Origin of the sequence: Proteus alimentorum (assembly GCF_002607735.1) — a bacterium.
GTDB lineage: Bacteria > Pseudomonadota > Gammaproteobacteria > Enterobacterales > Enterobacteriaceae > Proteus > Proteus alimentorum.
Genome location: NZ_NBVR01000018.1, coordinates 1 through 57,671, shown reverse-complemented (window position 1 = coordinate 57,671; position 57,671 = coordinate 1). Strand labels below are relative to the sequence as shown.

50 protein-coding genes (1 of these 50 running past the window's edge) are annotated in these 57,671 nt (G+C 39.6%); 24 read left to right on the top strand and 26 right to left on the bottom strand.

Annotation, left to right across the window (positions count from 1 at the left end):
• On the bottom strand, positions 1–915 hold the 5' end (the start) of the coding sequence (gene ftsY, locus B6258_RS03205; RefSeq protein ID WP_099074062.1) for a signal recognition particle-docking protein FtsY. It extends 1,050 nt beyond the left edge of the window; the window shows 915 of its 1,965 coding nt (coding positions 1–915); the start codon lies at positions 913–915; its stop codon lies beyond the left edge, outside the window.
• Positions 916–1,143: 228 nt separating this feature from the next.
• Here ftsY and rsmD point away from each other — a divergent pair, with 228 nt between their 5' ends.
• Positions 1,144–1,728, top strand: a complete 585-nt coding sequence (gene rsmD, locus B6258_RS03200) for a 16S rRNA (guanine(966)-N(2))-methyltransferase (protein ID WP_099074061.1) — start codon at positions 1,144–1,146, stop codon at positions 1,726–1,728.
• Between the two features lie 17 nt (positions 1,729–1,745).
• A complete protein-coding gene (locus B6258_RS03195) occupies positions 1,746–2,048 on the top strand; it encodes a DUF1145 family protein (protein WP_099074060.1) in 303 nt (100 codons plus the stop codon).
• A gap of 84 nt (positions 2,049–2,132) precedes the next feature.
• Here B6258_RS03195 and B6258_RS03190 read toward each other — a convergent pair whose 3' ends face one another.
• Entirely contained in the window at positions 2,133–2,519 is a 387-nt protein-coding gene (locus B6258_RS03190; RefSeq protein ID WP_206073598.1) for a DUF2500 domain-containing protein, read from the bottom strand.
• A 147-nt stretch (positions 2,520–2,666) separates the two neighbouring features.
• Here B6258_RS03190 and B6258_RS03185 point away from each other — a divergent pair, with 147 nt between their 5' ends.
• Both B6258_RS03185 and B6258_RS03180 read left to right on the top strand, forming a co-directional pair.
• Positions 2,667–3,293 (top strand): lysoplasmalogenase, encoded by a 627-nt coding sequence (locus tag B6258_RS03185; protein WP_099074058.1) that lies wholly within the window; start codon positions 2,667–2,669, stop codon positions 3,291–3,293.
• Between the two features lie 179 nt (positions 3,294–3,472).
• Complete coding sequence (locus B6258_RS03180; protein WP_099074057.1) at positions 3,473–5,866, top strand: zinc/cadmium/mercury/lead-transporting ATPase; 2,394 nt, start codon at positions 3,473–3,475, stop codon at positions 5,864–5,866.
• 89 nt (positions 5,867–5,955) lie between these two features.
• Here B6258_RS03180 and tusA read toward each other — a convergent pair whose 3' ends face one another.
• The gene (gene tusA / locus B6258_RS03175; RefSeq protein WP_036933135.1) at positions 5,956–6,210 is read right to left on the bottom strand and encodes a sulfurtransferase TusA; all 255 of its coding nucleotides are present in this window, start codon (positions 6,208–6,210) and stop codon (positions 5,956–5,958) included.
• A 203-nt stretch (positions 6,211–6,413) separates the two neighbouring features.
• Here tusA and B6258_RS03170 point away from each other — a divergent pair, with 203 nt between their 5' ends.
• The 3 genes from B6258_RS03170 (at position 6,414) to B6258_RS03160 (ending at position 9,761) form a co-directional block, all read left to right on the top strand.
• A complete protein-coding gene (locus B6258_RS03170) occupies positions 6,414–7,088 on the top strand; it encodes a 7-cyano-7-deazaguanine/7-aminomethyl-7-deazaguanine transporter (RefSeq protein ID WP_099074056.1) in 675 nt (224 codons plus the stop codon).
• Positions 7,089–7,453: 365 nt separating this feature from the next.
• Complete coding sequence (locus B6258_RS03165; RefSeq protein ID WP_099074055.1) at positions 7,454–8,557, top strand: glycerol dehydrogenase; 1,104 nt, start codon at positions 7,454–7,456, stop codon at positions 8,555–8,557.
• A 58-nt stretch (positions 8,558–8,615) separates the two neighbouring features.
• Positions 8,616–9,761 (top strand): phosphoenolpyruvate-utilizing N-terminal domain-containing protein, encoded by a 1,146-nt coding sequence (locus B6258_RS03160; RefSeq protein ID WP_099074054.1) that lies wholly within the window; start codon positions 8,616–8,618, stop codon positions 9,759–9,761.
• Positions 9,762–9,940: 179 nt separating this feature from the next.
• Here the strand turns inward: B6258_RS03160 and glpC are convergent, their stop codons facing one another.
• From glpC to glpA, 3 genes are read right to left on the bottom strand one after another with little or no spacing between them, the layout of a single operon-like run.
• Complete coding sequence (glpC, locus tag B6258_RS03155) at positions 9,941–11,134, bottom strand: anaerobic glycerol-3-phosphate dehydrogenase subunit GlpC (protein WP_088493856.1); 1,194 nt, start codon at positions 11,132–11,134, stop codon at positions 9,941–9,943.
• Positions 11,131–12,438, bottom strand: a complete 1,308-nt coding sequence (glpB, locus tag B6258_RS03150; protein WP_099074053.1) for a glycerol-3-phosphate dehydrogenase subunit GlpB — start codon at positions 12,436–12,438, stop codon at positions 11,131–11,133. Before glpB ends, glpC begins: the two co-directional genes overlap by 4 nt.
• Entirely contained in the window at positions 12,428–14,086 is a 1,659-nt protein-coding gene (gene glpA / locus B6258_RS03145) for an anaerobic glycerol-3-phosphate dehydrogenase subunit A (protein WP_171455253.1), read from the bottom strand. Before glpA ends, glpB begins: the two co-directional genes overlap by 11 nt.
• A gap of 380 nt (positions 14,087–14,466) precedes the next feature.
• Here glpA and glpT point away from each other — a divergent pair, with 380 nt between their 5' ends.
• The 6 genes from glpT (at position 14,467) to B6258_RS03115 (ending at position 20,188) form a co-directional block, all read left to right on the top strand.
• On the top strand, positions 14,467–15,819 hold the full coding sequence (glpT, locus tag B6258_RS03140) for a glycerol-3-phosphate transporter (protein WP_099074052.1): 1,353 nt from the start codon (positions 14,467–14,469) through the stop codon (positions 15,817–15,819).
• A 135-nt stretch (positions 15,820–15,954) separates the two neighbouring features.
• Complete coding sequence (glpQ, locus tag B6258_RS03135) at positions 15,955–17,034, top strand: glycerophosphodiester phosphodiesterase (protein WP_099074051.1); 1,080 nt, start codon at positions 15,955–15,957, stop codon at positions 17,032–17,034.
• Between the two features lie 540 nt (positions 17,035–17,574).
• The gene (locus B6258_RS03130; protein ID WP_099074050.1) at positions 17,575–18,132 is read left to right on the top strand and encodes a LemA family protein; all 558 of its coding nucleotides are present in this window, start codon (positions 17,575–17,577) and stop codon (positions 18,130–18,132) included.
• A 21-nt stretch (positions 18,133–18,153) separates the two neighbouring features.
• A complete protein-coding gene (locus B6258_RS03125) occupies positions 18,154–19,227 on the top strand; it encodes a hypothetical protein (protein ID WP_099074049.1) in 1,074 nt (357 codons plus the stop codon).
• Positions 19,228–19,301: 74 nt separating this feature from the next.
• On the top strand, positions 19,302–19,778 hold the full coding sequence (locus tag B6258_RS03120; protein ID WP_240531512.1) for a LemA family protein: 477 nt from the start codon (positions 19,302–19,304) through the stop codon (positions 19,776–19,778).
• Entirely contained in the window at positions 19,775–20,188 is a 414-nt protein-coding gene (locus tag B6258_RS03115) for a hypothetical protein (protein ID WP_099074047.1), read from the top strand. Before B6258_RS03120 ends, B6258_RS03115 begins: the two co-directional genes overlap by 4 nt.
• 45 nt (positions 20,189–20,233) lie before the next feature.
• Here B6258_RS03115 and epmA read toward each other — a convergent pair whose 3' ends face one another.
• On the bottom strand, positions 20,234–21,211 hold the full coding sequence (epmA, locus tag B6258_RS03110; RefSeq protein ID WP_099074046.1) for an elongation factor P--(R)-beta-lysine ligase: 978 nt from the start codon (positions 21,209–21,211) through the stop codon (positions 20,234–20,236).
• Between the two features lie 944 nt (positions 21,212–22,155).
• Here epmA and frdA point away from each other — a divergent pair.
• The 4 genes from frdA to frdD are packed head-to-tail and all read left to right on the top strand — an operon-like array spanning position 22,156 to position 25,463.
• Entirely contained in the window at positions 22,156–23,952 is a 1,797-nt protein-coding gene (gene frdA / locus B6258_RS03105; RefSeq protein WP_099074045.1) for a fumarate reductase (quinol) flavoprotein subunit, read from the top strand.
• The gene (locus B6258_RS03100; protein ID WP_099074044.1) at positions 23,945–24,682 is read left to right on the top strand and encodes a succinate dehydrogenase/fumarate reductase iron-sulfur subunit; all 738 of its coding nucleotides are present in this window, start codon (positions 23,945–23,947) and stop codon (positions 24,680–24,682) included. Before frdA ends, B6258_RS03100 begins: the two co-directional genes overlap by 8 nt.
• Positions 24,683–24,696: 14 nt before the next feature.
• Complete coding sequence (frdC, locus tag B6258_RS03095; protein ID WP_088493866.1) at positions 24,697–25,089, top strand: fumarate reductase subunit FrdC; 393 nt, start codon at positions 24,697–24,699, stop codon at positions 25,087–25,089.
• 14 nt (positions 25,090–25,103) lie between these two features.
• A complete protein-coding gene (frdD, locus tag B6258_RS03090; protein ID WP_088493867.1) occupies positions 25,104–25,463 on the top strand; it encodes a fumarate reductase subunit FrdD in 360 nt (119 codons plus the stop codon).
• An 86-nt stretch (positions 25,464–25,549) separates the two neighbouring features.
• On the opposite strand, the gene sugE is transcribed toward frdD, so the two are convergent.
• The 4 genes from sugE to hydN form a co-directional block, all read right to left on the bottom strand.
• Entirely contained in the window at positions 25,550–25,864 is a 315-nt protein-coding gene (sugE, locus tag B6258_RS03085; protein WP_099074043.1) for a quaternary ammonium compound efflux SMR transporter SugE, read from the bottom strand.
• 189 nt (positions 25,865–26,053) lie between these two features.
• A complete protein-coding gene (gene hybG, locus B6258_RS03080) occupies positions 26,054–26,344 on the bottom strand; it encodes a hydrogenase maturation factor HybG (protein ID WP_036933156.1) in 291 nt (96 codons plus the stop codon).
• Between the two features lie 8 nt (positions 26,345–26,352).
• Complete coding sequence (gene hypA, locus B6258_RS03075; protein ID WP_069368214.1) at positions 26,353–26,694, bottom strand: hydrogenase maturation nickel metallochaperone HypA; 342 nt, start codon at positions 26,692–26,694, stop codon at positions 26,353–26,355.
• Positions 26,695–26,766: 72 nt separating this feature from the next.
• The gene (hydN, locus tag B6258_RS03070) at positions 26,767–27,324 is read right to left on the bottom strand and encodes an electron transport protein HydN (RefSeq protein ID WP_099074042.1); all 558 of its coding nucleotides are present in this window, start codon (positions 27,322–27,324) and stop codon (positions 26,767–26,769) included.
• 404 nt (positions 27,325–27,728) lie between these two features.
• Here hydN and B6258_RS03065 point away from each other — a divergent pair, with 404 nt between their 5' ends.
• Together B6258_RS03065 and B6258_RS03060 are read left to right on the top strand one after the other, a co-directional pair.
• On the top strand, positions 27,729–29,342 hold the full coding sequence (locus B6258_RS03065; protein WP_099074041.1) for a sigma 54-interacting transcriptional regulator: 1,614 nt from the start codon (positions 27,729–27,731) through the stop codon (positions 29,340–29,342).
• 170 nt (positions 29,343–29,512) lie between these two features.
• Positions 29,513–30,418 carry a 2OG-Fe dioxygenase family protein gene (locus B6258_RS03060; RefSeq protein WP_099074040.1) on the top strand — a complete coding sequence of 302 codons (906 nt, stop codon included), beginning with the start codon at positions 29,513–29,515 and terminating at the stop codon, positions 30,416–30,418.
• A gap of 83 nt (positions 30,419–30,501) precedes the next feature.
• On the opposite strand, the gene fdhF is transcribed toward B6258_RS03060, so the two are convergent.
• Complete coding sequence (gene fdhF, locus B6258_RS03055; RefSeq protein WP_099074039.1) at positions 30,502–32,646, bottom strand: formate dehydrogenase subunit alpha; 2,145 nt, start codon at positions 32,644–32,646, stop codon at positions 30,502–30,504.
• A gap of 540 nt (positions 32,647–33,186) precedes the next feature.
• Between fdhF and eptB the strand changes: the two genes are divergently transcribed.
• Entirely contained in the window at positions 33,187–34,878 is a 1,692-nt protein-coding gene (eptB, locus tag B6258_RS03050) for a kdo(2)-lipid A phosphoethanolamine 7''-transferase (RefSeq protein ID WP_099074038.1), read from the top strand.
• Between the two features lie 79 nt (positions 34,879–34,957).
• Here eptB and B6258_RS03045 read toward each other — a convergent pair whose 3' ends face one another.
• The 7 genes from B6258_RS03045 to B6258_RS03015 all read right to left on the bottom strand — a co-directional run bounded on the left by B6258_RS03045 (position 34,958) and on the right by B6258_RS03015 (position 45,421).
• The gene (locus tag B6258_RS03045; protein WP_099074037.1) at positions 34,958–36,154 is read right to left on the bottom strand and encodes a lactate oxidase; all 1,197 of its coding nucleotides are present in this window, start codon (positions 36,152–36,154) and stop codon (positions 34,958–34,960) included.
• Positions 36,155–36,266: 112 nt separating this feature from the next.
• On the bottom strand, positions 36,267–36,890 hold the full coding sequence (gene ycaC / locus B6258_RS03040) for an isochorismate family cysteine hydrolase YcaC (RefSeq protein WP_099074036.1): 624 nt from the start codon (positions 36,888–36,890) through the stop codon (positions 36,267–36,269).
• Between the two features lie 370 nt (positions 36,891–37,260).
• The gene (gene narI / locus B6258_RS03035) at positions 37,261–37,938 is read right to left on the bottom strand and encodes a respiratory nitrate reductase subunit gamma (RefSeq protein WP_099074035.1); all 678 of its coding nucleotides are present in this window, start codon (positions 37,936–37,938) and stop codon (positions 37,261–37,263) included.
• Positions 37,935–38,660 (bottom strand): nitrate reductase molybdenum cofactor assembly chaperone, encoded by a 726-nt coding sequence (gene narJ, locus B6258_RS03030; RefSeq protein WP_164996130.1) that lies wholly within the window; start codon positions 38,658–38,660, stop codon positions 37,935–37,937. Before narJ ends, narI begins: the two co-directional genes overlap by 4 nt.
• Positions 38,660–40,213: a nitrate reductase subunit beta gene (gene narH, locus B6258_RS03025; RefSeq protein WP_099074033.1), complete on the bottom strand. Its 1,554-nt coding sequence runs from the start codon at positions 40,211–40,213 to the stop codon at positions 38,660–38,662. The genes narJ and narH overlap by 1 nt, the downstream gene beginning before the upstream one ends.
• Positions 40,213–43,974, bottom strand: coding sequence for a nitrate reductase subunit alpha (locus B6258_RS03020; RefSeq protein ID WP_099074032.1), 3,762 nt, complete (start codon positions 43,972–43,974; stop codon positions 40,213–40,215). Before B6258_RS03020 ends, narH begins: the two co-directional genes overlap by 1 nt.
• Before the next feature lie 52 nt (positions 43,975–44,026).
• Positions 44,027–45,421, bottom strand: a complete 1,395-nt coding sequence (locus B6258_RS03015; RefSeq protein ID WP_099074031.1) for a NarK family nitrate/nitrite MFS transporter — start codon at positions 45,419–45,421, stop codon at positions 44,027–44,029.
• Positions 45,422–45,718: 297 nt separating this feature from the next.
• Between B6258_RS03015 and narX the strand changes: the two genes are divergently transcribed.
• The gene (narX, locus tag B6258_RS03010) at positions 45,719–47,524 is read left to right on the top strand and encodes a nitrate/nitrite two-component system sensor histidine kinase NarX (RefSeq protein ID WP_099074030.1); all 1,806 of its coding nucleotides are present in this window, start codon (positions 45,719–45,721) and stop codon (positions 47,522–47,524) included.
• Between the two features lie 25 nt (positions 47,525–47,549).
• Entirely contained in the window at positions 47,550–48,203 is a 654-nt protein-coding gene (gene narL / locus B6258_RS03005) for a two-component system response regulator NarL (RefSeq protein ID WP_099074336.1), read from the top strand.
• Here the strand turns inward: narL and B6258_RS03000 are convergent.
• Positions 48,200–49,102, bottom strand: a complete 903-nt coding sequence (locus B6258_RS03000) for a LysR family transcriptional regulator (protein WP_099074029.1) — start codon at positions 49,100–49,102, stop codon at positions 48,200–48,202. The genes narL and B6258_RS03000 overlap by 4 nt on opposite strands.
• A 110-nt stretch (positions 49,103–49,212) precedes the next feature.
• On the opposite strand from B6258_RS03000, the gene B6258_RS02995 reads away from it, so the two are divergent.
• On the top strand, positions 49,213–49,653 hold the full coding sequence (locus B6258_RS02995) for a PACE efflux transporter (RefSeq protein WP_099074028.1): 441 nt from the start codon (positions 49,213–49,215) through the stop codon (positions 49,651–49,653).
• A 38-nt stretch (positions 49,654–49,691) separates the two neighbouring features.
• Here B6258_RS02995 and B6258_RS02990 read toward each other — a convergent pair whose 3' ends face one another.
• The 6 genes from B6258_RS02990 to B6258_RS02965 all read right to left on the bottom strand — a co-directional run bounded on the left by B6258_RS02990 (position 49,692) and on the right by B6258_RS02965 (position 56,399).
• Complete coding sequence (locus B6258_RS02990; protein WP_099074027.1) at positions 49,692–49,922, bottom strand: hypothetical protein; 231 nt, start codon at positions 49,920–49,922, stop codon at positions 49,692–49,694.
• A 104-nt stretch (positions 49,923–50,026) separates the two neighbouring features.
• Entirely contained in the window at positions 50,027–50,824 is a 798-nt protein-coding gene (locus B6258_RS02985) for a sulfite exporter TauE/SafE family protein (RefSeq protein ID WP_099074026.1), read from the bottom strand.
• A 183-nt stretch (positions 50,825–51,007) separates the two neighbouring features.
• The gene (locus B6258_RS02980) at positions 51,008–52,753 is read right to left on the bottom strand and encodes an acetyl/propionyl/methylcrotonyl-CoA carboxylase subunit alpha (RefSeq protein WP_099074025.1); all 1,746 of its coding nucleotides are present in this window, start codon (positions 52,751–52,753) and stop codon (positions 51,008–51,010) included.
• 16 nt (positions 52,754–52,769) lie between these two features.
• Entirely contained in the window at positions 52,770–54,347 is a 1,578-nt protein-coding gene (locus tag B6258_RS02975) for a 5-oxoprolinase subunit B/C family protein (RefSeq protein ID WP_099074024.1), read from the bottom strand.
• 11 nt (positions 54,348–54,358) lie between these two features.
• Positions 54,359–55,135 (bottom strand): LamB/YcsF family protein, encoded by a 777-nt coding sequence (locus B6258_RS02970; protein WP_099074023.1) that lies wholly within the window; start codon positions 55,133–55,135, stop codon positions 54,359–54,361.
• A gap of 13 nt (positions 55,136–55,148) precedes the next feature.
• Positions 55,149–56,399, bottom strand: a complete 1,251-nt coding sequence (locus B6258_RS02965) for an NRAMP family divalent metal transporter (RefSeq protein ID WP_099074022.1) — start codon at positions 56,397–56,399, stop codon at positions 55,149–55,151.
• Positions 56,400–56,867: 468 nt separating this feature from the next.
• On the opposite strand from B6258_RS02965, the gene B6258_RS02960 reads away from it, so the two are divergent.
• Positions 56,868–57,527: a GntR family transcriptional regulator gene (locus B6258_RS02960; protein ID WP_099074021.1), complete on the top strand. Its 660-nt coding sequence runs from the start codon at positions 56,868–56,870 to the stop codon at positions 57,525–57,527.
• Positions 57,528–57,671 lie beyond the last annotated feature (144 nt).

The following is a 57,671-nucleotide window of genomic DNA, read 5'->3' as shown; positions in this document are numbered from 1 at the left end:
AGCTTCTTGCGCTAAACGTTCCTGCTCTAGACGCGCGGCTTCTTGGCGTTGAGCTTCGGCTTCTTGCGCTAAACGTTCCTGTTCTAGACGCGCGGCTTCTTGGCGTTGCGCTTCTAAACGTTCTTGTTCCGCTTTAAGTTCAGCTTGGCGCTGAGCTTCTTCTTGTGCAAGGCGTTGAGCTTCGGCTTCTTGCGCTAAACGTTCCTGCTCTAGACGCGCGGCTTCTTGGCGTTGCGCTTCTAAACGTTCTTGTTCCGCTTTAAGTTCAGCTTGGCGCTGAGCTTCTTCTTGTGCAAGGCGTTGAGCTTCGGCTTCTTGCGCTAAACGTTCCTGCTCTAGACGCGCGGCTTCTTGGCGTTGCGCTTCTAAACGTTCTTGTTCCGCTTTAAGTTCAGCTTGGCGCTGAGCTTCTTCTTGTGCAAGGCGTTGCGCTTCGGCTTCTTGCGCCAGACGTTCCTGCTCTAGACGCGCGGCTTCTTGGCGTTGCGCTTCTAAACGTTCTTGTTCCGCTTTAAGTTCAGCTTGGCGCTGAGCTTCTTCTTGCGCAAGGCGTTGGGCTTGCGCTTCTTGAGCCAAGCGTGCTTGTTCTGCATGCTCTGCCTCTAAACGCGCTTGCTCAGCCTCTATCTCTGCGTGGCGCAGGGCTTTTTCTTGTTCTAAACGTTGTTTTTCAGCTTCTTGTGCCAATCTATCTTGCACAACACGTTGCGCTTCTTGGCGCTCTGATTCTAAACGTTCTTGTTCTGCTTCTAATTGCGCTTGGCGAACCGCTTCTTCTTGAGCATCTTTTGCCAAACGCTCTTGTTCTAAACGCTCTTCTTCTAAGCGTTGCTGTTCTTTCTCTTGCTCAATATTTTCTTCTTTGTTACGCCCAAAACCGAGCCACGAGAAAAAACCTTTTTTTTCTTTTGCCATTAGCTACTAAACTCCTCGCACTAAATCATGGCGCGATTACATTGACGATATTGAAAATAATAATGAAGTCTATCATTTGATCATGGATAAACGCATCTTTTATACGAATTTTATGGTAAATTATTGCGGATTAAATCAAGGGAAGTCATCGAGATAACAACAGACACGAATTCCTTATTCCAAAAGACACTCCAAAACTCACGTTTAAACGATATAAATCAAAATAATATGGCCAAAAAACCACAAAAAGCCCCAATGGGACAAATCAGAATAATTGGGGGAAAATGGCGTGGTCGTAAACTTCCTGTTCTTGATAGCCAAGGATTACGACCAACAACGGATCGTGTGAAAGAAACACTCTTTAATTGGCTAATGCCTGTTATCCAAGATGCCCGTTGCCTCGACTGTTTTGCAGGAAGCGGTGGCTTAGGAATTGAAGCCCTTTCTCGCTATGCTCGTGAAACCACGTTTATCGAATATGAACGTACGGTTGCCCAACAAATTACCGCAAACTTAACCTTACTTAAGGCAGATAATGGGCACGTCATTCAAGACAGTGCATTGTCATATCTTGCCAAACAAGGTTCCCCTTATAATGTCGTTTTTTTAGATCCTCCTTTTCATAAAGGCATGTTGTCAGACACTATCCAATTATTAGAAAATAACGGTTGGTTAGCACAAGATTGCTATATTTATATTGAGGAAGAAGTTAAAGCACAGACTTATACAATTCCGACTCATTGGACATTGCATAGAGAGAAGATCGCAGGACAAGTTGCGTATCGTCTTTATATTCGCAATTTATCTGCTTAATTTTTTATGGAGCTGCTATGTTAATCTTTTTTGGCCGATTTTTAATGGTCGGTGTTTGGGGCTTTCTGTTTTTAAATATTATTTCCCCATTCCCTAAACCTTTAAAATACTTTATGGATATCGCTATGATTTTTATGGTGATTATGCATGGCTTACAAATCGTTATGTATAAAGCGGGACAACCTGAAGATCAAAAACCATCAACGGCATTACAGTTTCGCATTTTCTTCTTTGGGATCTTTGAGCTCTTAAAAATACAAAAAGAATTACGAAAAGAATACGAAGAAAAACAGAAAAACAAGACCAAACAACGACCGTAAATATGGTTATATCCTCGCAATTATCTGGGGTCGTTGACATCTAAACTGCACCCCAGAGGTTGCCAATCTTATAAACAAATTTTCTTATTTCTCGCTGGGTTCATCACTCGGTATATCTGTTTCAAACTTTATAAAACGACTGCCCTGCATAAACAGGCGCCCCTTCATTTCAGGTTCAATATTTTGATAAGCGGATTTATTAATCCTTAACACTAAATCGTTACGAGAGTCAGTGGTTAAACGAAAGGTCACTTGATAATAATGTGTTAATTCTGGACCATTCACGTCATTTTCTCTTGAGCGCCGTTCATTTGCTGAAATTTCTTTTTTATCAATGACTTCAACCATATAGAGTACAACGGGTGAATTATCATCACTTATTCGCTGTTTTCTTTGTTCGAAGAAACGATAAGTTGCTGACGCTATAATAATGATCAGTACTGCAATTCCTAAAATAGCCGCTTTATTCATTACATTAATTCCTATCGTTATATGGATTAAAAAACAGTGTGCTTTATATTATTTTAATAAGTCCATCAGTTTCGTCATTAACCGCTATTCTTAAATTAATCTTTCTGTTATGAATAATGAAACAGTTCTGAATATAAGGAAGATATTATGAGTTGGCCTTTTCTCGCCGTATTATTCTCCGGATGGCTTTATATCGATGCCGCATATCGAGGCCCTAATTGGCAACGATGGTTATTCCGTCCTATCACGCTACTTCTTTTATTACTTTGGGCATGGCAAATTCCCGAACACAATATTAATAGCTATCTTATTGTTGGTGCATTATTAGCGACACTGCTTTCTGATATCTTAAGAATATTTGATGGTAAGTATTTACTACCGTCTCTTGCTTTGGTTTTTCTAAGCTACATACTCTATATGGTGAGCTTTTTACTGCCACTCCAGCTCTCTTTCTATCTTCCTTTACTGGGGTTTGTTATTTTTGCTTTCATTATCATTTTAGCCATTGTTTGGACTAAGCTTGATAAATTAGCCATTCCAGCCTCTCTAACTTTATTAGCCGCATTTGCGATGTTTTGGGTTGCTGGCGAAAAATTCTTCTACTTAAGCAATGATTACAACTTATCAGTGATGATTGGTTCATTATTGTTAGTAATCGCTTACTCTATATGGCTAATCAACCGCTTCCGCTTCTCATTTTCAGCGTCTAAAGGACTTGTCAGTGCCTGTTATTTTATTGGGCATTTCTTCATCGTTAGAGCTTTATTCCTTTAGCATCCATTAACCCCTTGTTTTTACAAAATAGAATGAGGGGTTAATTTTTTGAGCTAATTCGCACTTTTTGCCAATGAATAGGCTTTCAGTATCTTGACTCTGGACTCTACTCCAAGCTGTAAAGTACTTATCAGATAAATGAATTTAGACTTTACTTTGTTGAACAAGGAGAGCCAGTTATGACTAAACATGCTCATCAACACGATAATCATAAACATACCGATGCTTGTTGCTCAAGCTCTCAATGCTGTTCAGGTCACTCAGAGAATAGTACGCACTCACATACTGAAAGCGGACATTCTCATACCAAGATAGATAAAAGTGACCCTGAATGCGAGGATGAGCATCACCACGGACACTCCCACGAACATGACGGTCATGATCATAGCCATGATGAGCACAATCATGCTCATGGAAGCTGTGATATCAACGCCCCTGTTTCTAACATTGAGCCTGAAAAGATTGCACAGCAACGCTTTAGTTGGAAAGTGCAAGGAATGGATTGCCCGAGTTGCGCTCAAAAAATTGAAACAGCAGCACTCAAAGTCGCCGGTGTAAAACAAGCAAAAGTCCTTTTTGCCACCGAAAAATTGGTTGTTGATGCTGATAGCGATCTACGCGCTGATGTGATTGCAGCAATTAACAGTGCAGGTTTTGAGCTTTTTGATCTCTCATCGCCCCAATCTCAAAAAGTCGCTAAACAGAGCCTCTTAAAAGAGAGCTCATTTGTTATTGTCTTGGCACTTTTAATGGCGATTAGCTGGGGTGTAGAATTTATTGATCCTCAAGCAGGTCGTGCCGCCTTTATTGCAACCACCTTAATTGGTTTATTCCCCATTGTGAAAAAGTCCTTGCAACTTATTCGCAGTGGTACACCATTCGCCATCGAAACATTGATGAGTGTTGCCGCCATTGGCGCCCTATTTATTAATGCTACCGAAGAAGCAGCAATGGTTATTTTGCTGTTTATGATTGGTGAAATGCTGGAGTCTTACGCCGCAGGACGTGCGCGTCGTGGTGTAAGTGCCCTCATGGCGTTAGTGCCAGAAGAAGCGACATTAGTCAAAGACGGTAAGAAACAAACTGTACCTGTTGCGCAATTACGTCCAGGCGACATCATTGAAATTGCTCCGGGCTCACGTTTGCCAACAGATGCGGAGTTAGTCAGTGCTTTTGCAAGCTTTGATGAAAGTGCATTAACAGGTGAATCCGTACCCGTAGAACGTCTACAAGGCGAAAAAGTGGCAGCGGGTTGTTTATCTGTGGATAGATCTGTACAGATGAAAGTGGTATCTGAACAAGGGCAAAATGCTATCGATCGTATTTTGCAATTGATTGAAGAAGCTGAAGAGCGCAGAGCGCCTATTGAACGCTTTATTGACCGCTTTAGCCGTTACTATACACCCGCGATTATGCTGTTCTCTGCACTGGTTATCATTGTTCCCCCCCTGTTGTTCTCACAACCTTGGGAAACATGGATTTACCGCGGTTTAACCCTATTACTTATTGGTTGTCCTTGTGCTTTAGTTATCTCAACACCCGCTGCAATCACTTCCGCATTAGCGGCAGCCACTAAACGCGGAGCGCTGATCAAAGGCGGTGCAGCATTAGAGCAATTAGGCACGGTGAATACTATCGCATTAGATAAAACGGGTACATTAACAGAAGGGAAACCTCAAGTTACTGATGTTGTGGCTGAAACCGGATTTAATGAAAAAGAAGTACTGACCTTTGCTTCATCGGTAGAAATTGGCTCTCATCACCCATTAGCAAAAGCCATTATCAATAAAGCACAAGATGAAGGCGTGCATGTTGTTGAAGCGGAAGATCGTAAAGCCCTCGCGGGTAAAGGAATTGAAGGTTATTTAAATAGCCAACATATTCTAGTGAGTGCCCCTTCTCAATTATCAGAAGCCACATCACTCTCTTCTCAATGGCAACAAGAAGTTGCACGTCTTGAAGATGAAGGTAAAACCGTTGTTGTGGTATTAAAAGAGCGTCAACTTATCGGTGTTATTGCTATGCAAGATACCTTACGCAGTGATGCTGTTGAATCAATGAAATTATTGAAAGAGATGAACATCAATGCTGTGATGCTAACGGGGGATAATCCAAGAGCAGCCGCGGCGATTGCGAAAAAGCTAGGTATGGATTTCCGAGCTGGGTTACTGCCTGAAGATAAAGTGACTTCAGTCATGGAGATCAGTAAAACACATAACACAATGATGGTAGGCGATGGTATCAATGATGCGCCAGCAATGAAAGCAGCCACCATTGGCGTCGCAATGGGAAGCGGTACTGACGTTGCACTTGAAACTGCAGATGCGGCATTAACGCATAACCGTTTAACGGGCTTACCTGAAATTATTAAGTTATCTCGCGCGACACGTAAAATTATCCGTGAAAACATCACGATTGCGCTGGGCTTAAAAGCTGTGTTCTTAGTCACAAGCTTATTAGGTATAACAGGGCTTTGGGTTGCAGTGCTTGCTGATTCCGGCGCAACAGCACTGGTTACGGCCAACGCGGTAAGGCTGTTAAGAGTAAAAATTAGCGTCTCAAATAAAGAGTAAACACACTAAAATAACAAAACCCAAACCTCAGTTAATCTGGAGTTTGGGTTATTTTTTAGCGCGAAGTTAAGCAACATTTACAGTATAAATTACAAATTGCTCTCTTTTTTACGAATAAGATAGCGATAAGGTGCAGATTGCGTCTCTTGATTTAATAAATCATGTTCCATAAAGCGACAAAAGCCAGGAATATCACGCACTGTGGCCGGATCATCAGCAATCACTAATAATGTCTCACCTAATGCCATATTTCTTATGGTTTTACGTACTAACATCACAGGCTCAGGGCAACGTAGTCCTAGCGTATCTAATGTCTTAGTTGCATCATCAAATTGAGCATTCATTCTATTAACCATTCTTCTTACACTGACAGATTGCGTTATTATATCTCGCTTTCGTGTTCACATCACGGCACATTAAGCACAAAGGTACCCCTAACCTTTGCTTTTGTTGCGCAACAGGCGTATTATGCGCATCCTCTCATTATAAGAGAGAAATCACTGTTTTATTGGGTTCCCTCACCCCAATCACTAAAAAGGTACAATTTATGTATACGTTTACTCCCCGCCAAAAAGCGGTGGCGCTGTTATGGCTTTCTTTGTTCCACATCCTGATAATTACCTCTAGTAACTATCTTGTGCAATTGCCTATTTCCATTTTTGGTTTCCACACCACTTGGGGTGCCTTTACCTTTCCGTTTATTTTTCTGGCAACAGATTTAACGGTTCGTATTTATGGCGCACCACTTGCCAGACGCATTATTACCGCCGTTATGCTACCTGCATTAGCGATTTCTTACCTGATCTCAACGCTCTTTTTCCAAGGAAGTTGGCAGGGTTTTGCCTCATTAGCTGATTTTAATATCATGGTGGCAAGAATTGCGACAGCAAGCTTTATGGCTTATGTGTTAGGTCAAATCATGGATGTGTCTGTCTTTAATCGTTTAAGACAACAGCAAAAATGGTGGGTAGCACCAAGTGCCGCGATGTTCTTTGGTAATTTACTCGACACTCTCGCATTCTTCTTTATTGCATTTTATCGTAGTACTGACGCATTTATGGCAGAGAATTGGGTTGAAATTGCATTAGTTGACTACGTGTTTAAATTGACCATTTGTATGCTGTTTTTCTTGCCTGCTTATGGTGTTTTATTGAATTTTATTTTGCGTCACTTTTTCGCACAAGAAAATCAAAAACAAGATTATGCTGAAATTCACTCATAATCCGCCTCACCTCGCAAAAAAATAGTGAAATTAATGCCATAATTCAAATAATAAAGCTTCATAAGCCAATTTTATGAAGCTTTACTCTGATTGAGATTATTTGTTGTTTTATGCAAATATTTCGCATAGCAATTAATTAGCATGATTAGTTAAATAACTCACGAAATATGACTTAAATATCAGTATTAGGATGTTTTTCACATGCTAATATAAAAGTCCTTAATTATTTACAATAAATTATTTTATTCATCCATTAAACTGTTAATGTATTCTTAGAACATCTCCATATTGTTATATGTCAGTTGGGATGACGAGTCTCACCATAAGGATTTTTTACTCTCTTTTGCGAATAGTAGGAGTCTATTATGTTAAAAGTTATTCAATCCCCCGCTAAATATATTCAAGGGCCAGACGCACTATATCATATTGGTAAATACGCGAAGCCTTTTGGTGATAGAGCACTGATTATTGCCGACAAATTTGTTATGGAACTCGTTGGTAGTACCGTTAAAGATAGCATGTCTCAGTATGAAGTTAATGGGCACTTTGAACTTTTTAATGGTGAATGCACACACAACGAAATCAATCGATTATCTGAACTAGCAAAAGCACAAGCCTCTCTTGTGATCATCGGCGTTGGTGGTGGTAAAACACTTGATACTGCCAAAGCTGTTGCTTATAAATGCCAGCTTCCTGTCGTCATCTCCCCAACCATTGCTTCTACTGATGCACCAACAAGCGCACTTTCTGTGATTTATACTGAATTAGGCGCATTTGATAGTTACCTTTTCTACCCAACAAATCCTGACGTTGTCGTGATGGACACAAATATCATCGCTTCTGCGCCGGCTCGTTTATTAGTAGCAGGAATGGGGGATGCTTTAGCAACCTATTTCGAAGCAAGAGCCTGTAGTCATGCCCAAAAACAGACCATGGCAGGCGGCAAATCAACACTTGCCGCCCTAGCTCTGGCTGAACTTTGCTATAACACCCTTTTAGAAGATGGCTATAAAGCAAAACTCGCCGTAAGCCGGGGGGTTTGTACAACGGCGGTAGAAAATATTATTGAAGCTAATACTTTCTTAAGTGGTATCGGTTTTGAAAGTGCGGGTCTTGCGGCTGCCCATGCCATTCATAATGGATTTACGGCACTAGAAGAGTGTCACAACATGTATCATGGTGAAAAAGTCGCCTTTGGTACGTTAGTCCAATTAGTGTTAGAAAACAGTCCATTAGAAGAGTTAGAAGAGTTCCTTGATTTCTGTATTCTCGTCGGGCTGCCTGTCACTTTAGAAGAGTTAGGTATCAATGCAACAGGCGATGAATTAAATGAAAAAATCATGGCGGTTGCTGAGCTAAGTTGTGCTGAAGGTGAGACAATTTACAACATGCCATTTGATGTCGATTCCGATAAAGTTTATGCCGCGATTTTAACTGCCGACCAATTAGGACGGGAATGGCTTTATTAAAGTCTGAGTAAACAGGGAGTGTTTATCTCCCTGTTTGCATTTACAAAAAAGGTGCTTTATGGTCAGTATCGTATTAGTTTCAAAGAGCCTTACGCTCGCCAATGGTATCAAAGAGCTCGTTAATCAGACTGTAGATCGCCAAGTAAAAATTGCCATTGCAACCAACTATCAAACACCGTCTGATCTTGCTAGTGAAGTGTCACCAAAAACGATACTCACAGCAATTAAAAAGTGCTATAGCAAACAAGGTGTACTCGTTTTACTCGATACTTATCATTCAGCACAAAATGCCGCACTCGCCATCGCTAATCTTGAACATAACATTGCCACTCACGTCGCGTTAAGTTCGGCACCGATTGTTGAAGGTACTTTGGCGGCTGCCAATAGCATTGCCCTAGGCGCTTCACTTGAAGAAGCAGAAAAAGCGGCGCATAAAACCATTACAATTAAAAAACTGCAATTAGGCGAAAATCTCCCTAACTTTAATATTCATCCTAAAAACACAAATTACGAACCAGTCAGAATTATCACCGCACCTGTTTGGCTATACCCTTATCATCGTTTCGTGATCCCTCGTAAAAAAATATCCTCTCATTTATTACTGGAAGAGCAAAAACGTCTCGTGAAAGCCATGGAGCGCGCCAAAAAAGATATAGACGGGTTAACTGAAGAAGCCTATCGCAAGATTGGAGAACAATATGCCCATATTTTTTCTAGTCACCGCTTCTTATTAGAAAATACTGAATTGCAACTGACGGTATGTGGCATGATAAGCAAACATCACTGTAATGCCGAATTTGCCTTACAGCAGACATTTATTGATTTAATAGATACTTATGCGCAAATGGATGATGATAATATGCGTGCCCGTGAAAGTGATTTAGATGATATTTTATCTCGGTTACTACGTTATTTAACCGCTGCACCTCCACCAATCACACATCCTCCATATACAAACGCAATTCTGGTGACAAAGCAGCTTCATCCCTCCACATTAATGACTCTTGATACCAACAAGATCAAAGGAATTTTATTAAGTCATGGTAACCCACTGTCGAATACAACCGTATTAGCCAATGCATTAGATATTCCAATTATTAACGAGGCGGGAAAACAAGCGCATTCGCTGACTGACGGGCAAAATATTACACTTAAAAAAGTCCAAAATATTTGGCTTTATCAAAACACCTATATCTCTCATTAAAAATGAAAGTATTAAATAACCTCTGAACCACAGTATCAGGTTATTTAATTTCCTTACTATCTTATATTTCATCTCTTTTTTGCTAAAAATAAAAAAAGGGAATAAAAGATCCTCTTTTATTCCCTAGCTGCTTGTTATCTTAGTAATCAATTACTTTTTTATTATCTAATAGGCAATACTTATAATGCTCTTGCCAATAAACTAATGGGGTGTTCACATTTTTTCGTCGTTGACATCTCAATTTGCCATTTACAGGTTTCACAGTCTGTGATCACCAAATCACAGCCACTCTCTTCAATTTGGCGGAATAAGCCCGCACCAATGCCTTGAGCAACATCGTAGTTTTCAGATTTAAAACCGTAAGTTCCGGCAATACCACAGCATTGAGAATCTAAAACAATGACCTCAACACCTGGGATACGTTTAATTAAATCAATGGAATAGGCTGTCCAACCCATTTTTTCCATATGGCAAGGCGTGTGATACGCCACTTTTAATGGAGTGTGTTTCAGTGGTAATTCACGACCTTCTTCTAATAAGCGATAAATATAACGTGTTGCTAATTCAATATTTTCACGTACTTTTGATGTATCAACATCAAGGATATGTTCATACTCATCACGAATAGTGAAAGTACAGGTTGATGATGTTGCAACCACAGGAATATTGTTTTCAACAATTTTTTCTGTCAGAGATTCAAGGTTTACAGCAGCTTGTTTTTTAGCTTGTTTAACAAAACCATTCGCGATTAATGCAACACCACAGCATTTTTCACGTTTTAATAACTGAACACCAATCTCCATTTTGTTGAATACTTTAACTAAATCTTTCCCTAATTGTGGGTGGTTATAGTTAGCGTAACAACCATGGAAGAAGGCAACTTGATCTTTAAAACGCGCCTGCTCTTCAACTTGTTTTTTCATCCATGTTCTAAATGTACCAAAAGAGTATTTTGGTAATTCACGACGATGGTCGATTTTAAGTGCTTTATCCAAGATCTTACGTACAGGTTTTAATCCTGTGATGGTGTTTACTATCGGCGCCATTGGCGTTGATAATGTGCCCATTAGATCCGTATGACTTAAAATAGCATCACGAAGTTTGGGTGTTTTTGTATTGTAGTTCAGTTTCGCACGCGAAATGATGTCACCAATCTTCACATCTGACGGACAAGCAACTTCACAACGCTTACAATTGGTGCAATATTTCAATGCTTCATCATAAAGCATTGGATCTTTTAAGCGTAAACGCTCACCATCAGGGCCGGCTTGTTTAGGGCCTGGATAAAGTGGATTTACTTTTGCAACAGGGCAGTAAGTTGTACAAACAGTACACTTAATGCACGCTTCAAAACTGTTATCATGTAAACTCATTGTGCTGCCTCCACAACCGCAGATGTGGTCTGTTCTGATTTATTGTGCTGTAAAATTTGTTGCGCTGCATAAAGTGCGCTGATCATTGAAACACCTGCGCCACAACCTTCATTAAGAGGGTCAAACCCACCTAATACAGCACCTACGGCGTAAACATTCTCTAAGACTTCGCCATATTTCATCGGTCTTAATTGGCTATCTGTATCAACACCAAATCGCATATAAGGCTGTTTTGCAAAGACATTCACTTGTGTCCACTCATTACGCGGTAATGCCTCTAGCAAATCAAGTTCCATCAAGGGTTCATAGACACGATCAAACTCTGCAATTAACCCATTATTGAAGAAACTGCCTGTTGCTAATACAACATGTTCACTACGAATAGGAATGTCAGTATGGTTTCGAGTATGAATACCTGTAACTTTATTACCCATTAAATCAACTTGCTCTACACGATCGCCCGGCATGATTAAACCGCCAGCTTTTTGGAAACGCAGTTTTAATGCTTGATGTAAACGAATACCTAATAGTGATGGTGGCAATGTCGGTAATAAACAGATAGGTTTACCGACAAGTTGTTGAAGTAGCGTCACAGGATCTTCAGCATCCAGCCCAATACATGCAGGTAAAATAACCGCTTCAACACTATCATCGATATGCTTTTTCAGCTCTTCCGCTAACGCTTTAGTGTTTTCAGGCTTATCTAAATAGCGCGCAATATTGACGGCTCTAAATTCACTTGGATTATCACGCAATCTGTCTAATAACGGTAAGTGAATATGATAAGGAATAGACTCAACACCTTGCTCATTCAACGTACTGCTTGCAAATTGTGGCTGAAAATCTAAGAAGCCTTCAATGCCAACAACAGCCAGTTTTTTCCATGGCAACGCTTGATCAACACCATGAGTTGGTACACGTTTTGGACTCATCCAACTCATACGTGAACGCCCAACAGGTGTAATACGATAATGGTTTTCATCACCATTACCTTGGTATTCAAGACCTTTAGTACTTGATAATAATGCTTGAGCCTGTTCAATTAAGGTTGAAACTTGAGTTTCCCCCATACGGCTATAAGGATGTTTCGGCGCAAGCTCAGCCAATGCTGCCAACGCTTTTTTAGGTTGAGTCACTAACGAACCATCAGGAAGGTGAGTTAATAGATCTAGCGACCCTGATGAAAAATGTAGTGCGCTTTGACCATTACTGATAATTGCGCAAGACTTACCGGCTTCAGCAAGACGAATACCTGCGGTTAAACCTGCAAGCCCGCTACCTATAATGATGACGTCAAATTTCATTATCTGCCTCCGCTGAAGCTGTTTTTTCAATCATATCAGCATCTAAACCACATAAACCTTGGTAAACCCAACTGGTAAATTCACTCTCACGCAACGCATTACCCCAAGCAATTGGTCGAATACCTTTCCAACGCTCATTTAAGAAATGGGCAAGCTGTTGTTCTGATTCGTGAGGAGTAGTGACTTGCAAACGGTTTAATAAACCCGCAGCACGACAAGCACAAAGTTCACCTTGGCATGTTCCCATCCCCACGCGAGTACGGCGGCGCAAATCAAGTAAGTTATTGACAGTTAAAGAGTTAACAGCGTAGCGAACTTCCCCCGCAGTAACGGCTTCACATTCACAGACTAAACTCTTATCGCTACGTTCATTGCTCAATAATTTATTGGCTAAATCACCATGGCGATAAACCGCAGAGCCACGAATTGGCGCAGGCAATGAAACAACGCTACGTAATGCTTGCTCTGCAGATTGGCGAGAGCCCGGTAAGGCTTCTTCTGCCGTTGTACATTTAGCAGAGACATTTAATTTTTCGCAGATTTTATCTGTTGCCCATTCAGCCATTAAACGGTAAGTCATTAATTTACCGCCAGTAATAGTAATAAAGCCTTCTAATCCATCACGCTGCGCATGGTCGAGTAAAACAATACCACGGCTAACATTACGGCCAGAGGGATCATCATCACTGGCAACTAAAGGACGTACACCAGCATAAGCACGTAAAATTCGAGTTTGAGCCAGTTTTGGCGCTAACATTGAACCTTCACGAATAAGAATATCGACTTCTTCAGGAGTGACATACATATTGTCGATTTCATCGTAAGGTACTCGTGTGGATGTTGTACCAATCAATGAAATGGTATCGCCAGGCACTAAAATATCGGCATCTGCGGGTTTACGACAGCGGTTGATCACCATATTGTTAATACGATGACCCAAAATTAACAACGCGCCTTTGGCTGGGAACATACGTACTTTTAACTCGCCATATTCAGCGATTTTTTGCCCCCAAATTCCCCCTGCATTTGCCACTATTTGGGCGCGAATTTCATACAGTTTTTTCGCTTGATGATCGTAAACTTTCACGCCTTTAACACGATCACCTTCGCGAATAAGTCCAACGACTTCATGATAAGTCAGTACTTGAGCACCATGTTCGCGGGCATCTAACATATTTGCGGCCGTTAAACGAAAAGGATCGACAGTACCATCTGGCACTTTAACCGCGCCGATTAAATTTGGGTTAACAGATGGCTCTAAGCGAATAGCTTCTTCGGGTGAAATCGCTTGAGCATCAATACCTGCGGCTTGGCAAGATTGAATAAAGGTCTGTTGAAACTCTAAAGAATCTTCAGGAAGGGTAATAAAAAGGCCATCCGTTTTTTCAACACAATGACGAGCGACCCGTTTTAAAATCATGTTTTCTTCAATACACTCACGCGCTGACTCTGGGTCTGTTACTGCATAACGCGCACCACTGTGTAACAATCCATGATTTCGACCGGTTGCCCCGGTTGCAATATCATGTCTTTCTAGCAGGACGCAACGTAATCCACGGCGTGCACAGTCTCTTGCCATGCCTGCACCGGTTGCTCCCCCGCCAATAATAATGACATCAGTTTCTGTCACTGGTGAACCGCTCATCATAGAGATGCCCTCTCACATTACATTCAGCAAACGCTTAATTATTCTTTAGCGTTAATTATAGTGTATAAGATACACAAAAAATGTGGTTAATGTTTGATAATGAGCAAAAACGAAAGAGAAACGCTCACGAGTGAAAAATTAAAACCACATCTGTGATACTAATCACAAATTATTTAACAAAAAGTATTTGATAAAGTTAACATATCACTCAAAATTACACATCTTGAAAAATTATTCGACAACTGAGTAATACCTCACAGTAAATTTGATTGTATAAGTTTACTATTAAGTTCGTTAAAGAAAATTTTTTGATATTTTCACTGTTCGTTTTGTCATTATTTAATATCAACATATTAAAATAAAAGCCATCGGAGGCTAATATGTTAAGTCTGTTTAGACCTGCGCCACATAAAGCGCGTTTGCCAAAAGAGCAGATAGATCCTGTCTATCGTCGTCTGCGTTGGCAGATCTTTATGGGGATTTTCTTCGGTTACGCTGCTTATTATTTAGTAAGAAAAAACTTTGCGTTAGCAATGCCTTATCTTGTAGAAGAAGGGTTTTCTAAAGGTGACCTAGGTTTTGCTCTATCAGGGATCTCGATTGCTTACGGTTTCTCTAAGTTTATCATGGGTTCGTTCTCTGACCGTGCTAACCCGCGTTATTTCTTACCAGCAGGTCTTATTTTAGCGTCCCTAGTGATGCTATTTATGGGCTTTGTACCATGGGCAACTTCGAGCATTATGGTAATGTTCGTTCTGTTGTTCCTTTGTGGTTGGTTCCAAGGTATGGGTTGGCCTCCTTGTGGACGTACCATGGTGCACTGGTGGTCACAAAAAGAACGTGGCGGTATCGTTTCTATTTGGAACTGTGCGCATAACGTCGGTGGTGGTTTACCTCCATTACTGTTCTTATTAGGTATGGCGTGGTTTAACGACTGGAAAGCCGCGTTATATATGCCAGCATTTGCAGCAATTTTAGTTGCTATGATTGCATTCGCATTAATGCGTGATACACCACAATCTTGTGGTCTTCCACCAATTGAAGAATACAAAAACGACTATCCACCTGATTATAAAGAAACAGACGAGCAAGAACTGACTGCAAAAGAAATCTTTATGAAGTATGTGTTCCCTAACAAACTTCTGTGGATGATTGCAATTGCGAACGTGTTCGTTTACTTACTGCGTTACGGCGTGCTGGACTGGTCACCAACTTATCTGCGTGAAGTAAAAGACTTCGCAATGGATAAATCATCATGGGCTTACTTCTTATACGAATACGCGGGTATTCCGGGCACACTGCTGTGTGGTTGGATGTCAGATAAAGTGTTCAAAGGTAACCGTGGTGCAACTGGTGTGTTCTTCATGACCTTAGTCACTATCGCCACTATCGTATTCTGGATGAACCCAGCGGGTAACCCGAATGTTGATATGGCATGTATGTTAATCATCGGTTTCTTAATCTACGGTCCTGTTATGTTGATTGGTCTGCATGCTCTTGAGCTTGCACCGAAAAAAGCAGCAGGTACAGCAGCAGGCTTTACTGGTCTATTCGGTTACTTAGGTGGCTCTGTTGCGGCGAGTGCTATCGTAGGTTATACCGTTGACTACTTCGGTTGGGATGGCGGCTTTATGGTCATGATCGGCGGTAGTGCACTGTCTGTTGTGTTATTACTTATCGTGATGGTTACTGAAACCAAACACAAACGTGAAATGCTTCAGAAGTACGAATAATCGCTAACTGATTATTTATGAAATTCGTTAAATCTCATCTCTAAAAACCAAGCCACATCAACTGTTTTGATGTGGCTTTTTTATTGCCAATTGTACATAACTTTATTGTACGTAGAATTAAAATGGAGCAGCTTTATGAGTACATCTTTTAGAATAAAACCGTTAGTTGCAGGCGTTCTTTTAACTCTATCTTTAAGTGCAATCGCACAAGCGGCAAGTGATAAGGTTGTTATCGCTCACCGTGGTGCAAGTGGTTATTTGCCTGAACATACGCTTCCTGCCAAAGCATTAGCTTATGCCCAAGGCGCAGATTATCTTGAACAAGACTTAGTGATGACCAAAGACAACGAATTAGTTGTTTTACATGACCACTATCTTGATCGTGTGACAGATGTGGCTGATCGTTATCCTAATAGAGCAAGAAAAGATGGTCGTTATTACGCTATCGACTTTACGCTTGAAGAAATTAAAGGACTGAAATTTACGGAAGGTTTCGACATTGTTGACGGTAAAAAAGTCCAAAGTTATCCAAACCGTTTCCCTATGGGTAAATCGGATTTCCGTGTACATACTTTCCAAGAAGAAATTGAATTTATCCAAGGTCTAAACAAGTCAACAGGGCAAGATATTGGTATTTACCCTGAAATTAAAGCACCTTGGTTCCATGAACAAGAAGGTAAAGACATTACCTCTAAAGTGCTCGAAGTGCTTAAACAGTATGGTTATACGAAAAAAACCGACAATGTTTATCTGCAATCATTTGATGCTAACGACCTAAAACGCATCAAAACAGAACTGATGCCCAAAATGGGCATGGATCTAAAACTTGTTCAGTTAATTGCTTATACCGACTGGAATGAGACCTATGAGAAACAACCTGATGGTACATGGACAAACTACAGTTATGAGTGGATGTTCAAGCCCGGTGCAATGAAAGAAATTGCCACTTATGCTGATGGTATTGGCCCTGACTACCACATGTTAGTCGAAGAAAATTCAACACCAGAAAAAATTACCTTAACGGGTATGGCTGCTGATGCTCATGCTAATAAACTGACTATTCATCCGTTTACGGTTCGTGTTGATAAACTGCCTAAATACGCAAAAGATGGTGATCAGCTTTACGATATCATTTATAACCAAGCGGGTGCTGAGGGTGTCTTTACTGACTTCCCAGATTTAGGCGTTAAATTCTTACAAAAACAAGCGAAATAACTCGTCGCATTCTAGTTGCACCTTAAATAACTCAAGGTGCAACTTGAAGTATAACAAGTCGATACTCTAAATAATTCAAGGTGCAACTTGAAATATAACAAGTCGATACTCTAAATAATTCAAGGTGCAACTTGAAATATAACAAGTCGATACTCTAAATAATTCAAGGTGCAGCTAGGCGACAAATGAATGAGATGCTAGGAGCATACATAAGTATGTGACTAGTACGAATGAATGTAGTCAACAACGCTGCAACTTGAAGTATGACGAGTATATAAGTATGTGACTAGAACGAATGAATATAGTCAACAACGCTGCAACTTGAAGTATGACGAGTATATAAGTATGTGACTAGTACGAATGAATGTAGTCAACAACGCTGCAACTTGAAGTATGACGAGTATCCTAGATATTTGCGCCCTTTCTGATTGTATATTCCTTCATCTTTCTCTAACTTATTCTCATAATTTAATTAAAAACCATAATCACTTTTTAATTTAGCTATCATTATTTATTAAATATTGAGAGGAAGGGATCACGATGACAATAATGGCGATTATTTTACTTGTTCTTATCGTTCTTTTTATTGGTTGGGGAATTTCAATTTACAACCGTCTTATTGCGACACGCAATCAAGTCAGCAATCAGTTTGCGAATATTGACGTTATTTTAAAACAAAGAGCTGACCAAATTCCTCAATTAATGGCGATAGCTGAAAAAGCAATGGAGCACGAAAAAAGTGTATTTATTGCATTAAGTGACGCAAGACAACGCTATTTCAAAGCACAAAATATTAATGAAAAAATCAGCGCAACAAATGAGATGAATACAGCACTGCGAGGTATGATTGCCCTTGCTGAAAATTATCCGACGTTAATTTCAGGTGAACAATTAGCACTACTTCAAACAGGCGTTAGTGATGTAGAAAATAAAATTGCACAACGTCGTGAAGGGTTTAATGATGCAACCACCAACTACAACACCGCAATAGAGATGTTTCCTGATAGCTTAATTGCTGGCCTTTTCCGCTTTGAACGTATGCAATTGCTAGAAATACCAAAAGAAGAAATGAAATTTGAAGGTATTCATTTTAAATAACCTTATCAAGGATAAATTGCAGTGTTAATTTATTTTTTTATTGGCTGTTCTGTGGGCGCATTAATCTATTTTTTACGCAGCAAACGCCCTCAAAAAAAGAAGAACAGCTTGAGTATTGTTCCCTTTTTAGGGATCGCGTTTTCTGCTGGAAACTATCTGTTTTTTTCGCGAGAAAATAACCTTTATCCTAGTGGTGAAGACTCTGTTGTTAATCTTATCTCCGGTATTGCATTCGCTGTTATTTTGCTATTTGCATATGGCATTTCAAACCATATTGCGAATATCGGTGAAAAAGCGATAAAAAATTATCATCAATTGCAAAATGAAGGAACCTCTAAATTTGCAGCACTTATCAACACGGTATTTATTAGCCTTTTACTACTCTGTTTAAGCTTTGGCTTGTTTATTGACCAACGATTGTTCTTTTTAAGTTTCGTTTTAATGTTCGTTTACCAAATCGTCAAAAGAACACCTGAAAAACGTTTCTTACGCTTTCAAAAAATTCTAGCGACATCTAAGATCCGCTCTTTGGCCATTGGGCTTGTTGAAATTGAAGGCAAGATAACTGCAGGGAAAATCTTAAATAGTCGATTAGGTAAAAAAGAGTGTTATGGCTACTTCTATTATGAATATTCCATATCCACAGATAAAGAAGGCAAGAAAAGCTATCACCAAACACGCTGTGAAAAAAAGATCACTAACTTCACGATGACGGATGATACTGGCTCAATCCAAGTGCTCGCGGAAGATACCCCTTTTATTCACTTAGGTATCAAGCCTCATCAAGATTTTGAATCTAACAGTAAACGTTTTAAAGAGTATATTTTAGATACGAATACAACTTATTTGCTGATTGGCAATGCAGAGTCTATTAATGGCACAGTGGTTATCACGCGCAAAGAACCTCATTACCTACTGGGTTTATCGCCACAAGATTATATTGTTAGTTGGAACAAAGCACGTCCTTTTCGTCGTAATGCGACCATCATCGTTATCACTGCTCTTTTTGTTATCTTTTCCATTTTAGTGATACCGATGGAATATCAAGATGGCATTCTAACGCTTTATTTTAATAACACTTCTCTTCCTTGGTAATCGACTATATGGAATGGCTTATTTTCATCATTTTTATTCTCACCTTGGTGTATTTTTTTATACGCCAGTTAGTAATGATTTATAATAATATGGTGATGCTAAAAAATAATTGCTATAAAGCATTTGCTAATATTGATGTTTTATTAAAAAAACAAGTCGCTCTGATCCCAATGCTGACTGCAATAACACAAAAAGCAATGGAACATGAAAAAGTATTATTTAAACAACTTGCTGAAAATAGAAATGGTTATTTACAGGCTCTGGCGTTGAATGAAAAAATTCACCTAGCCAATCAGCTATTTCCACAATTAAAAACATCACTAATCATTGCTGAAAAATACCCTGAGCTTATCAGTGGAAAAAACTTACACCTATTACAAGTGCAAGCGAAAGAATTAGAAGAATGCATAGCTGACAGGCGAGAATTCTTCAATCAATCTGTCACTCTCTATAATACTGAAATACGTATTTTTCCTAATGTGTTGTTTGCGCTTATTTTTAAATTTAAAGATATCCCTCTTTTTTACCCTAGTAGGGAGGCAATATCATGATAGAAATTCCCTTTTCTTTTTTTGGTATAACGGATTGGTTTCTAAGCTTTAATGAACCTATCTCGATTATTATGTTTGCCACATTTGGCGTGCTGTTCTCTATGGCCATTATTTTGCCTTTAATCAGCATCACCCCTTTAAAAAAATATATGTCACAAATTGCGGGAGGATTATTTAGCTCGATATTTGTCAGCTTAATGGTCTTAATTAGCTTTCATTTAATGCTGGGTGTTAGTTCTGCATTGAAGCTACTCTTAATTTGGTGGGTTATTTTATTTTCGTGTATTACGTTTTGGTTTATTAATTATCGCTATATGAAAGACGTAACCGGGGATAAGTTTGCGAAGTTTCAAGAAAAAGCCCTTGAAGCGGAAGAAAAACGAAGACAAAACCCAAAATCCAAAAAATAAAAGAGAGCCTAGGCTCTCTCTTTTAATCTTCATTGATAGATGAAGTTATGCTCTATAAACAGGAAATGCAATTACATCGCTAATACGCTCTAAACCAAGAGCCAGCATAATAAGGCGATCAACCCCTAAAGCGACACCAGAACACTCTGGTAATCCTGCTTCGAGAGCAGCTAAAAAGCGCTCATCAATAGGTTGTTCTGGTAATCCCATTGCTACTCGCTGACGATTATCACGTTCAAAGCGATGACGTTGCTCTTGTGCATCCGTCAACTCACGAAATCCGTTCGCTAACTCAACCCCTTTAAAATAGACTTCAAAACGCTCTGCGACACGATGATCTTCAGAGCTGATCTCAGCTAATGAGGCTTGTGACGCAGGGAAATGGTAAATAAAGGTTGGTTTCTCTAAACCGATATGAGGTTCAACTCCAGAAACAAATAGCAACTGAAGTAGCGTATCTTTATCTTCTTCAGTATCTGCAATATTTGATAAATCCAGTTTTGCAGCCACTTCACGCAATTTTTCTTTATCAACAGATAAAGGGTCAATATCGAGATAACGTAAAAATGCTTGTTGATAAGAAAGTGACTCCGATGCTTCACAATCTAACACTTCTTGTAGTAGATCATCGACTTCATTCATCAACCGGTACATATCAAAACAAGGGCGATACCACTCTAGCATCGTAAATTCCGGATTATGATATCTACCGGCTTCCTCATTACGGAAGCAACGCCCCATTTGATAAATCGGCCCACTGTTTGCGGCTAATAAACGCTTCATGTGGTATTCAGGGCTTGTCATCAAATAAAGTTTTAGCCCTTGAGAAGCACCTGGCCCCACAAATTGGGTTTCAAATGGGTAAAGATGAACATCGGTAACGGTAGCCTGGCTCATCATCGGTGTCTCAACTTCTAACACACCACGATCAGTGAAAAAACGCCTAATATTACTGACTATTTTCGCCTTTTTTAGTAAGTTGGCGATTGAGGCGCTTGGCTGCCAATCCGCGATTTCACTCATGAACGAAAAACTCCAACAGAAAACAAAGCGTGCAGTTTACTCGCATCCTCTTCAACAGACAAATTTCTCCCAATAAAGAGGGATTTCATTTTATATTTTTTCACTGATCTTTTCTTTTTTTAAGTAAAAACACATAAGACAAATAAATACAATTCTACAAAACATCTACTTTTTGGCACTTTTTATTGTTTAAATAAACACCAGCTTAGAGTCGGAAACGCTGTGATTTTTCACTATTTTTATAATAAGAGTTAATTGGAATAATTCTTTTTCTCAATTACAAATAACAATAAACTAACACTATCCTTATATTTAAATAGCCAAACTCATCTAAATGCCAAAGTTAACTTTCTATTTAAATTTACCGTATTTGATGAGTATTAAAAACCTTTAGAAATATTATTAATATTTTATTAACAATTAACAAGACAAACCGATTTGTTTTAGATAAATAGTAAAAAATTTATTTTGATTTTTAGAATTGGTTTTTATTAATTTAAATTAAACTCAAGAAAGCTAAAAAGATTTACCCTTTAAAATCAACATTTAATAAAAAATCATTGTCATTTTCAATTAAAGTTATCTATACTTTCGAAACAGGTTATTCATTACTATTTATAAATTTTCAATTTAGAAAAATATATTCTATTTGATCTTCAAGTTTCTCTGGTCGCTTATTAGTTAAACCCAGAATTCTTGGTGTGGATCACACTTTTTTTGCGAAATACGGGAAAACCATCATTCATATCAAATTTCGGTGCCCTACATTTCGTTATACTAAAATTACAGTCAATGATAATAAAGATGTTATCAAGCGCAGTCACAAGGCAGTGAAACAATTTCGTTACGGATAGCGTAAAAAAATAGCATTACAAATTAATAATGTCAGTGAATTGAATTCTAGACAATTATTCCAATTTTCACTTGAACAATGGAGAAGCGCAGTGCAAACCTTTAATGCCGATATAGCGATAATCGGAGCCGGGGGCGCAGGCTTACGAGCAGCAATAGCTGCAGCGGAAGCGAATCCTCAACTGAAAATTGCTCTGATCTCAAAAGTTTACCCAATGCGTAGCCACACCGTGGCAGCAGAAGGCGGATCAGCAGCAGTGACTCAGGCTCACGACTCCTATGATTTCCACTTCAATGATACCGTTTCAGGCGGTGACTGGTTGTGTGAACAGGATGTCGTAGATTACTTCGTTGAGCATTGTCCAACAGAGATGACTCAACTAGAACTCTGGGGCTGTCCTTGGAGCCGTAAAGAAGACGGGTCAGTCAACGTCCGACGTTTTGGTGGGATGAAGATCGAACGGACCTGGTTCGCAGCCGATAAAACCGGCTTCCATATGCTACATACCCTGTTCCAAACATCCTTAAAATACCCACAAATTCAACGTTTCGACGAACACTTTGTTCTCGATATCCTTGTTGATGAAGGTCACGCTCGCGGTCTTGTTGCAATTAACATGATGGAAGGTACGAAAGTTCAAATTCGTGCTAATGCAGTCATTATGGCAACGGGTGGTGCAGGACGTGTTTATCGTTTCAATACCAATGGCGGTATTGTTACTGGTGATGGTATGGGTATCGCTTTACGTCATGGCGTTCCACTGCGTGATATGGAGTTTGTTCAATATCACCCAACTGGCCTACCAGGTTCAGGTATCCTGATGACCGAAGGTTGTCGTGGTGAAGGTGGTATTCTGGTCAATAAAGATGGCTATCGTTATCTGCAAGATTACGGCCTAGGACCAGAAACACCATTAGGTAAACCAGAAAATAAATACATGGAATTAGGTCCTCGCGATAAAGTTTCTCAAGCTTTCTGGCATGAGTGGCGCGCTGGTCGTACCATCAAAACTCACCGTGGTGACGTTGTTCATCTTGACTTACGTCATCTGGGTGCGAAAAAACTTCATGAACGTCTGCCATTTATTTGTGAACTGGCAAAAGCGTATGTGGGTGTTGACCCAGTTAATGAACCAATCCCTGTTCGCCCTACTGCTCACTACACTATGGGTGGTATCGAAACTAACCAACAAACTGAGACTCGTATTAAAGGTCTGTTTGCGGTGGGTGAATGTTCATCTGTTGGCTTACACGGCGCTAACCGTTTAGGTTCTAACTCACTGGCAGAGCTGGTTGTATTCGGTCGTCTTGCAGGTGAAGAAGCGGTTCGTTGTGTACAAGAAGCAGCACCAGCTAACGCAACAGCGCTAGATGCTCGTACTCGTGATATCGAAAATGGCCTGAAAAATCTGATGAACCAAAAAGGTTCTGAAAGCTGGTCACAAATTCGCGATGAAATGGGTGAATCAATGGAAGAAGGTTGCGGTATCTATCGTACACCTGAATTAATGCAAAAAACCATTGATAAACTGGCTGAATTAAAAGAACGTTTCAAACGCGTTGAAATTAAAGACACCAGTAGCGTCTTTAATACAGATTTACTGTACAAAATTGAGCTTGGCTTTGGTTTAGATGTCGCTGAATGTATGGCGCATTCCGCAATCAATCGTAAAGAGTCTCGTGGTGCACACCAACGTCTTGACGAAGGTTGTACTGAGCGTGATGACGTGAACTTCCTGAAACATACTCTGGCGTTCTATAACCCAGAAGGTGCTCCTCGTTTAGAATATAGCGATGTGAAGATCACTAAATCTGCTCCTGCTAAACGTGTCTATGGTGGTGAAGCGACTGCACAAGACAAGCAGAATAAGGAGAAAGCGAATGGCTGATGACATGAAGCACATTAAAATGGAAGTCATGCGCTATAACCCAGAAACGGACGAAGCGCCTTATTTCGTGACTTATGATGTTCCTTATGATGAGCAAACCTCATTACTGGACGCATTGGGTTATATTAAAGACAATTTAGCGCCTGATCTTTCTTATCGTTGGTCTTGCCGTATGGCGATTTGTGGCTCTTGCGGCATGATGGTCAACAAAGTGCCTAAATTGGCTTGTAAAACCTTTATTCGTGAATATCCAGACGGTGTAAGAGTTGAAGCACTGGGTAACTTCCCAGTTGAGCGTGACCTCGTTGTCGATATGACTCACTTTATTGAAAGCTTAGAAGCGATTAAGCCTTATATCATCGGTAATGATCGTAAGCCTTCAGAAGGGACGAATAAACAGACTCCTGCTCAAATGGCGAAATATCACCAATTCTCTGGTTGTATCAACTGTGGTCTTTGCTATGCAGCATGTCCGCAGTTTGGTCTAAACCCAGAATTTATTGGCCCAGCAGCGATTACATTAGCTCAACGTTACAACACAGATAGTCGCGACCATGGGGCAAAAGAGCGTATGCCTCAGTTAAATGGTGAGAACGGTGTCTGGTCTTGTACCTTTGTTGGCTACTGTTCTGAAGTCTGTCCAAAACATGTGGATCCTGCTGCCGCTATTCAGCAAGGTAAAGCAGCCAGTGCGCAAGACTTTGTCATTGCCATGCTGAAACCACGTTAAGGAGGAAACAAGACATGACAACAAAACGTAAGCCTTATGTTCGTGGCATGCAACCAAACTGGTGGACGAAACTTGGATTCTATCGTTTCTATATCACCCGTGAAGGAACTTGTCTTCCACAACTTTGGTTCAGTCTGGTTGTACTGTTTGGTGTATTCGCACTGAAAAATGGACCAGAAAGTTGGGCAGGTTTCGTTGGATTCCTGAGCAATCCAATTGTAATGCTGATTAACATTGTGACCCTTATTGCAACCGTCTTCCACTCTGCGACTTGGTTCAAGCTAGCGCCAAAAGCCGTGGTTATCGTTGTGAAAGATGAAAAAATGCCACAAGAACCTATCGTTCGTGGTTTCTGGGGTGTCACTATCGTTGTTACTGCCGCTATTCTGGCAGTGGCGTTAATTTAACCCAGGAGGAAATAATGAATCAGAATCAACTTCCTAAGCGCTCTGATGAACCTATTTTCTGGGGATTATTTGGTGCAGGTGGTATGTGGAGTGCGATTGTTTCTCCAGCAATCATCATCCTGCTCGGTATCCTAATCCCTATGGGAATTGCGCCAGAAGCATTTACTTATGAACGTATTATGGCATTTAGCCAAAGCATCATTGGTCGTCTGTTCTTACTGCTAATGATTGTTCTGCCAGTTTGGTGTGCATTACACCGTATTCACCATACTCTGCACGATTTTAAAGTGCATGTACCTGCAAGCAAGTGGGTATTCTATGGTGGTGCAGCAATTATCAGCGTTATCGCTATCATTGGTGTATTTACACTGTAATTGATTAATACGTAAAGATTAAAAGCCACTCAAATGAACTGGGATCAGTTCACAATGAGTGGCTTTTTTATACCTGACATTCAGGCTTAACTCGCCAATTTCAGCCCGATAATGCCAAAAATAATCATCGCTAAACTCAGTAAACGATAGATATTGGCAGACTCACCAAAAACCAAAATACCAAAGATTGCCGTACCGACAGCACCAATACCTGTCCAAATTGCATAGGCGGTGCCTGCTGGTAAGCCTTTCATGGCATAAGACAACATGCCCATGCTCACAATCATGGCACTAATGGTAATAACACTGGGTGTTAAACGCGTAAAACCGTGTGTGTACTTAAGACCGACAGCCCAAACGATTTCTAATAAACCCGCGATAAACAGAATGATCCAAGACATAAACTTCCCCTACTTAATAAGTTGGGGTCGTCCCCTGAATAACAAAGACAAAAAACTGGGTCGTCCCAGCTTTCGAAAGATGAAAGTGTAGAGCGTGTTGATCTTTTCTGCTTGTTTTTACAGCAAGAAAAGGTCAACACGCTCTAGTATAAGAAAAAGAAATTAATCGTGCAATAGTACAAAACTAACTCAGTTTTTCTTAGGTGCACCCTCTTCACCATACAGAAAAGCAGAGACATCATCTTCCACTTCTCCCATTGCCATCAAAGCATCCAGCGTCTCTTTTGCTTCTTCTTCATTGACGATACTCATAGCAAAGCCAACATGCACCAATACCCATTTGCCAATCATCGTATGAGGCTCACCTTCACAGACTAGCGCAATATTGACTTCTCGTTTAACGCCACAAACATCGACCATTGCGTTTTCAGTGATTGTTTTTCCGACTTCAACAACCTGACCTGGAATACCAAGACACATAACAACCCCTATTCGATCTCTATTTGCTTTATCCGCATTGCATCATCATTTTCAACGCGCAAATTTTGACTACCACAAGATGGGCAACCTGCATTAAAGGTTGAAACAGTAACAACTTGATGACAATCCCAACACCATGCTTTCGCAGGGATAACCTCAATATGTAATTCACAGCCTTGGGCAAGGGTGTCTCTGCAAACAATATCAAAGCAAAATTCAAGAGCACTGACTTCAACACAAGATAATGCGCCAATTTCCATCCATACACTTTTTACTTTTTTTGCATTATTTAATTTAGCTTGAGAATCTATTATCTCAAATGCGCTCTGGCAAAGCGTGATTTCATGCATGTCGATACCTTATTGAAGCAGGATAAATAATAGCAACTATAGTATCAGTACATAGTTGCTTTATTATTGATCTTAAAACAACAATTCAGCACCGGTTTCAAACGCTGCTTTACGACGACGCTCTTTCACCATCTCTTCAAGGGCATCTCTATCAATACACACTAAAGCATGAGTTGGGCAAACTTCGATACATGCAGGGCCCGCTTCACGTTGGTGGCATAAGTCACATTTATTTGCTTCCGCTTTAAATGCTTCAATCGCATTAAGCGCGGTTGATTTTCGCATAACGGGACGAGAAACCACTTCCATCGTGCCATAAGGGCAAGCCAGTACGCAGGTTTTACAGCCGATACATTTTTCCTGATCGACATAGTAATAATCTTTGTTATGAATGATAGCGCCATTCGGGCATACATTGGCACAAGGGGCATCTTCACATTGATGACAAACAACTGCCGTACTGATTGAAAATCCTTTGATCACATGAATGCGAGGTTGAAAATTCTGCTCATTAATTTGGTCAATGGCTAAATTATCTTGATCTGATTGTTGATGTGACACAACACAAGCCACTTCACAAGTATGGCAACCAATACATTTTTTAGGGTCTGCAATGATGAAACGGTTCATCATATTCTCCTGATCTTTGTTATATATAGCCGTTATATATGGCAATAAATGCAACGAGTCATTCTAATTAAGAGTAATAATTAGAGTATCAATAGAATGAATCTAGCACGGTTCATGCCAATATAATTTGGATATAACTATTCCTTATTTTTCAATTAAATAATTTTCAAATAAAAATGATTATTAATTAATAAATAAGTCGCGTCGTCAAATTATTCGACAATTTTGACGATAAAATTAAACGCTATATACTTGATTATATAGTGATTTGATACGTTTATATTCTTAAGTTTCATTACATATACAAAAATAGCGGGTTGGATCAAAAATGATTCAGTCATTGATATAAATTTATTATAAACCTACTACAATATAGCTAATTTTTTAGGGCAATCGGTGGTGTCATGAAATTAAGCAGTAACAATGCTGAAACTATGGAGAGCCTTCGTAATGAGCGTAACCAATATCGAATATTGGTTGATATCACAAATTCTGTATTAGCTCATCTAGACATGGATGGTCTTATTTCTGAAGTCTCTAAAGAAATACATCGTTTTTTTGGACTGAACCATATTAGTCTTATGTTATGCCGTACCTCATCACAAAATAGTAGTGAAGGTATTCTTTATTCTAGTCGTTATCAGACTGGGAAATCTGTCATTCGTCAACAACGTAAATTTAGTAGCGCGAATAACAAAGCCGAAGAAATTATTAATCAGAATAAACCTGTCTTAATTGATATTAATAAAGAAGATCAAGAAGATGTTTTGATTAAGCGTCTAGTTAAGCAAAATATGCAGACGGCTTTGTTATTGCCACTGGCTTTTAATCATAAACCTCTCGGTTTATTAATTTTAGCGCATGAAATAGGAAGCGTTTTTACTAATGATACTTGCCAATTACTTCAACAAATTGCGGCTCGTATTGGTATTGCTATTGAAAATGCGGCAGCTTATGAAGAGATAACGCATTTAAAAGATAGTTTAAAGAATGAAAATATTTGGCTTAATGAACAAATAGATAATAATGCCTGTTTTAGTGAGATTATTTATCAAAGCGATGCTATGCATAATGTGCTCGAACAAATTGAATTAGTGGCACAAAGTGATAGTACTGTTCTTATATTAGGTGAAACTGGAACAGGTAAAGAATTAATTGCACGCGCTATTCATCGTCTAAGTCAGCGAAAAAATAAGACGATGATAAAAATGAACTGTGCGGCAGTACCTTCAGGCCTGTTAGAAAGCGACCTCTTTGGTCACGATAAAGGTGCATTTACAGGTGCAACCAATACACATATTGGCCGATTTGAAATGGCAGATAAAAGTACGCTATTTCTAGATGAAATTGGTGATATGCCGATTGAATTACAACCTAAACTGTTGCGTGTTCTTCAAGAGCGAGAAATAGAAAGGTTAGGTGGTAATAAAGTGATTCCTGTGGATGTCAGACTCATCGCGGCAACCAATAAAGATCTCCATGATTTAACGGATGAAGGTGAGTTTAGAGAAGATCTTTATTATCGTCTGAATGTTTTTCCCATTATTATTCCGCCATTAAGAGAGCGACCTGAAGATATTCCGCTTTTAGCAAAATATTTTACACAAAAAATTGCGCGAAGAATGGATAGAAAAATAGATTGTATTCCAGCTAATGCATTGGAACAATTAACACTTTATCCATGGCCAGGTAATGTGCGTGAACTTGAAAATATTATTGAGCGTGCCGTTATTTTAACCCGAGGATCAACATTAAATCTTCAGTTAAAAGAGTTGCATATCAATAAGCCCTCGCGTTTAAAACAGGTACTGACTCAACCTTCATCTATTGAAAAACGGATGCAAACTAATGCACCAGAAAGTGATGATGAGGAGCGAGAAAGAATAATTCAAGCATTAAGAGAAACCAATGGCGTTGTAGCTGGCGCCAGAGGTGCGGCTTTAAAATTAGGATTAAAACGAACAACGTTATTATCACGGATGCAACGTTTAGGTATTTCAATTCCAGAAATACTTTAAATAAATAATTACTTATTTATTTAAAGAGAGTGTAATTAATTATTACACTCTCTTTTTCCATGTATTTGAAACTTATTCATCTCTATCTATAATCTAAATGATTATATTTTAAAAACTACTCCCCGTTATTAATTATTAATAATATAAACCATCAATGGAGCATATTATATATGAATAGCCTGCTTATAAATAAAATTAGTGAAATAAGAAAAAATTACAAAAATAATAAATATGTCTTTATTCCCCAAAACATTGTCATTGATTTAATAAAAAAATTAGGTGCTGAAGAAAAAGAGATTCATGCACTTATGGAATATGGTGACTATTTAGCGCAAGATCCAACTCTTTCATTTCGTCACACTCGAACAGGACGTTATCTTTTTGATAATGATATAAAAACGATCTCTAGGCTAGAGTATCAACCTTTTGTTCTCACTGAAGAGGATGGATTTATTCGTGAAGACAGTGGCGCACAAAGGCATTTCAGAGCGCTTGATGATCGTTGGCAGAGCAATACGGCTTATCAAGCATTATTAAAATTAAAAATGCTGTTAATTAAAGGTAATACATTTACACCTCGTCACTTAACAGATCAAAATTCACCTAAATCAATATCAACTGTTTTTCATTTAAGATTAATTGCCCAACCCGATTCTTTAAGTGAACTATCAATTGAGGGCGTTCATAAAGATGGCGTTGACCACACCATGATTGTGATGATGAAGAAGAATAACGTTAAAGATAATACAGGTGCTTTACGTGTTCACTCACCGAAAGAAGCGATAGGAACACCTTGGGAAAAAATTGATCCTGAAAATGTGCTTTATGAACACAATAATGCGCAATATCTCGATATTTTATTAATTGCAGATAATGAATTAAATCATAGTGGTACGCCTATTTTTACACATGATAATAAAAATCAGGCTTACCAAGATTTTATCGTTTTACTCTCTCGTTATCCAACGGTTGATTCTCATCCATCACATAAATTTGATTCAATGAATCCGCATCCTGACTTGCCTTTAACACTTTATTTAAATCAGTCCATCGCTGAGTTATGCACAAAACAATAATCTAATAAAAAAACCGAGCTTACTGACGCAAAGGTCAATAAACTCGGTTCCAAGGCAGAAAGACAATATTAATCAGACGAAGATCAACCCTCGGCGGCTTCTCTTAAACGACGTTTAATATTGCTATATTCCGTTTTCACATAGTGTTCTGCCTGAGCCTGTTCCTTGATTGGCTCAACACATACTGCACAATATTTATACTCAGGTGTTTTAGTTATTGGACTTAAGTTTTCTGCAACAAGTTCGTTACAAGCACCAATCCACCACTGGTAAGTCATATATACCGCACCTTTATTCGGTCTATCACTGACCGCAGCACGCGTAATCACTTTACCTTGACGAGAGCGTATCCAAACTAACTCTTGATCTTTAATACCCAGTTGTTTGGCATCTTCAGTGTTTAACTGAACATAACCCGGCTCATCCGCTAATGCTGCCAATGCTTTACAGTTACCCGTCATTGAACGGCAAGAGTAGTGCCCAACTTCACGGACTGTTGCCAGTACCATTGGGAATTCATCAGAAAGTTTGTCAATTGGCGGCGCCCACTCACAAGTAAAGAATTGACCTTTACCATTAGGAGTATCAAAGTTACCACCTTCATACAGATATTGTGTACCTGGGCTATCTTCTGTTGGACAAGGCCATTGAATATAAGCCAAGTCCGCCATTTTTTCGTAAGTCGCACCATAATAAATTGGGCATAACTCACGCAACTCATCCCAAATTTCTTTGGTATTGTTGTAATGCATTGGATAACCCATTGCGGTTGCCATCAGACTGATAATTTGCCAGTCTGTTTTTACATCGCCAACAGGTTCAACCGCTTTATAGAAGCGTTGGAAGCCACGGTCTGCCGCAGTATAAACACCTTCATGTTCACCCCATGATGTTGCAGGGAAAATAACGTCAGCAATAGACGCCGTTTTGGTCATAAAGATATCTTGTACTATCAGTAGATCCAGCTTTTCAAAGGTTCTACGGATGGTTGCTAAATCTGGCTCAGTTTGCAGTGGATCTTCACCCATTACATAGTGAGCTTTTAATAAGCCGTGATCGATATTATGAGGGACTTCACTTAATGCATAGCCCACTTCATCAGGCATAGATTCAATGCCCCAGAATTTAGCGAATTTCTCACGCGCTTTTTCATCAGTAACGTATTGATAACCCGGCAGTGTGTTAGGTAATGCCCCCATATCACACGCGCCTTGTACGTTATTTTGACCACGAACAGGGCCAACCCCGACGTATTTTTTACCTAAATTACCGGTTAATAAAGCCAAACTAGTCAGTGAACGAACCGTTTCAACACCTTGGTAGAATTGAGTTACCCCCATTCCCCAAAGAATTGTTGCTGTTTCTGCTTTCGCGTACATACGTGCAGCTTCACGAATAATTTGAGCACTTAAACCTGTTGTTTCTTCAACTGATTCAGGTGTATAGCTTTCAACTAACTTACAATATTCTTCGAATTGCTCGGTGTGATTTTCGATAAAGGATTTGTCATGCAATCCTTCTTCAATAATCACATGCGCAATTGCATTTAATAGCGCAATGTTAGAGCCATTTTTTAAGCCTAAGTGTAAGTCAGCTAAACGTGCTGTTTCGATGTAACGAGGGTCACATACAATAATTTTGGCACCCTTTTCTTTCGCCTTAACAATACGGCGAGCAACAATAGGATGCGAGTCTGCGGCATTATAACCGAAGACAAATAGACATTTGGTATCCTCAATCTCAACGATTGAGTTGCTCATAGCACCATTACCGACCGAACGCTGCAGACCTGCAACCGAAGGGCCGTGTCAGACACGAGCACAGCAGTCTATATTATTATTTCCGATAACCGCACGAGAAAATTTCTGCATAACGAAGTTAGCTTCGTTACCCGGACCTCGTGATGAACCGGTTGTCATAATCGATTTAGCACCGTATTTCTCTTTAATAGCAAGAAGCTTGCTACTCGCAAACTCAATCGCTTCTTCCCAAGAAACCGATTCTAATTTTCCGCCTCTTTCCCGGCGGATCATGGGTGTTTTAAGACGTGGAGTCAGTATCTTAGTATCATGGATAAAATCCCATCCATAATACCCTTTCAGACACAGCTCACCTTGGTTTGTTAAACCATTGGCCCCTTCAGCGCCAATGATTTTACCGTTTTCCACCTTCAGGTAGATTTTGCATCCTGAGGCGCAATACGGACAGACCGTGATGACTTTTTTCATCAACATTGCTCCTGTGTTCATCAACTTTCAGGTTATTACCTGATCTTCTCCTCTATCTATGCAGAGAGTGTGCCAAATAAGCACCCTTTTTCACTTTTCTACAACACAATGAAAAATAAAGAAAAATAAAAGCCGTTAAATGAGTAAGAAAACAATGAAAACTAAAATAGTAGGAAGAACTCGACACTAATGACGATATTTATGTCGATTTGTGTTTCTATCAAAATTCGTTATACATTAATACTTATAGCGCTTATAACGTAATAGTACTTATTTATTTTATCTGCGAAATCAAAATAATAAATACGCTTTCTTATCTGCCTTTATCAGGATCTTACCGTATATAATGATGACAACCTTCTAATATCGCTATCAATATTCCTATCTACTAGAACTATTTGAAATTAATAATTTTGATATTAATGTTATTCAAATAAAAAATTTTTAAATTTCAATAAAAAAAAGAACATAATACTGAACCTGAAAATAACTTCGCGGTCATAAAGACCTCTACACCCTATAAATTGATAATAACTGAACATGCAAAAATTAAAGTTTTTACGATTTTCTAAAGAGAACATTGCCCTTTTTTTAGCTGTCTACCTTGGTTTTTTTCTTAATCTTTCCGTTTACATTGGCCGATACGGCACACAGAATACAAACAACCCCATCATTGATGCATTATATATTCTAGGCGAAGTTGCCGTTAATATTGCCTTTACCTTCTTTCTATTACGACTACTTTCTTTCTTCGGCTCTCTCTTCTTTAAAATAGTCGCCTCTTTTATTCTCGTCGTGAGTGTTTGTGCGAGTTACTATATTTCTTTTTATGATGTTGTCATTGGATACGGCATTATCATTTCAACACTAACCACGGATACAGATTTATCTAAAGAACTAGTTAGCCCAAATGTGATTATTTGGATTATTGGCTTATCTATTTTGCCATTGGCTCTTATTTGGCTATGTAAAAAACCAGAGAAAAATCTAACGACACAACAAAAGAAAAAAATCTGGATAAAAAACACTGCAAAAATGCTTGTGATTGCACTGGCTGTTTTTAGCTATTTAAAAACGCTTGATACAAGACAAAAAGCCTATGAAATAAAAAATAATTTAGATCTGCCAAGTTATAGTGGTGGCTTAAGTTATGCGTATTTACCGACAAATTGGATTATTCCATTATTCCAATATGCAATAACGCAGTATGACGATACGTTTAATAGCCAAAATATTTTTAATCCTGCCGATCACTTCACTTATCAGCCTTCAAAGGTTAATGAAGACATATATGTGGTTTTTATTATTGGTGAAACAGCAAGATGGGATCATATGGGATTATTAGGATATGAACGTCAAACGAATCCGCTATTAAGCCAAGAGAAAAACCTTGTTGCCTTTAAAGGTGTTTCTTGTGATACCGCAACCAAGCTCTCTTTAAAATGTATGTTTGTGCGCGAAGATGGAACAGAAAGCAATGACCAACGTACATTGAAAGAGAACAATATTTTCTCAGTATTAAGCCAACTAGGGATGTCATCAGAGCTATTCTCAATGCAAAGCGAGTTGTGGTTTTACAATAAACTTGATTTAAATAACTACGCAATGAAAGAGATGATGACCGCCAAAAACAGTAACTTTGGTAAAGAGCTAGATGATACCTTATTGATTGCTGAAACGGCGAATGCGGTTGCTCAGAATCCAAAAGGAAATCATTTAGTGATTTTACACACTAAAGGCTCTCACTTTATGTATTCACAGCGTTACCCAGAATCATTCAAAAAATACCAACCTGAATGTTTAAATGTGGATGATGAGTGTACTAAAGAGCAATTAGTGAATGCTTATGACAATTCAATTCTTTATACCGACTATTTTATTGATGGCATACTCGATACATTACGCGATAAAAAAGCCATTGTGTTTTATACCTCCGATCACGGTGAATCTATTTCGGAAAAAGGTGGCTTACACGGAACACCAAAAGAAATTGCTCCACCGGAGCAATTTAAAGTGCCTTTCTTAGTTTGGATGTCGGATAGCTATTTAGCCGAGCCTGAAAATAAACAGTTATTTGATAACCTAAAACGTAATCAAGATGTGGAACGCACGTTCTATCATCACAATATTTTTGATTCGATGTTAGGTTGCTTGGGTTATTCATCTCCCGATGGTGGCATTAATCATCAAAATAACCTCTGTTTTGGCGAAACACCATCAACCCAAAATTAAATTCTCTCAATCATTAATAGATAAAAACCCACGCTCAATATGAAGCGTGGGTTTTTATTATTTCTAATTTGAGTGCTAATTATTTATTAAAACTTGCATCAGTATAAAGTTGAGTGGCTTGAATATCTTTTACTGTTTTCGCACCACCTAACATCATATTAATTTTTAATTCTTTATTTAAATGTTGGATAACTGAATTTACACCTTCAGCCCCCCCTAAATTTAATCCATAAAGAATGGGGCGACCAACAGCCACAATATCTGCGCCACTGGCTAATGCTTTAAAAACATGTGAGCCACGACGAACACCACTATCAAAAACGATAGGTACGCGTTTGTTCACCACTTTTGCAATCGCAGGTAATACATCAATCGTTGCTGGTGCACTATCTAATTGACGACCACCGTGGTTAGACACCCAAATCGCATCTGCACCGGCTTTAATGGCAGTATCTGCATCTTCAGGTGATTCGATACCTTTTACAATCACAGGTAAACCAGACATTTTTTTCACATACTGAATATCTGCGGGTGTGAAGGCTTGTTTAGCTTGCGCATAAATTTCACTAATACCCGCGCCTTTACCTGTTTTAGATTTGTCATCACTGATTTTTGCAAATGCTTCTAAGTTGGCAAAGCCTAATGGGAATTGGAAATTATTTTTCACATCATCTTCACGATACCCCCCCACTGAGGAGTCGATAGTCATAATGATACCTTTAGCACCATACTGTTTTGCTTGAGATAAAATATACTCGTTAAAGGCATCATTTTTACTCATGTATAACTGAAAGAAAAAAGGATAACCCGGTTGAGCATCTGCCACTTCTTTAATGGTTTTATTACCATAAGTGCTTAATGAGAAAATAGAGCCGGCTTTCGCCATACCTTTTGCTGTGGCAACTTCGCCTTGTTGATGTGCAAGCCCTTGAGCTGCCATCGGTGCCTGAATAATAGGCGTATCTAATTTAATACCCAAAAATTCTGTTTTTAAATCTAAGTCAGAAAATTCGATGCCTTGTAATGAACGAGGCATAATATATTTTTTATCAAATGCAGTCGTATTTGAACGTAAATTATTTTCGTCTTCAGCGCCACCACGAATATAACCGAAAGCACCTTTCTCCATATTCGCTTGAACTTGTGCTTCCATGGCTTTTAGGTTAACTATTTTAATTGGGCCTTCTGCGGTGCTAGCTTTATATTCTGCAGCTTGTGCAACACCCACGCTTAATGCCATCGCAATAGCGGTCGCTTTTAATATTTGACGTTTCATTTCTATTCCATTTTAATTAAAGGCTTATATCTACAATTTAATAAATTTAATTAAATTATATTTGTCGAAATTAATATAAGCCCTATTTTTAGATAAAACTTAAATTAACCGCTTACTTTTTTGTTAAAGTATTATAGCTTGTCATAAGATTACGATAGTCTGGAATATGATTAGCAAACAACGCACCTAACCCTTCCACATCATTACGCCAATCACGGTGTAACTCACAAGCTAAACCAAACCAGTTAATTAATTGTGCTCCTGCTTTTGACATTCTATCCCACGCAGAGTCACGAGAAATAGCATTGAAAGTACCTGAAGCATCCGTTACAACAAAGACTTCAAAACCTTCTTCAAGTGCTGATAATGCAGGGAATGCAACACAGACTTCAGTCACGACACCCGCAATAATCAGTTGTTTTTTACCTGTGGCCTTAACTGCCTTGACGAAATCTTCGTTATCCCATGCATTGATTTGGCCTGGGCGAGCGATATAAGGAGCATCAGGGAACATTTCGACGAGCTGAGGCATTAGAGGGCCATTAGGACCGTCTTCAAAAGAAGTGGTTAAAATGGTAGGTAAATTAAAGTATTTAGCGGCATTGGCTAATGCTAATACATTATTATTGAATTTATCAGGCTCGATATCTCTGACTAAAGAGAGTAATCCAGCTTGATGGTCTACCAACAGAACAGCGGCATTATTTTTATCAATACGATGATATTTAAAGCTCATAATAATCTCCGATAGTATAATAGAGGTAAGACTCAATTAAATCATAGCACCAAATTTACATGACAATGCTCAGATTAATTAAAATTTACATTTGAATTTATTAATAATAAATAATCAATTATCAATCTTTAAAGTTAATTAAATATCACGATATTTAATTAACTGTTTATTGCCTTATATAAATTCATTTCGTTGAAAAGAATTATAAGTGCAACCATTCTTAAATGAATCTAAAGATTATTGCTTTAACCATTCAAAATTTTTGTTGATGTTTTAAGGTAGGAAAAAGAGATAAAAAAACCCCCGCGGGCGGGGGTGAGATAAGCGCAACTAAAGGGTCTCTAACTGACTATCAGGAGATGGGTATTCATTAATGACGATTACGCACAATTTGATAGCGACGCGTTAAATACTCAATTGGCACGCTCCAAATATGAACTAATCGACAGAATGGGAACAATAAGAAAATCGTCATACCTAAGAAAATGTGCAATTTAAATACGAATGCGACACCTTCAAGATGAGCCGAAGCACCACCGTGGAAGGTCACGATAGATTGCGCCCAAGCCACCAGCTTCATCATTTCGCTGCCATCCATATGTTGTGCTGAGAATGGAATAGTCAGCAGACCTAACGCAACTTGAATAACCAGAAGCGTTAAGATCATGATGTCACCAAATGAAGATGTAGCTCTAACGCGTGGATGGGTTAAACGGCGTTTTAATAACATCACGCCCCCCACCAGCATTAATACACCACAAGTACCACCACCCACCATCGCCATAATTTGCTTATATTCAATTGGCAAGAAGGATTCATACATCCAATGTGGCGTTAACATCCCCAAAAAATGACCAGCAAAAATACCGAGGATCCCAACATGAAATAAGTTAGACGCTAGACGCATGTTTTTCTTGTCTAACATCTGACTAGAGCCAGCTCGCCAAGTATATTGACCATAGTCGTAACGTAACCAGCTACCAATAATAAAAACGGCACCGGCAATATAGGGATAAATATCAAAAAATAACATATTGATGTAATTCATTTTTGTGCTCCCGTATCCAACGAATTCCCCACGTTGAGATATTGAACTGCAGTTTCTTGTGCAAAGCGGCGCTGATGTTGGCTAATATTGCTACTGCTACATTGCGTCCCTTCTCCAAGAAACGTCACTTGTTCTTCTTCCCATACCGCATCTAATGCTGCTGGTGTATCATCTAAAGGCTCTTTTTCTACTTGAGCAGTTAATTGTGATGCTTCGAATCCACTTTGTGAGAGGCAAAGCAACACATCAAAGAGAGCGTGATAGTCACTGCCTCGTTGTTTTAAACGCTCACCTAACAGAGCCAAAATAGGCGCAATGTTGTTTAGCCCTTCAATACATCCGGTTGTAGGTAAAAGCGTTAAGTACTCAAGATACGTAGGCAAATAGTCAGGAAGTTCACGGCTACTTAATGTGATCCCCGCTTGTTGATATTGATTAAGCAGATCCACCATTGCCTGACCACGATCGCGAGACTCACCATGAACGTGTTCAAATAACAACAGTGATCGCGCTCGGCCTCTATCAAAAATCTCACTGTAATTGGCTTGTGCATCTAATAACTCTTGTTGCGATAAAGCGTGAATAAACGCCATTAATTTTGCAACTTGAGTCACAGGAAGCTCATCGGCTTCCTGTAATGCATCGATAAGTTCACCTCGGTTATCCCATAATTCTTGTGTGGGATAATCTAAGAGATGGGAAATGACTTTCAGAGAGATCATTATATTTTCTCCTCTGAACGACGTTCATCTTGAGGCGTTCTTGATGTGATATCAATTGCATCAATACGATGACTATTAAACAAATTAAATTTGCTATCACTGCCATGGCAACCGTCACCAAAGCTAAAACCACAACCATTACGTTCTGGGAAAGCTTCTCTTGCAAGTTCACGATGGCTTGATGGGATAACAAAGCGATCTTCATAATTGGCAATAGCTAGATAACGATACATCTCTTGTGCTTGCGCTTCAGTCAAACCGACTTGCTCTAATGCACTTAAATCTGTTTTTCCTTCTACTGTTTCAGCACGTTTGTAGTGACGCATCGCTAACATACGTTTCAATGCTAATAACACTGGTGCAGTATCACCCGCTGTCAATAAGTTAGCTAAATACTGAACAGGAATACGTAAGCTTTCTACATCAGGTAGAACGCCTGTATGTGGTAATACACCCGCATCCGCAGCAGATTGAATGGGTGACAAAGGTGGTACATACCAAACCATTGGTAAGGTGCGATATTCAGGATGCAGCGGTAATGCCAGCTTCCAATCCACTGCCATTTTGTAAACAGGTGAACGCTGTGCTGCATCAATCACACTTAATGGAATTCCTTGCTCTTCTGCCGCGGCAATCACCTCAGGATCAAAGGGATCTAAGAAGATATCTAATTGGCTTTGGTATAAATCTTTTTCATTATCCGCACTGGCGGCTTGCGAGATTTTATCTGCGTCATACAGCATCACACCCAGATAACGAATACGTCCCACACACGTTTCTGAGCACAATGTTGGCTGACCAGCCTCAATACGTGGATAACAGAAAATACATTTTTCTGATTTACCGCTTTTCCAGTTAAAGTAGATTTTTTTGTATGGGCATCCGGTTAAACACATGCGCCATCCACGGCATTTATCTTGATCGATAAGCACAATGCCATCTTCAGCACGTTTATAAATCGCACCACTTGGGCATGTCGCAACACAAGCCGGATTTAAGCAGTGTTCACATAAACGCGGTAAATACATCATGAATGTATTTTCAAACTGCCCATACATCTCTTTTTGCATATTGGCGAAGTTCTTATCCGCAGCACGCTTGCTAAATTCGCCACCTAAGTCATCTTCCCAGTTTGGGCCTTTTTCGATTTTGGTCATACGCTGACCAGTGATCAGCGAACGAGGACGCGCTGTCGGTAATGAGCCTTCTGGTGCATTTTTTAAATGCTCATAGTCATAATCAAAAGGCTCATAGTAGTCGTCTAATGCTGGCACATCTGGGTTGGCAAAAATGTTAGATAATAGACCAACACGGTTGCCCATTCTTGGTACTAATTTACCTTTGATATTTTTGATCCAGCCACCTTTCCACTTCTCTTGGTCTTCCCAATTTTGGGGATACCCTGTACCCGGTTTGGTTTCAACGTTATTGAACCATGCGTATTCAACACCTTCACGACTGGTCCAAACATTTTTACAGGTTACTGAACAGGTATGGCAACCGATACATTTGTCGAGGTTCAGTACCATACCGACTTGTGAACGAATTTTCATTATGCCTTCTCCTGTCCATTCAGGGTCTGTTGATAAGCATCACCTTCACCATCAAGCCAATCAATCTGTTTCATTTTACGCACCACTACAAACTCATCACGGTTAGAGCCCACAGTGCCGTAATAGTTAAAGCTATAAGCCAACTGCGCGTATCCACCAATCATATGAGTGGGTTTAGGGCAAACTCGCGTCACAGAGTTGTGAATACCGCCACGCATTCCTGTTATTTCAGATCCTGGCAGGTTTATTTGACGTTCTTGTGCGTGATACATATAAATCATGCCATCAGGAATACGTTGGCTGACAATCGCTCTCGCCGTTAGCGCACCATTACTGTTATAAGCTTCAACCCAATCGTTATCGCTAATTCCCATTTCTTTCGCATCATCTTCACTCAGCCAAACCACTGGGCCACCACGACCGAGCGTTAACATCAATAAGTTATCGCTATACGTTGAGTGAATACCCCATTTTTGGTGAGGAGTTAGGAAGTTCAGCGCCTTTTCAGGGAAACCATTTGGTTTTTTACCTTTAACCGCATCAATCGCTTTAGTATCGATTGGTGGACGATAGACCACTAAGCTTTCACCATAAGCACGCATCCACTCATGATCTTGATACAACTGCTGACGACCACTTAAAGTACGCCAAGGGATCATCTCGTGAACGTTGGTATAACAGGCGTTATAAGAGACGTGCTCATCTTCAAGACCAGACCATGTAGGGCTTGAAATGATTTTACGAGGTTGAGCAACGATATCGCGGAAACGAATTTTTTCGTCTTCTTTTACTTTCGCTAAATGAGTGTGATCGCGTCCTGTCACTTTACTGAGTGCATCCCACGCTTTTACCGCCACTTGACCATTGGTTTCAGGTGCTAAAGAGAGGATAACTTCGGCTGCATCAATTGCTGTTTCAATTGCTGGGCGCCCTTTTGCAGCACCGTCATGGCGAACGCGATTGAGTTTTTTCAAGAAATCGACTTCTGCCTGTGTATTCCAACTGATCCCTTTACCGCCATTACCCAATTTGTCCATCAATGGCCCAAGTGAGGTGAAGCGGGCATAGGTATTTGGATAATCACGCTCAACAGGAATAAGGTGTGGTGCTGTTTTACCCGGAATAAGATCACATTCACCTTTCTTCCAATCTTTCACATCGAAAGGTTGTGCCATTTCGGCGGCGGAGTCATGCTGAATCGGTAATGTCACTAGATCGGTTTCAACACCTAAATGACCCACGCACAATTTAGAGAAGGTTTTAGCGATACCTTTATAGATTTCCCAGTCTGTTTTGGATTCCCAAGCAGGATCCACCGCAGCAGTTAATGGATGAATAAACGGATGCATATCCGACGTATTCATATCATCTTTTTCATACCATGTGGCTGTTGGTAAAACGATATCGGAAAACAGACAAGTACTTGACATACGGAAGTCTAAAGTTACCACTAAATCAACTTTACCTTCACCACCTTTATCTTGCCATTCCACTTCTTGTGGCTTAACTTGGCCTTGCTCGCCTAAATCTTTACCTTGTAATCCATTTTCGGTTCCCAACAAGTATTTCAGTAAATACTCATGCCCTTTACCTGCCGAACCTAACAAATTAGAACGCCAGATAAATAAATTACGTGGGAAGTTTTGTGGGTTATCAGGTTGCTCTGAAGCAAAGCGGATTTCACCTGATTTCAATGCATTCACAGTGTAATCAGATGGACTCACCCCCGCTTCTTGCGCTTTTTTCGCAATAGACAGAGGGTTTAAGTTTAATTGAGGCGCGGAAGGTAACCACCCCATACGCTCTGAACGCACGTTCATATCGACCAAACTACCACTAAAGCGAGATTTATCGGCTAATGGCGATAACAACTCTGTCGGTGATACGGTTTCATAACGCCACTGACTTGAGTGGTTATAGAAAAATGACGTACTGTTCATATGGCGAGGTGGACGCTGCCAGTCAAGACCAAAGGCCAATGGCAACCAACCCGTTTGTGGGCGCAGTTTTTCTTGTCCAACATAGTGTGCCCAACCACCACCACTTTGGCCGATGCAACCACAGAAAATCAGCATATTGATAATGCCACGATACGTCATATCCATGTGATACCAGTGGTTGATACCTGCCCCCACAATCACCATAGAACGACCATGTGTTTTTTCTGCGTTATCCGCAAATTCACGCGCAATACGGGTGATATCTTGACGACTGACACCTGTGACTTTTTCAGCCCATGCGGGGGAGTATGCTTTGATTTCATCGTAGTTTGATGCACAGTTTTCATCATTTAAACCGCGATCAACGCCATAGTTGGCTAACAATAAATCATAGACAGTTGTGATGTATTTCTCTTCACCGTTCGCAAGTGTAATCCGCTTAGCTGGCAGTTTATGAACAATCACATCATCAAGCGCAACACCTTCAAAATATTCGCTTTTAATGCCACCAAAATAAGGGAATGCGACATCAACAACATCATCATGATTATCTAAAAGACCTAATTGCAATGTGATATTTTTGCCACTTTTGCCGTCTTTAGGCTCTAGGTTCCATTTAGCCACGCCTTCCCAACGAAAGCCCATCGAACCTTGAGGCGCAACTAATTGTTGAGTTTGCTCATCAATCGCAATAGTTTTCCACTCTGGATTTTTCTCTTGATCCAGATTGTTCACTAAATCAGAAGCACGCAACATACGACCTGCAACTAGCTTGCCTGAATCGTGTTTATCTAGCATCACCAACATTGGCATATCAGTGTAAGTGCGCACATAGTTGCGGAAATATTCTGTTTGGCGTTTAACGTGGAATTCGCTAAGAATAACGTGTCCCATCGCCATTGCCATTGCGCTGTCTGTACCTTGTTTTGGGTTTAACCATTGGTCACAGAGCTTTGCAATTTCAGCGTAATCTGGCGTTACGGCAACGGTTTTAGTGCCTTTATAACGAACTTCGGTAAAGAAGTGCGCATCAGGAGTACGGGTTTGAGGTACGTTAGAACCCCACGCAATCAGATAAGAAGAGTTATACCAGTCTGCGGATTCTGGTACGTCTGTTTGCTCACCCCAAGTCATTGGAGATGCGGGAGGTAAGTCACAATACCAATCGTAGAAACTTAAACACGCGCCACCAATAAGCGATAAATAACGCGCGCCTGCCGCATATGACACCATCGACATAGCAGGAATTGGCGAGAAACCGATAATACGATCAGGGCCAAACTCTTTTGCTGTAAACACGTTAGAAGCGGCAATGATTTCATTCACTTCTGACCATGAAGATCGGACAAAACCCCCACGCCCACGCGCTTGCTTATAGCTTTTGGTTTTTTCTGGCGCGTTAACAATAGAAGCCCATGCATCAACAGGATCACTATGTTGTGCTTTGGCTTCACGCCATAATTTAATGAGGCGTTTACGTACCATTGGGTATTTAACGCGATTCGCGCTATATAAATACCATGAATAGCTTGCACCACGAGGACAGCCACGAGGCTCGTGATCCGGTAAATCAGGGCGTGTACGTGGGTAGTCTGTTTGTTGGGTTTCCCATGTCACTAACCCATTTTTAACGTAAATTTTCCAGCTACAAGAGCCGGTACAGTTTACACCGTGGGTAGAACGAACAATTTTGTCGTGCTGCCAGCGACTGCGATAACCATCTTCCCAATCGCGGTTAACATTTAACTCTTGGCCATGATCCTTTGAAAAGGTATCACCAAGTTGTTTGAAATAGCGGAATCTATCGAGAAACTTACTCATCAGATACTCTCCCAATGCGCGCGAGCGCTCTCACATTGCGTATAATTCGTCATTATTGTTTATTGTGTTTACGTCCATAGACCAACCAAGTGATCAAGACGCAGGCGATATAAAATAGAACAAAGATTTTCATGGCACCGGCAGGAGAGCCAGTCATAGCCAGTGATGTACCGAAGGCTTTAGGAATAAAGAAGCCACCAATAGCCCCAATGGCAGAGATAAAGCCAAGTGCTGCTGCACTTTCTGTCACCGCTTCTTTTTGAGCCGCTTCATCAGAAGCGCCTTGTGCTTTCATGCGGTCAATCGTGATTTTTCTAAACACCACAGCAATCATTTGGAAGGTAGAACCACTCCCTAAACCCGCGGTTAAAAACAACACCATAAAGACACCAAAAAAGGCGATAAATGAGCCACCAGCGCCATTGATAGGCAGTGTTAAGAAAAGCAGAGCGGAGAATATTGCCATGATGATAAAGTTGATAAGTGTGACTCTAATACCACCAAATCTATCCGATAAAGCACCACCTACTGGGCGGGCTAAGGCACCTAATAAAGGGCCAAAGAAGGCATAATGTAAAATAACGATATCGGGGAATTGGGTTTTAGAAAGCATCGCAAAACCCGCTGAAAAGCCAATAAATGAACCAAAAGAACACAGGTATAAAATACTTAATAACCAGAGGTGACCCCGTTTTAAAACAGGTAATTGCTGGCTTAAAGAGGCTTTGTTCGCCGCAAGGTCGTTCATACCAAACCACGCAGCAAATGTCAGAATAAGTAAGAAAGGAACCCAAATCCACGCCGCATTTTCTAGCCATAAACGTGAACCATCAGGCTGAACTACACCTGGGCCACTAAACATAGCAAAGACACCCACGCCAATCACTAAAGGTGCAACGAGTTGCATAACACTCACACCCAGATTACCTAATCCGCCATTTAATCCTAATGCACCGCCTTGGCGTGCTTTAGGGAAGAAAAAGCTGATATTCGCCATACTAGAAGCAAAGTTCGCACCTGCAAAACCACATAACAGCGAAATCACAATAAAGGTTGAATAAGACGTTGTGGTGTCTTGCACTGCAATACCCAGCCAGATACAAGGAATAATCAAAAACACAGTACTGATTGCCGTCCAACGACGACCACCAAAAATAGGAATAACAAAGGAGTAAGGAACGCGCAGAATCGCACCCGAAACAGACGGTAAAGCCGTCAGCATAAACAGCTGATCTGTGGTAAAGTTAAAACCGACTTTGTTCAAATTTACTGCAACTGCACTAAAAAGCATCCATACGCAGAATGATAAGAGTAAACAAGGAACAGAAATCCATAAATTGCGAGAAGCGATCTTTTGACCAGTTTTTTCCCAAAAAGCTTTATCTTCAGGATGCCAATCTTCGATCACCCCTTTTCTCATTTTTTCTGGGTGTTGAGTGAGTGCCATAACAACCTCGATTAACGGTTAGATTGGCACCTTTTTACGATTAGAATTGTTAATTAGTCATGATCTGCATCAAGCAAATATTTGTTTGATTTTTAAGCTAAAGTCGTTATTTACACCTAAGTATTAATAGGATTACCCTTAATTTTTCATTTTAAATGAATAAGTTAAATTAAAAACACTATAATTTAGAAGTGAAATTATCTCCATGAGATATTTAGAGGTAATACTTTAGTGGTATATGACATTTGATGTCTTTTTAAGGCAATATAGCGCCAGAATAAATTTGGAAAAATAACGATGAGTACACATAAAATCCAATGGCACTACCGTTTTTCAATTATTAATCAGATAGCGATATTAATGTTACTTTTCACTCTATTGGGTGTGGTAGGAATGGCGATTTCTAACCATATTATTTTGAGTGTGCAAGGTAATGCTCATGCAATTAATAAATCTGGATCGTTGCGAATGCAAAGCTATCGCTTGCTATCCGCTTTACCCTTAGATGAACAACATCGTTATTATCTTCACGAATTAGAAACTGACTTAGACAGTGGTGAATTACTTCAAGTCTTAAGCAATGCGTCGCTACAATCACAATATGCTCAGTTAAATACTTATTGGAAAGAAACCTTAAAACCAACCTTGCTCTATGCCCAGCAACGAGAGGATGCAAAACAAGAGGTTACCTTTTTTGTTTCTCAATTAGATAAATTAGTCTTGAGTATAGATCAGTTAACAGAACAAAAAATAAGGCTGGTGGCTTACACTCAACTGATATTTACAGCACTTACATTATTACTGTTATTTGGCTCCGTTTGGCATTTCCGTCGCCGTTTATTACACCCTTGGCAACAACTTATGGCGATGGCTAATTCAATTGGACATGGTAATTTTTCAGCACGTTTCCACCAACGTACACATCATGATGAAATTGCCACATTGGGTATCGCACTCAATACCATGTCAGAAGAGCTTTCTACGCTATATAGTGAATTAGAAAAAAGAGTGGTCGAAAAAACGCACGACTTACAACAGAAAAATAAAGTGCTCTCTTATCTCTATCATTCAAGCCAACAATTACACTCCACTGCACCACTTTGCGCCCGATTAAGGCAGATATTATTTGAGCTTCAACAAATCATTCCTGATACTTATTTGCAGATACGTTTATATGAAGATAATCATCACACACTGTTTAATGAAATCAGTTTAGAACCTCAACCTCGCCCACATCACTGTCCAAATCAACAGTGCGAACGTTGTGAAGATAATACGTTAATAACGACTTCGTTAAGTAGTGAGTTATTACATTGGGAATTAGCCGATCAAATCCATCGTTATGGATTGTTTGTTATGCGGCTACCTGAAAATACCGTTTTAACTGATGAACAAAATAATTTAATGCTCTTACTGACAAAACAAATTTCAGCAATGCTGGCAATGGAACAACAAAATGAACAGCAGCAACAGCTTTTATTAATGGATGAGCGCTCAGCTATTGCTCGTGAATTACATGATTCTATTGCACAATCACTTTCTTGTTTAAAAATGCAAGTTAGCTATTTGCAGATGCAGTCAGAAACCTTACCGGATAACTGCCAAAAACTCCTTAAAGAGATGCGAGAAGAGCTTAATGTGGCTTATCGTCAGTTAAGAGAGTTGTTAACCACTTTTCGCTTAAAACTCACTGAACCGGGGTTACTTGCTGCGCTAGAAAGTACATTGACTGAATTTAATCAGCGCCTGGGTTTCTCCATTAGTTTTGACTATCAATTACCCGCAAAATGTGTGAATTCACATCAAGGTATTCACGTTGTACAAATCGTCCGTGAAGCATTAAATAATATTTTACAACATGCCAATGCCAATTGGGCTGAAGTCTCTTTATCTCTAAATAATGGCATGGTTGAACTAAAAATTAATGATAATGGTGAGGGAATTAGCCCTAATCCTGAAAAGTTAAATCATTATGGTCTTATTATTATGCGTGAACGCGCAAACAGCTTAAATGGTTCTTATACTATAAAAGTACGCGAACAGGGCGGTACTCAAGTGTTTGTTAAATTTCCATTAATTACTACTCACAAAGACCCTGTCTAAATTGGAGCAAGTCGTAATGAATAATATGAGTTCCCCCTCAGAAAAAGCGACAATTTTACTCATTGATGATCACCCGATGCTACGCAATGGTGTAAAACAACTTTTAAGTCTTGATACAACACTCACTGTCATTGGGGAAGCGGGAGAGGGTATTCAAGGCGTGAAACTCGCGGAAGAATTAGATCCAGATTTAATTTTGCTGGATCTGAATATGCCAGGAATGAATGGTTTTGAAACACTTGATCAGTTGAGATTAAAGTCATTATCAGGAAGGATCGTTGTGTTTAGTGTATCAAACTACAGCGATGATTTAGTGACAGCGTTAAAACGCGGCGCAGATGGTTATCTTTTAAAAGATATGGAGCCTGAAGAATTACTTGCGGCTCTAAAACAGGCTGCGGCCGGAAAAATGGTCGTCAGCCCTGCGTTAACCCCTATTTTAGCTGAATCATTACGTGAAGATCGTTCTGAAGGTGAGCGTGATATTGAACAACTCACCCCGCGTGAACGCGATATTTTAAAACTGATAGCACAAGGGTTATCAAATAAAATGATCGCACGTAAACTTGATATTACGGAAAGTACGGTCAAAGTGCATGTAAAACATCTACTGAAAAAGATGAAGTTAAAATCTCGTGTTGAAGTCGCTGTTTGGGTTCATCAACAACGCGTCGATTAATTAAAGTTAGGTACAATGGGCTGGTGAGTACTCATCAGCTCCACTAACTCTTTTGCTCCTTTTTGTAACGACTCCCCTTTTAGCCACATGGCATGAATAGGTAATCGTAACTCATTTTTTGTATTCTTAAACTGAAGCTGTTTTAATTTGCCTTTTTGCAATTGAGTATAAATCAGCGAATACGGTAAATTACCCCACCCCATTCCCGCTTCAACCATACCTAATGCCATTTGAAAACTATCGGTTTGCCAATAATTTGTCGCGACTAAAGAGCGTTCATCTCTAAGCTCTTTAGTATGGCTTGCGATCATAATTTGGCGGACATTGACAAGATCTTCAATAAATACGCCTGAAGGATGTGCTAATGCAATATGACTTGCAGATATCGTTGCCACCAACGATTCAGAGCCAAGATATTGAAATTGCTCATCACCATTCACATACAAACCTCCATAAACTAGGCTCAATTGAATTTTATGCGAATGTAACATCTCAATAATGTCATCTTGTGCCGCGGTTATCACATTCACATTCAATAATGGATAACGTTGTGTTAATTCAGATAACGCAGGTAATAAATAATCAGGATTAATATCCGCCGCAACACCAATATTTAAGACACTTTCGAGATCCATCGAAAGCTCTTGTGCATGCACTTGTAATAATTTTAATTGCTCAGCGATCATTCTGGCATGAGGCTCAAGTGCTTTTGCTTTTTCAGTTGGCTGAGGCTCTCGTGATGAACGCTCAAAAAGCGCATAACCTAATTCAGCTTCCATATTAGCAATCGCCATACTAACTGCTGATGGAACGCGTTTTAATGAACGTGCAGCTGCAGAGAAAGATCCCTTATCCATCACGGCTAAAAATATCGCAATATGTTCACTTGAGAACTGCATGTTCACTCCTGATGTTTCAGTCAAATTGATACTAGCTAACTTTTTCTATCATTCTTACTGATTTATCTTACGATGCTTAACGACACAGATCCACAGAAAAAGAGAGCACAATGCAAGGTATCAAACGAAAAATTGTCTACGTGACAGCCTATGAGGTTTTTGGGTGGGTTATTTCATCAGTCGGGCTTGCACTTTTGGCTGATAGCTCAACAGCGGTAACAGGCCCATTAGCGCTTGTGATCACAACAATCGCGGTGAGTTGGAATTTTATTTATAACTGCATATTTGAATTTTGGGAGAGTCGACAAGTTTCAAGGATCCGAACTTTTAGACGCCGTCTAGTACATGCGATTGGATTTCAGCTTACGCTGGTGCTCTATTTAATTCCGTTAATTGCATGGTGGCTTAATGTTTCATTATGGCAAGCGTTAGTGATGGACTTTGCACTGATCATCATCATCCCTTGTTATACCTTCGTTTATAACTGGGTATTTGACAAAGTGTTTGGATTACCAAAATCTGCATTACCAGAGAATGCACCTGTAGCCTAAGCGACAAATTAAGTAAGGAGAGTGATCTCAATAACGGATCACTCTTTAACAGGATAGATATCTTCTAACGCAAATTGCTCAATACCACCTTCTAACTCGCAACGACCTAAACCAATATTTTTATCATCCGCCGTCGTTCTTCTTAAAAGCTTACCCGTTACTTGCCCTAAATCTTTATCAACTTCTAGAACACGGTAATACTCTTTCATATAGCTCTCTTCACCCAGCGCCATATAAACTAAAAATTCATCACCTGTTTTAATGTTCATCTCGTTTTTACTTACTCTTAGTAATTAATCTAATGATGATAGAATAAGTTTAGTCTAACTAAAGGTAATAAGAGAAAGATTGACTCACTCGATATTACATTAAGTTAATTTATTAATTTCCAACTCATCATAATGATGCTGACCAGAATAAAAGACAGTGTTAAATATTGGAAGAAACGCTCGGATAAATACACAAGTAAATAGCGTGCTAATGGAATGGAGAGTAAGGAGCCTAAGCAAAGAATAAGTGCCGTGTGAACATCGGTATAACCACCAGCACTATAAGCGATAGCAGAGCCTCCAGAAAGGATCGTGGTAATAAAAATAGACGTGCCAATCGCTTCTTTTATTCCCATTTGTGCAAAGCGCATTAACACAGGTAATACGACTAATCCTCCTCCTACACCAGTTGCACCAAGTACAAACCCAGCACTGACTCCCGGCACAAATAAAGATGAAAAAGTCACTGCAGAAGGTGGCGGCAAAGCAATTAAAGGATCTGAAATTGCGGTCCTTCTAATCATTCGCTGTAAAAACAAGATCAATGAAAATACGATAGCAACGATCATTAAAATATTAATGCCAGATTCAACACGATCATAATATTGAGGTTGTGATCCCAGCCATGTCACACCATAACTTGCTACAAATGTTGCCGGAAACATTATCCCTAAGATCAATAATGCGGGTTTTAATGGAATATTGCCTAACCGAAAATGAATATAAGAAGAGGAGAGTTTCATTAACATAGAAAGTAAATTTGCTGTTGCCACTGCCGCGAGTGCATTCATACCAAAAAGATAAATAAGAACAGGTAATAAAATAACACCACCGCCAACACCCGTTGTTGTAATAACTAACCCTATTGCAGCACCAATAAGCAGTTGTGTTACAAGCAACATCCTATTTCCTTTTTGGTTAAAATTTAACGAGCTTCGATTATAGGCAAAATAACTTATAACCAAAAGGAATTAGATATAACAAATAGGAATATAAATACTGTTATTATAAAAAAGCCCCTTAATATGAGATTAATTCATATTAAAGAGCTAACTTTGAAAAAAAATATTTTATTGGTTAATCAGTTAATTGATTTCAGCCAAAATAGTTTCTGCTGAAAAATAATCACCTGTTTTCGCTTTTTGCAATAATACACCATCACGAGAAGCCACTACCTGAACTTCCATTTTCATCGCTTCCATAATCGCAATGACATCACCTTCTTTGACTTTGTCGCCATCAGATAAAACCCAGCTATGTAATACACCAGAGATTGGTGCAGTGACTGCTTTTTCATTCTCTTCTTTATCATGACTGACATTAATTGCTGTTGGTATTACCGCAGAGAGTGACAATAATTGAGCTGGCAAAGCGAGTTCATGGCGACGACCATCAATTTCAATAAAAGTACGAACGAGCTCTTCATTTTTTGTAGGTGTACTTCGAGGAAAATGGGTATTTTTTGCCTGAAAATCAGTTTCAATCCAACGAGTATGCACTTTAAAATCTTCAATGAAATCGGTATGCCTCATCATTTCACAATGGAAAGGCAATACGCTTGCCACTCCTTCAATTTTAAATTCAGATAACGCTCTACGAGCCCGTGCAATGGCTTGTTCTCGAGTTGCACCTGTCACTATCAGTTTTGCCATCATAGAATCGAATTGGCGTGAAACCTGATTATTTTCAGCAACACCACTATCCACACGAACACCGGGGCCTGAAGGCTGAGAGAAATGCGTAATTAAACCCGGTGTCGGTAAAAAACCTTTGGCGGGATCTTCTGCATTGATCCTAAATTCAAAAGAGTGGCCGCACGGAACTGGGGTTTTATCAATACTTAAAGGTAAACCTTCAGCAATACGTAACTGTTCGATCACTAAATCGATACCTGCTGTTTCTTCGGTAACAGGGTGTTCCACTTGTAAGCGTGTATTCACTTCTAGAAATGAGATAGTGCCATTTTCACTTAATAAAAACTCAACGGTACCTGTCCCCACATAGCCTGCTTTAGCGCAAATATCTTTGGCTGATTGGTGAATACGTTCACGTTGTTCATCTGTTAAATAAGGCGCTGGCGCTTCTTCAATTAGCTTTTGATTACGACGTTGTAACGAACAATCTCGTGTTCCAACAACAACAACATTGCCTAATTTATCTGCGATAATTTGCGCTTCGATATGGCGAGGTTTATCTAAGAATTGCTCGACATAACATTCACCTCGGCCAAATGCAGTTACTGCTTCTCGTACAGCAGAATGATAGAGTTCTTCAATCTCTTCCATTTTATGAGCGATCTTTAAACCTCGTCCCCCCCCACCAAAAGCGGCTTTAATGGCAACAGGTAGGCCATACTGTTTAGCAAAATCTAAAACCTCTTTGGCATCATTAACGGGATCTGCCGTACCATTGACAAGAGGAGCACCAACAGATTGTGCTATTTTGCGAGCTTTCACTTTGTCACCAAGCACTTCGATCGTTTCTGGGTTAGGGCCGATCCAAATAAATCCTGCGTCTTGTACCGCTTTCGCAAAATCAGCTCGCTCGGAAAGAAAACCATAGCCGGGATGGATCATCGTGGCATTGGCTTTATGGGCAATATCAATAATTTTATTAATATCTAGATAACTCTCTTTCGGCAAATTACCGTTGAGCCCATAAGCTTCATCAGCAAGACGAACGTGCAATGCATCAATATCATCATTAGCATAAATAGCAATTGAGGTGGCACCATGATCCTGACAAGCACGAATGATACGAACTGCGATTTCGCCTCGGTTTGCAATAAGTACTCTATGCTTCACTCGTTGTTTTTGGTTAATTGTTGTCATGAGTGGCATTCTCCTATCAATATTCTTGAAATTCGGTAATTGGATTAAAACGAATTTTAGCGTTAACAGGGATCTGCCCTGCGAGTGGTAAGTGATATTCAGCAACAGCACCGATAACAGGGTATCCTCCTGTTAAAGGGTGATCGTTAAGAAACAAAACAGGCTGCCCATTAATAGGCACTTGTATTGCACCAATGCAGGTGCCTTCACTCGATAGCTCTTGTTGTTGCGCTCGTGCAAGAGGTGTTTCACCCAATAAACGTAACCCAATACGATTAGATTGTGGTGTCACTTGCCATAATTGAGAAGTTAGTGTTTTTATAGCTTCAGTTGTAAACCAGTCGGTACGAGGACCTAAAACGACATCCAGTATGACGATATCACCTTCTTTTGGCAGCACTGATGTTGGCTGCTCATCGGCAAGAATACCGTTTGAGATGCTTGCATTATTCAGGTGAAGAACATCACCTTCTTGTAAAATATTAGGGCCGACTTGCGCTAAGGTATCAAACGAGTAGCTACCAAGTACTTTGGGTAATCTAAACCCGCCTCTCACGGCAAGATAACTACGTACACCCGCTTTTGGCATACCTAAAATAATTTCATCGCCACAGCGAACATCTATAGGCTGATAACCTGATAAATATTCGCCCTCACCCGATTCATGTTTTAACATAATAGAACAATCCGCCCCTGTTAAAGCAAACACACAGTCTTGTCGTGCTTTAAGCGTCAGTCCACCTTGGGTTATCTCAAGTGCAACAAAAGTTGTGGGATTACCCACTAAACGATTAGCCGCATGTAAAGCAGGTTTATCAAGTGCACCTGAAGCAGATACCCCCATTGATGCAGCACCAATACGCCCTTCATCTTGAAATAAAGTTTGTAGCCCTGCTGAAATAACATATAACCCTTTATCATTTAACGAAAGCGGGGAAGCGACTGCTGATTTTTTCTCAGGTAATGAAACTGTCATTGGGGCTTTTTGTGCATCAACAAAATGCACTTCATTACCCGGCAATAGAAAGGCAGGTTGCTCACGAGAGAGATCCCACATTTTTATTTCTGTGGTACCAATAAGTTGCCAACCACCGGGGCTTTGTTGTGGATAAATCCCACTAAACTCACCAGCTAATCCGACCGAGCCTGCTGGGATCCGTGTTCGAGGTGTTTTACGACGAGGCACATAAAGCAGGGTTTCATCAGCAATTAAATAGGCAAAACCGGGGGCGAAACCGGTGAATGCAACTTGATAAGTTTGTTCTGTATGCCTGCGGATCACCTCACTGGTAGCGATCCCTAATAATTCAGCAACCTCATTGAGATCTTCACCTTGATAATGGACGGGGATCGTTAATGATTGTGTTTGACGTGCTGATACCGCTTTGACTTCTAATTGTCGAAGCTGAAACACAAGTTCTTCGGCCGTAATTAACCATGGCGTATAGTGAATTAAGAGTGTTTTGGCCGCAGGCACAATATCTTGAATAGCTGCAATATCCGCTTGTTTAACGGATTCATACAATGCGAGCGTCTCTTTCAAAGAAGTAAGCTCAACAAGTAAATGAGATAAATTAACAGGTAAAAAGCGCAATTGATACCTCTCTATTTATCCATAGATAATGCAAATGGCTTTATGGCAACACCATGATTAATTAGAATTTCCTTTACACTTTTAGCAAGAGCCACAGCGTCTGGACTATCACCATGAACACAAATAGAATCAGCTTGTATCGCAGTAAACACGCCTTCTATTGACTCAACGCCACCTTCTTGTACAAGCCGTAACATACGCTGCGCAACAAGCTTAGGATCATGTAAAACCGCGCCCTCTTTTTTACGCGAAACCAGCGTACCATCCGAGTGATAGGCTCTGTCTGCAAAGGCTTCGGCGATGACACGAAGACCTTTTTCTTTTGCAAGTGTAATCAAGGTTGAACCCGCTAAAGCAACTAATGTCAGTTGAGGATCGACGGCGAGGATCGCCTCAATAACCGCAAGTGCTTGACGTTTATCATGCGCAATTGTGTTATAAAGCGCGCCATGAGGCTTAACATAAGTCACGTTCAAACCCGCTGCTTTAGCCAATCCTTGCAAAGCACCTATTTGATAAATCACATCTGCGGTTAATTCATCACTGGCGATATCCATATTACGGCGACCAAACCCCACTAAATCAGGATAAGCAACATGTGCTCCTATCGCGACATTGTGTTGTTTTGCTGCTTTTAATGTTTTTAAAATTCCATCGGGTGAACCCGCATGAAAGCCACAAGCAATATTGGCACTACTAACAATTTCAAGCACTGCATCATCATTGCCCATAGTCCATTGACCGAAGCTTTCACCTAAATCACTGTTTAAATCGACGGCTTTTATCATCGTTATTATTCTCTTAAGCAATGTTAAGGTAGTTGAAAATAGCACCCACGGACATAATGCCCATATACCAAGTCAGTGCACAAACTAAAATACCTGACCACAGTAACCATGCAGGATATTTATAACCATTCATGAGATCTTGGCGACGCCATGCAACAAAAATGAATAGTGTCATACCAATAGGTAAAATTAGTCCATTAAAACCACCGGCAAAGACTAATAATGCAGCAGGTGCAGTTCCCATAACCATATAAATGGCGAGTGAAATCGCGATGAAAATAATGGTTGCGATATTACGTTGACGCTCAGTAACACCTTTTTTAAATACAGTAATAAATGACATTGAGGTATAAGCTGCGCCAATCACACTCGTTAATGCAGCAGCCCATAAAATAAGACCGAAGATGCGTAATCCAGTTAAACCTGCTGCATGTTGAAATGCTTGAGAAGCTGGATTAGCAGCATGACTAGAAATATCTAATGTTACACCACTAGCAACCACACCTAAAATGGCAAGGAACAGGATATAGCGCATCAATCCAACCACTAAAATTCCTTTGGTTGCAGCGCTTGATACAGCATCAATGTTCTCAATACCCGTTGTTCCTTTATCAAGAAGACGGTGAGCGCCCGCATAACAGATATATCCCCCCACAGTGCCACCGACAATTGTCGTGATCGTAGCGAAGTTAATCGCATCAGGTAACACAGTTTGTCTTAATGCTTCTCCGACTGGAGGATTAGAGGCAATCATGACAAAAACAGTCAGTAAGATCATGACGATACCAAGAACGATAATCATACGATCAATAAAGTTACTGGCTTTGCGTGATGAGAAAATATAGATCGCAAGTAAAGCACTTAAGATCCCACCCCATTTAGGATCAAGACCCACCATCGCATTAAGTCCTAATCCAGCACCTGCAATGTTACCCACGTTAAACACTAAACCACCAAAAATAACTAATACAGCAAGTAAGTAGCCACTGCCAGGAATGGCTTTGTTAGCAATGTCTGAAGCTCGCATATTGGTAACAGTAATCACTCGCCAAATACTTTGCTGAACAACATAGTCGATGATGATTGATGCCAAAATACCAAATGCAAATGCGGCTCCCATAGTGGCAGTAAAGGTTGCTGTTTGAGTAATAAAACCTGGGCCAATTGCTGACGTTGCCATTAAAAAAATGGCAGCAATCAGTGAAGAGCGTCTATTTTTTATAAACGAACTTGATGTTGTATTTGCAGAATCTTGTGTAGCCATGAGCTACCCCCTTTATCATCATTATTTTAATTATTATTACTTAGGCAATTAGCGTGCCATTGTTGAGCATGAATATATAATTGTTAATCACCTGATATTAGATTGTTGAACAATTAATAATAATAGATGAATAAATAAGCAAATAGATTTAAATATGGGATGATAAAAGTGCAAAGAAGATCTCATTTTTAACATTTTATTGACAATTATGACGTATTAATGAGCTATGAACATGCACTTAAATGAGGCATAAAAAGATCAGATGCACAAAAATAGTGCGCTAAATTGAAGGAAAAATAAGTTTAAACACTAAAATATCGTGAGAAAAAATTAAGTTTTTTTGATGAAAATAAATAGACAGTCATACTTGATACAGTGAGAAGTACGACAGAGTGACATAATAGAGGTTATATATTACAAAACACACTGATAGAATAGGCACTTCTATTAAGCTAATAGCAGAAGATAATGCAGAAAAAAACATCTCCACAAATTCTTTCTCAAAAAGTCGCAAATGTTATTCGGCAAAAAATCACTATTGGAGAATTACCTCCTGGTGAAAGATTGTCAGAAACGGCATTAAGTGAAACGCTAGAGATATCGCGTAATACTTTAAGAGAGGTTTTCCGTGTTCTTACCCAAGAAGGGCTTTTGACTTATAAACCTAATCGTGGTGTTTTTGTTTCTGTACCAGATATGGCAAGTATCATGGATATTTATCGTGTAAGACGATTAATTGAGTGTGATGCTCTACGACATGCTTATCCTATGCATCCAGCCATTGTTAGAATGCAAGATAGTGTTAATCAAGCAAAAATTTTTCAAGCACAACAAGATTGGAGCGGTGTAGGAACCTGTAATATGCATTTTCATACCGCGATTGTTGAGCTTTCAGATAGCCCTAGATTGTTTAAACAATATCAACTTATTCTAGCAGAATTACGTTTAGCCTTCGGTTTATTAAACGATCCTCAATTGCTACATGCGCCATATATTGAGAAAAATGAGCAAATATTAACGCTTCTAATGGATGGAAAAGCCCAAGAAGCCGCAATAGCAATGGAAAACTATTTAGAAATTTCAGAAAGAACCGTACTCGCTGCATTTTCTCGTCATAACTTTTGTTAAAAGATCATAAAAAATGCCCTAAATTAGGGCATTTTTTATATTCAGAATTTAGGGTGATATTTAAAATTCACTCACTTTGGTTTTTTAAAACCCCCAAACGCAAAAAAGCCAACCCATTGGGTTGGCTTTCTCGTCTTATTTAAT

Coding starts and splice junctions, on each gene's coding strand:
- B6258_RS02965 (WP_099074022.1), bottom strand. CDS start 56,399: ATGGCTACACAAGATTCTGCAAATACAACATCAAGTTCGTTTATAAAA.
- B6258_RS03120 (WP_240531512.1), top strand. CDS start 19,302: ATGATTTATAATAATATGGTGATGCTAAAAAATAATTGCTATAAAGCA.
- B6258_RS03185 (WP_099074058.1), top strand. CDS start 2,667: ATGAGTTGGCCTTTTCTCGCCGTATTATTCTCCGGATGGCTTTATATC.
- B6258_RS03020 (WP_099074032.1), bottom strand. CDS start 43,974: ATGAGTAAGTTTCTCGATAGATTCCGCTATTTCAAACAACTTGGTGAT.
- eptB (WP_099074038.1), top strand. CDS start 33,187: ATGCAAAAATTAAAGTTTTTACGATTTTCTAAAGAGAACATTGCCCTT.
- B6258_RS03165 (WP_099074055.1), top strand. CDS start 7,454: ATGTTAAAAGTTATTCAATCCCCCGCTAAATATATTCAAGGGCCAGAC.
- B6258_RS03000 (WP_099074029.1), bottom strand. CDS start 49,102: ATGCAGTTCTCAAGTGAACATATTGCGATATTTTTAGCCGTGATGGAT.
- B6258_RS03130 (WP_099074050.1), top strand. CDS start 17,575: ATGACAATAATGGCGATTATTTTACTTGTTCTTATCGTTCTTTTTATT.
- B6258_RS02960 (WP_099074021.1), top strand. CDS start 56,868: ATGCAGAAAAAAACATCTCCACAAATTCTTTCTCAAAAAGTCGCAAAT.
- hypA (WP_069368214.1), bottom strand. CDS start 26,694: ATGCATGAAATCACGCTTTGCCAGAGCGCATTTGAGATAATAGATTCT.
- narL (WP_099074336.1), top strand. CDS start 47,550: ATGAGTTCCCCCTCAGAAAAAGCGACAATTTTACTCATTGATGATCAC.
- B6258_RS02990 (WP_099074027.1), bottom strand. CDS start 49,922: ATGAACATTAAAACAGGTGATGAATTTTTAGTTTATATGGCGCTGGGT.
- B6258_RS03180 (WP_099074057.1), top strand. CDS start 3,473: ATGACTAAACATGCTCATCAACACGATAATCATAAACATACCGATGCT.
- glpB (WP_099074053.1), bottom strand. CDS start 12,438: ATGAAATTTGACGTCATCATTATAGGTAGCGGGCTTGCAGGTTTAACC.
- B6258_RS03015 (WP_099074031.1), bottom strand. CDS start 45,421: ATGGCACTCACTCAACACCCAGAAAAAATGAGAAAAGGGGTGATCGAA.
- B6258_RS02970 (WP_099074023.1), bottom strand. CDS start 55,135: ATGATAAAAGCCGTCGATTTAAACAGTGATTTAGGTGAAAGCTTCGGT.
- glpC (WP_088493856.1), bottom strand. CDS start 11,134: ATGAGTTTACATGATAACAGTTTTGAAGCGTGCATTAAGTGTACTGTT.
- sugE (WP_099074043.1), bottom strand. CDS start 25,864: ATGTCTTGGATCATTCTGTTTATCGCGGGTTTATTAGAAATCGTTTGG.
- B6258_RS03045 (WP_099074037.1), bottom strand. CDS start 36,154: ATGAAACGTCAAATATTAAAAGCGACCGCTATTGCGATGGCATTAAGC.
- ycaC (WP_099074036.1), bottom strand. CDS start 36,890: ATGAGCTTTAAATATCATCGTATTGATAAAAATAATGCCGCTGTTCTG.
- tusA (WP_036933135.1), bottom strand. CDS start 6,210: ATGAATGCTCAATTTGATGATGCAACTAAGACATTAGATACGCTAGGA.
- B6258_RS03065 (WP_099074041.1), top strand. CDS start 27,729: ATGAAATTAAGCAGTAACAATGCTGAAACTATGGAGAGCCTTCGTAAT.
- B6258_RS02985 (WP_099074026.1), bottom strand. CDS start 50,824: ATGTTGCTTGTAACACAACTGCTTATTGGTGCTGCAATAGGGTTAGTT.
- frdC (WP_088493866.1), top strand. CDS start 24,697: ATGACAACAAAACGTAAGCCTTATGTTCGTGGCATGCAACCAAACTGG.
- frdD (WP_088493867.1), top strand. CDS start 25,104: ATGAATCAGAATCAACTTCCTAAGCGCTCTGATGAACCTATTTTCTGG.
- B6258_RS03190 (WP_206073598.1), bottom strand. CDS start 2,519: ATGAATAAAGCGGCTATTTTAGGAATTGCAGTACTGATCATTATTATA.
- glpQ (WP_099074051.1), top strand. CDS start 15,955: ATGAGTACATCTTTTAGAATAAAACCGTTAGTTGCAGGCGTTCTTTTA.
- narH (WP_099074033.1), bottom strand. CDS start 40,213: ATGAAAATTCGTTCACAAGTCGGTATGGTACTGAACCTCGACAAATGT.
- hybG (WP_036933156.1), bottom strand. CDS start 26,344: ATGTGTCTTGGTATTCCAGGTCAGGTTGTTGAAGTCGGAAAAACAATC.
- glpA (WP_171455253.1), bottom strand. CDS start 14,086: ATGATGAGCGGTTCACCAGTGACAGAAACTGATGTCATTATTATTGGC.
- epmA (WP_099074046.1), bottom strand. CDS start 21,211: ATGAGTGAAATCGCGGATTGGCAGCCAAGCGCCTCAATCGCCAACTTA.
- B6258_RS03100 (WP_099074044.1), top strand. CDS start 23,945: ATGGCTGATGACATGAAGCACATTAAAATGGAAGTCATGCGCTATAAC.
- B6258_RS03195 (WP_099074060.1), top strand. CDS start 1,746: ATGTTAATCTTTTTTGGCCGATTTTTAATGGTCGGTGTTTGGGGCTTT.
- B6258_RS03160 (WP_099074054.1), top strand. CDS start 8,616: ATGGTCAGTATCGTATTAGTTTCAAAGAGCCTTACGCTCGCCAATGGT.
- B6258_RS02980 (WP_099074025.1), bottom strand. CDS start 52,753: ATGACAACAATTAACCAAAAACAACGAGTGAAGCATAGAGTACTTATT.
- hydN (WP_099074042.1), bottom strand. CDS start 27,324: ATGAACCGTTTCATCATTGCAGACCCTAAAAAATGTATTGGTTGCCAT.
- narX (WP_099074030.1), top strand. CDS start 45,719: ATGAGTACACATAAAATCCAATGGCACTACCGTTTTTCAATTATTAAT.
- narJ (WP_164996130.1), bottom strand. CDS start 38,660: ATGATCTCTCTGAAAGTCATTTCCCATCTCTTAGATTATCCCACACAA.
- rsmD (WP_099074061.1), top strand. CDS start 1,144: ATGGCCAAAAAACCACAAAAAGCCCCAATGGGACAAATCAGAATAATT.
- B6258_RS03115 (WP_099074047.1), top strand. CDS start 19,775: ATGATAGAAATTCCCTTTTCTTTTTTTGGTATAACGGATTGGTTTCTA.
- glpT (WP_099074052.1), top strand. CDS start 14,467: ATGTTAAGTCTGTTTAGACCTGCGCCACATAAAGCGCGTTTGCCAAAA.
- B6258_RS03170 (WP_099074056.1), top strand. CDS start 6,414: ATGTATACGTTTACTCCCCGCCAAAAAGCGGTGGCGCTGTTATGGCTT.
- narI (WP_099074035.1), bottom strand. CDS start 37,938: ATGAATTACATCAATATGTTATTTTTTGATATTTATCCCTATATTGCC.
- B6258_RS03060 (WP_099074040.1), top strand. CDS start 29,513: ATGAATAGCCTGCTTATAAATAAAATTAGTGAAATAAGAAAAAATTAC.
- B6258_RS02995 (WP_099074028.1), top strand. CDS start 49,213: ATGCAAGGTATCAAACGAAAAATTGTCTACGTGACAGCCTATGAGGTT.